The following is a 55773-nucleotide window of genomic DNA, read 5'->3' as shown; positions in this document are numbered from 1 at the left end:
CGGTCCAGGCACGGAGCGGTCGCTCGATCTCATCAATCGAGCCTGTGGTCGCCCGGCTGCCGATCGTTTGCGTTTCATCAGGATGCTGATTTTTCATTATCTCGTTGGCAACGCCGATGCCCACGGCAAGAACTATGCCCTCCTCTATAGCGGCAACACTCCAGATCTTGCGCCCATTTATGACGTAGTCTGCACAGCCGCTTATCCCAGACTCGCCAAAAAGCTTGCAATGAGAATCGGCGGCCGCGCGGTTCCCGACACGATCCAATTGAAACACTGGCTAACCCTCGTCCCCGATACGAAGGCGGCGCAGCGTCTTCTGGTCAGCGACGTTTCCAATTTGGCTGCCAACATCGAGAACGAAGCAGACGCGCTGCTACGCGAACTTTCGGACGCGGGCATCAAGCATCCTATCTTGAAAGCAGTGCGCGGGATCATCAGCAACCGGGCCGCGCATCTGCTAAGGATTATTGTGAGCTCGTAAACAGGCCGCTTATGCGGCCTCCCACACCCGGTTCAGGATCGTCGCTGCCAGCGCGGCCTTATCCTGAGGCAGAAAGCGACCATAGTGTTGTGCGACCATGTCTGGCGTGTCCTGGATGGCGTAGCTTGCCTGCTCATACGAGCCGGTTTGCTTCAAGATATGGGTTGCGAGCACGTCTCGAACGTTGTGTGGTCCGTGCGGCAAGAGTCCCTTGATGACGCCACGACCGGTGTATGGGTTGAAAATTCCGTAGCGCTGGATCACCAGTTTCCAGGCCTCATAAAAGGTGGTCTGATTGAAAGCGGCGTCCTTGCTGGTCGTCTTCACCGTCTTGATGAAAAGGGTGCCCGGGTCTTCAGACCCACCAAGCAAGACTCGACGATGCCGATCAACATAGGCGTTGATATAGTGATAGAGATCCTGAAGATCAGGCAAAATGAGCCTGAAGGGTTTTGAGCCAAAGAACGAGGAGTTTGCGTTCTTGAACGCGACGGCGGGGATCAGAACCTCCCAGCCGTGATCACGCTCGCTCCATCGGAGTTCGCCGCGCTTCATGTCCTCCAAACGACGCTCAGACGTTGGAAACTGCCCACGCGGGCAGACCAGCAATTGCCGCAGGTTCTTCTGACGAAGCCCCAGGTGAAGCCCGAGCCGGAGGAGAAGAAATGATCGGACGGCTTCGGCCGCGGCCCGAGGATAGCTGTTTTCATCCGGCATCCGCTTGACGATTTCTTCGGTGATTTTTCGATATTCGCCAAGTGGGCTTTCTGCCTCGAGCACGCACATGATTGGTTCGAAAGGGTCGCGATGGACACGCGCCACGCGCTGAATCTCTTTCTGCCGTTGCGTTGCATGTTTGAAGCAGGCTTCGCACGCCCCATGCCAATCATTCTGAGCCGTCCGGATTTCGGCCTCGGTGATCAGACCCACGATTGGCTTGAGATTGAGGGCAAGTTCGCGGTGCTGCCACATCCAGCCGGTTTCCGGTCGAACCATGCCGAGCAGGATCTGAAGCATGTCCTCTTCCCACTTCGTGTAGAACCCACGCCGCCGTTCGCGCCACTGCAGGTACCAATCCCAGACACCTGGGAAAACCAGCAGTCCAAATGCCAACTGCGCCAACGGCACGCCGTAGCCTTTGACAGCGCTCTTCGGTGATGCTGCCAGTGATCCGAACATCAATCCAAGGTGTTCGATCTTTTGGGACGTCGTCTCTTCACCCCAGACCCCGCTTCGCTGAAATCCAACGGCGGTCAGGGTGGCAGTCTTGAAATGTACCAGGTTTGCCATCTCCATCGACAACCGCGGCGGCGCGTCGATCACTCCAGCCAAGAGATCTGGATCCTCTATAGCAGTATGATCCCCCTCGCTTCCGTGGGCGACCTCGTCGGATACTAGACGAGGAGAATGTGTGCCACCGTACGAGACGGCCGGGAAGCGTATCGCATACCGCTGTTTTGATGCGGAGGCTTGAAAGCGGCGGTAATCCGTTGATCCGGAGATGATTACGCGGCGCACCCATTCGAGGATTTCCTCACGCTTTCCGAGGGGCAGTGTGTTGAAGTCATCGGGAAGATGCCAGACCAGCCGTCTTCGCTCGGCTGCGGATATGTCGCTTCCGAGCTCGTAACCCGAAGCCGCACGTGACTTGTGCGGCAGCTTTGCCTTAAAATACCCAGCGGGTAGGCGATAACGCCGTTCGAAAGATGCCAAGACTTCCAGGCTATCCACGGTGCGTGGGGACTTTGTACCTTTCCTCCAACTTACCAGCGTGGAGCGCTCGAAACCCTGATGTCGGTCGGCGATCGCCCGATGAAGATGCCAATAGGTGTCACCGTGTCTGCGCATATGGTAGCTAAGAGCCGCCGTAAATTCGTTCGGATCTTCCGAAGCAGCGAAGAGTGGCTCGGGGAACTCCTCTATTGGTTTTGGCGGTACCCCAGTCTTTGCCTTGGTTTGATACGACGCCTCGTTGGAGGTCGCGTCTCCTTGGCTATGAGTGCGCGCGGATTTCCTCGTTGCCGTTGCCGGCTCGCGACGGACATCTTGGCTGGACCGTTCGTTGTCGATCCAGCGGGTGATTGCCTCGAGGCCGGACTGGAGGTTCTTCCTCAGAGCGCCGCTCATTCCAGTTTCCAACCCGCAGGCTGCTTGGATCGAAAGCCAGTCTGTGCGGCCGGAGCGCGTTGGCGGATACTTGCGATAGATGATCAAACTGATGAGATACGGCCTGACATTGTTCAACTCTCGGGGTGAGACGAGCGGCGCAATGCGGACATCGCAGAAGGTTGAAATCTTACGCTGAAATTGAATAGATGAAGCAGACTGGTTTCTCATGGCATTCCTGGTTCGCAATCTCCACCGGAACAAACACCGGGGCGTGGCCTGCTAAGGCCACAGGGTAAACGAAGCCTGAATGTCTGCGATTTCCTAGGGAAGGCCCGAGGCGAGAACTCCGGGTCAATTTTGTGAGGGGCATAGAATGGGGTTCGGGGTTTTCATCCATCGCTCAGATTCGATTTACGACGATAGCCCTGCGGAGCAGTATCAATTCCCGAAGCAATATCTCGGCCGCGTGCAAGCGTGTGTCGGCGATTGGATCATCTACTATGAGCCCCGAAAGGCGTCCGCCGCGCGGGGGTATTTCGCCATCGCTAAAGTCGCGCAGGTCACACAAGATCCGAAGGCGCCGACCATGTATCTAGCGCTGATTGAACCAGGCAGCTACCTCGACTTCATCAACAAAGTTCCGTTCAGTGGTCCAGAGGGTGTCATCGAGAGCGGGGTCTTAAACGAGGCCGGTCGAATTTCTGGCAGAGCGCAGGCCGCGGTACGACCAATCTCCGTATCGGACTTCAATCATATCGTCGCGATTGGCTTCAAAGAGCACGAACCGGAACTGCCTCGGATTGATGAGCCATCTACACTTGGATATGGTTTCAATGATGGTCCTCAGGCGCCATTTGTATTTGACCAAGAGCGTGGCCGTACCACGCTACTTTCTTTGCGGATTGTCCGCGACCGGATGTTTCGCCGGCTCGTGCTCCAGACCTATGATAAGCGATGTGCCATCACCGGCCTGAAGCTCCATTGAAGCCTATCTGCGCTCCAGCAAGCTCGACGGTTCGACTCCTTTCAAGGCGGCTGTTTAGAGAACGAGAAGCCTCCGGCGACGATGGCTATCAAAGCATATTCCTGTCAATTGGCCTGAGGCGTTCGATACAACGTCTGACACGACCGACCCCCTCAGAAATGTTTGCAAGCGGGATAGAGGAGTATCCCATACGAAAATACCGGCACGGCCCGTCAAGCGTCGGGAAGAAAGGCGAACCAGATTCCACAAGAACGCCATCTTGCCTTAACTCGTTCACGAGCAAATCGGCATCCAGCCAATCGGGGCCTTCCATCCAGAACGAAGTGCCGCCGAAGGATGAAGCGCCAGCCACGTTAAGCTCTTCTCGCTGAAGCACATCGGCCATGAGTTCATGCCGTTTGTGATACTCGTTTCGCATTCGATGCAGCACAGCGTCATAGTGGCCGAGCGCAAGAAAGTATGCGGCGGTGCGTTGTAGGTGACCCGGCGGGTGTCGTAACATAAGTGAGCGCAATGACCGTGCCTTACGGATGAATGGCGCAGGTGCTACCAGATAGCCGAGCCGCAGGCCGGGAAAGAGCGATTTGGAGAAGCTACCGATATAAAGCACGCGGCCCGTCGTATCGAACGCCTTTAGAGCTGGGGAGGGCGGGGCCAGGAAGCTGATCTCGAACTCGTAATCGTCCTCCACAATCACGAAGTCTTTTTCAGTCGCTGCCTTTAGCAATCGTATCCGGCGGTCGATCGGCATGGTTGCCCCGGTCGGGGAGTGATGGCTGGGCGTGACGAATACGGCGTCGATATCATCAGGCAGACTTTCTGGTGGAAGCCCCTCCGCATCGACATCAATTGTGGTGACCTTGGCGCCACTGAGTAGCAGCGTGGCGCTGATGTCAGGGTGGCACGGGTTTTCGCAGGCCGCGCTGAAGCCTTTTTCGAGGATCAGCCGCGTGACAATCCATAGCGCATTCTGTGCCCCTACAGTAACGAGGATTTCTTCGGGCTTGGCATGAATACCGCGGCGGGGCAGCGTACGCGAGCAAATGTAGTTGACGAGGCGCACGTCGTCGGAGGCGGCGAAATCACTCGCCATAAGGATGAAGTCCTCGCGAGCGAGCGCCCGTCGCGCGCAATCGCGCCAAGCGTTTAGATCGAAGAGCGACGGATCCATCTGGCCGTAAAGGAATGGATAGGGATAGCGCCGCCAGTCGAGAGGTTTTTCCACCTGACGCACCACCCCAAAATCCATGGTGACCTTGCTGTCCCAATTTACCGGCTGAACTCCCTCCGGTAGTGCATGGTTCTCCAAGCTCCGGCTCGGCGGATTACCGGCAATGCGGTAGGCGCTGCGGCCCACTGCCTCAACGTAGCCCTGCGAAACGAGCTCCTGATAGGCGAGCGTGACAGTTATGCGCGATATTTGAAGGTAGCCTGCCAGACGCCGTGTCGATGGCAATTGTGCACTAGGTTGGATGCGTCCAGCGACTACGGCCGAAACAATTGTTTCACGCAGTTGCGCCTGAAGGCCGAGCCCGCTTTCCCTGTCGATAAAGAAGATCGTCTCGGATACGTGAATCCGCATAATGCGTTCCCCCCAACGGCATGTCTGGATCTATTAAACTTGCAAACTGGATATAACGCAAGCGATGCAACAGCTATAGCCCTATGCACGCAAAATCGGAAAACCGGGTGGGAACAATCAATGGAGGAGAGCATGCTTTTGAGGACCGTCCACGGTCTGGTGGCCACAATGGGCAAATGTACAGGCCTACTTGCGCAGATAGTGCCGATATCATCGCGCAATAACCGTGACTAAGGTGCAGGGAGGCATTTCTCATGGAAACACTTAGCGTCAGGAATATCAGTCTGACCTATCCGGGCCTGTACTCAGATCAGGCGGTGATCGCCCTGAAAGGCGTCAACCTTACCATCAAGAGCGGCGATTTCGTCGTCGCGCTCGGCGCTTCGGGCTGCGGGAAGACCACGCTGCTCAACCTGATGGCGGGCTTCATGGCCCCCTCGGAAGGCGATATCTCGCTTGGCAACCACCGGGTCAACGGACCGGGCGCCGAGCGTGGCGTGGTCTTCCAGAAGCATGCGCTTCTGCCCTGGCTCAACGTGATCGAGAACACCGAATTCGGCCTGAAGCTTCGCGGCGTTGACAAGGCGGCGCGGCGGGAGATCGCGACGAAGAACCTCGCTCTCGTCGGGTTGCAGGATTTTCACCGCCACATGATTTATCACCTGTCGGGCGGCATGCAGCAGCGCGTCGGCATTGCAAGGGCGCTCACCTGCGACCCCGCCATGCTTCTGATGGACGAGCCGATGGCGGCGCTCGACGCGCTGACGCGCGAGACCATCCAGGAACTCTTGCTGGAAGTCTGGCAGCTTACCAACAAGATGTTCTTCTTCATCACCCACAGCGTCGAGGAGGCGCTGTTCCTAGGATCGCGGCTAATCGTCATGTCGCCGCGCCCCGGCCGCATCACACATACCTACGAACTCGACTTCAACCGCCGCTTCCTCGCGGAAGGCAATGCCCGCGCGATCAAATCGAGCCCGGAATTCATCCGCATGCGCGAGGAAGTGCTCGGCATCATCTACGGCGACGAACGTGCGTCCGGCGACCCGGAGGTGGCCCATGCTTGACAGAGTGACACGCGCCAAGCCCACCAAGGCCGGCAAGATCTTCGGTGCTCCGGGTGACGGCAGCAGCGGCCTAATCAGCTTCGCGACGGCGGCCGTGCTCGTCGCACTGTGGTTCCTCGTGACGGAGTTAGGCTGGGTCAAGCCGCTCTTCCTGCCGTCGCCGCTCTCGGTCTGGGACAAGTTCTGGTTGGCGATGACGGAAGGTGTCTCGAACTCGACGCTGATGCAGCACACTGTGGCCAGTATCGGCCGCGTCTTCGGCGCCTTCCTGCTGGCGCTGGTCACGGCGGTGCCGATCGGCATCCTGATGGGTGTCAATCGCTTTGTGCGCGGCCTCTTCGATCCCATCATCGAGTTTTACCGCCCGCTGCCGCCGCTTGCCTACCTGCCGCTCGTCATCATCTGGCTCGGCATCGGTGAGTTCCCGAAGGTGTTCCTGATCTATCTGGCGATCTTCGCGCCGATGGCGATCGCCGCAAGGGCAGGAGTGCGTTCGGTCTCGACGGAGCAGATCCACGCGGCCTATGCGATGGGCGCGACCCGCGCCCAGGTCATCGGCCAGGTGATCATGAAGGCGGCCCTGCCGGAAATCTTCACCGGCATGCGCATCGGTATCGGTGTCGGGTGGGCAACCTTGGTTGCCGCGGAGATGGTCGCCGCTACCAGTGGTCTTGGTTTCATGGTCTTGAACGCTGCCGAGTATCTGCAGAGCGATACCGTGATCATGGGTATTCTTATCATCGGCGTCTTCGCCTTCGCTTTCGACCTTCTGATCCGCTACCTCGAAAAGGTGCTGATCCCCTGGAAGGGGCGGCTTTAGCCCCTTCGCAATACCTCAATCGATCCGGCCGTGGCGGCCCATGAGGATGGCAGTCGCCGTCCCCTGGCGGAGCCATGCCTTCCGACAAGCCAGAGGATATAACTGATGAATTTGACTGCAACCGATCTCAAATCCCTGTTCGATGCTTTCAACCGGCACGACATAGACGGGATCATGCATTTCTTCGCCGAGGACTGCGTCTTCAATGCGGTCGGCGGCCCTGAGGTCTACGGCGTTCGTTTTACGGGACGCCAGGCGATCGCCGATGCCTTCAGCGGCGTGTGGAAGGCGATGCCTGATGCCGAATGGGGCAATCACAGCCATTTCGCCGATGGTGATCACGGCGTCTCCGAATGGACCTTCTCCGGCACGGCCGCTGATGGCAGCCGCATCGAGGCGGAGGGCTGCGACATCTTCGCCTTCCGCGACGGCAAGATCGTCCGCAAGCAGGCGTTCCGCAAGAACCGCCCAGTCCTGCAACCCCGCTACTGATGGCCGGAGCAAAGCTATGCAACTACACGCAACACCCCCGAAGGCCGTAAGACAACCCTTCGATCCGGCCTACGACCCCAACCATGACCGAATCCCCGGCACGGGCAAGGATTATGCCCCGACCTACTGGATCGGCACGGCCGGCCCCGAACCGGAGGACGACGGCCCCGTCACGGGCGACATGGATGTCGATGTCGCCATCATCGGCTCGGGTTATACGGGCCTCTCCTGCGCCATCCACTTGGCGCGCGAGCATGGCATCAGAGCAACGGTTCTAGAGGCCAACGGCGTCGCCTGGGGCTGCAGTACCCGTAGTGGCGGGCAGGCGCAGATTTCCGCCGGCCGCCTAAAGCGCTCGCAATGGATCGCCCGCTGGGGCGTCGATGTCGCGCGCAAGATGCACGCAGAGATTACCGAAGGCTTCGACCTCTTTCGCTCGCTTGTCCGTGAGCCGGAGGTCGATTGCGAGCCGCAGGATGGTGGCCATCTCTACATCGCACATCGTGACAAGATGCTACCGGCTCTGGAAAGCGAAGTCCGGGTACTCAACGAGATCTTCGGTTACCGCGCCCGCCTGGTTTCGCGGAGCGAGGTCCACAGCGACTTCGTGCGTGATGCGGAGGCCCGCGGCGCCATGTACGAACCTGACGGCATGGGCATCCACGCCGCCAAGCTCGCCTTCGGCTATCTCCGCCTCGCACGCCGGCTCGGCGCGAAAGTGCACACTGCCAGCCCGGTGCTAGACTGCACGACGAAGGGTGGAATGCATTATCTGAGGACACCCGGCGGCACGGTGCGCGCCCGCGCTGTCTGCATCGCCACGGCCGGCTATACCTCGCCCGGTATGAACGCGCTGACCAAGCATCGGCTGATGCCGATCCTGTCGAACTCGGTCGTCACGCGGCCGCTGACGGAGGGCGAGCAGCAGGCGTTGAACTTCAGGGCGCGCATTCCGCTGACCGATACGCGAACGCTCCGCCACTATTATCGCATGTTGCCGGACGGCCGGGTGCAGATCGGCAGCCGCAGCGCCATCACGGGCCGCGACGCCAGCAATCCGAAGCATCTGGCGCTGCTGTTGGAGGGGCTCTACCGCAAGTTCCCGATCCTGCGCGGCATCGAGATCGATTACTCGTGGTGGGGCTGGGTGGATGTCAGTCAAGACATGATGCCCCGGATCTTCCAGCCGGATCCGTCCCAGAAGCTGTTCTACGCCATGGGCTATGGCGGCAACGGCGTCATGTATTCGGCGCAGGCCGGACGCCGCATGGCTGAGATGGCCGCCGGTAAGAGCGTCAGCCTCGACCTTCCGATCTTCACCTCGCCTCTGCCGAGCCACGGGCTCCTGACGCCGTTCCGCCGCCTCGGCCAGTGGGGAATGTACCGCTGGTACGCCCTGCGCGACGAAATCCTCTAACCCATTGAAATCGATGAAATCAATTCCCCAGGAAAGGAAATCGCCATGAAAATGACCACCGAGGAAGCCTTCGTCAAAGTTCTCCAGATGCATGGCCTCGAACATGCCTTCGGTATCATCGGCTCTGCCATGATGCCGGTGTCGGACCTGTTCCCGAAGGCCGGCATCAAGTTCTGGGACTGCGCCCATGAGACCAATGCCGGTATCATGGCCGACGGCTTCAGCCGCGCGACGGGCACCATGTCCATCGCCATCGGCCAGAACGGCCCCGGCGTCACCGGCTTCATTACCGCTATCAAGACCGCCTACTGGAACCATACGCCGCTCCTGATGGTCACGCCCCAGGCGGCGAACAAGACCATTGGCCAGGGCGGCTTCCAGGAAGTCGACCAGATGGCGATGTTCGAGGAGATGGTCTGCTATCAGGAAGAGGTGCGCGATCCCTCGCGCATTCCCGAAGTGCTGAGCCGGGTCATCGAAAAGGCCCGGCGCGGCTCTGCCCCCGCGCAGATCAATATCCCGCGCGACTACTGGACCCAGGTGATCGACGTCGACTTGCCCTCCATCGTACGCTTCGAGCGCCCGGCCGGCGGCCCGCATGCGATCGCAGAGGCCGCCAAGCTGCTTTCCGAGGCGAAGTTCCCGGTCATACTCAACGGTGCCGGCGTCGTCATCGGCGGCGCAATCGGCGCGTCCATGAAGCTTGCCGAACGGCTCGATGCGCCGGTCTGCTGCGGCTACCAGCACAATGACGCCTTCCCGGGAAGCCATCGCCTTGCGGTCGGCCCGCTCGGCTATAACGGCTCGAAGGCGGCGATGGAGCTGATCTCCAGGGCCGACGTCGTGCTGGCGCTCGGCACAAGGCTCAATCCCTTCTCGACCCTGCCGGGCTACGGCATCGACTATTGGCCGAAGAATGCCGCGATCATCCAGGTCGACATCAACGCCGACCGCATCGGCCTCACCAAGAAGGTGAGCGTCGGCATCTGCGGCGACGCGAAACAGGTGGCCGGTCAGATCCTCGAGCAGCTCTCCCCCTCCGCCGGCGATGCCGGCCGCGAGGAGCGCAAGGCGGCGGTCCACCAGACCCGCTCAGCCTGGCAGCAGCAACTCTCCTCAATGGATCACGAGGACGACGATGTCGGCACCGAATGGAACGAAAGCGCACGCAATCGTGAGCCGAGCCGCATGTCGCCGCGCCAGGCCTGGCGGGCGATCCAGGCCGCGCTGCCGAAGGAGGCGATCATCTCCACCGACATCGGCAACAATTGCGCCATCGGCAACGCCTATCCGACCTTCGAGGCCGGCCGGAAGTATCTCGCTCCCGGCATGTTCGGCCCGTGCGGCTACGGTTTCCCGTCGATTGTCGGCGCCAAGATCGGTTGCCCGGATGTGCCAGTCGTCGGCTTTGCCGGCGACGGCGCCTTCGGCATCTCGATGAACGAGATGGGCTCGATCGGCCGCGAGGGCTGGCCGGCGATCACCATGGTGATCTTCCGCAACTACCAGTGGGGTGCGGAAAAGCGCAATACGACGCTCTGGTACGCCAACAATTTCGTCGGCACGGAGCTCAATCCCAATCTCAGCTACGCCAAGGTGGCCGAGGGCTGCGGGCTGAAGGGTGTTGCGGTCGATACGCCGGCGGCCCTCACCGAGGCGCTGTCAAACGCCATCGCCGACCAGAAGAAGGGCGTGACGACCTTCGTCGAGGTTATCCTCAACCAGGAACTCGGCGAACCCTTCCGCCGCGACGCCATGAAGAAGCCGGTGCCAGTTGCCGGCATCGACCGCGCCGACATGCGCCCGCAACCGCGGGCCTGATCCCGCCCGAATGATCCAGGCCCGCCCGGAGCATCCGGGCGGGCAAGCCTTCATGCAAGCGACCGGAGCGACATCATGACCTTCGTAACCTCTGTCCAAGACCGCTTCCGGCGCATGCCCTCCGGATTTTCCGCCTATTGGCCGGGTTTCGCCGTGACCGCGGCCGTGGCCGTCACCGCACAGTTCCTGTCCGACCACTACGGTGCACCGGCCATGCTCATGGCCCTCCTGCTCGGCATCGCCTTTCATTTCCTCTCGGAAGAAGGGCGCTGTGTCGCCGGCATCGATTTCTGTGCCAAGAAGGTGCTGAGGATCGGCGTCGCGCTGCTCGGCATGCGCATCAGCGTCGACCTGCTGATCGGGCTTGGCGCGAGCACCATCCTGCTGCTCGTTTCGGCGCTGATCGCCACGATCGGCTTTGGTCTGATCGCTGCAAAACTGCTCGGCCGCGGCTGGCGGCTGGCGCTGCTCACCAGCGGTTCCGTCGCCATCTGTGGCGCTTCCGCGGCAATGGCGATTGCCGCGGTGTTGCCTAAGAACGAGTTTTCCGAGCGCAACCTGATTTTTACCGTGCTCTCGGTCACGGTGCTCTCCACGCTGGCGATGATCGCCTATCCGATCATCGCCCAGACCATGGGGCTCGATGCGCGGGCGACCGGCATCTTCTTCGGCGGCACGATCCACGACGTGGCGCAGGTCGTCGGCGCCGGCTTCTCCGTCTCGCCGGAAGCGGGCGAAACGGCGACGCTCGTGAAACTGATCCGCGTCACCATGCTGGCGCCCGTAGTGTTGGTCTATTCGCTCTCGCTGCGCAGTGTGCCGCAGCCGGAAGGCGAGACGGGGAAACGTCCGCCGTTGTTGCCCGGTTTCGTCGTGGCCTTCCTGATCTTCGCCGCCCTCAACTCCTTCGGCTTCGTTCCCGAACTGGTCGCGAAGGCCGGCATGGAAACTTCGCGCTGGGCGCTGCTCGCCGGCATCGTGGCGGTCGGCATGCGCACGTCGCTGCGCCGGGTGCTCGACGTCGGAGGCGATGCTGTCGCCCTAATCGTCGCCGAGACCGCCTTCATCGCCCTTTTCATCCTCGTCGGCATTGACTACCTGGGACACGCCTGATGAAACCGCTCGATCGCATTCTCGAAGCCGCGAAAGCCGCGCCACGCCATATCGTGCTGGCCGAGGGGGAGGACCAGCGCGTCGTCGAGGCGGCCGTGCGCGCCGTGCGCGCCGGCATTGCTACGATCTCGCTCGTCGGCAGCCGGAAAGCCGTCGAGGAACGGCTGGCGGCGGTCGGAGCCGGGGCGGAGGAGATCCGTATAGAGGATCCGGCATCGTCTCCGCTCACACCGCGCCTTGCCGCCGCCTTCCATGCGCTTCGCAGCAGCAAGGGCGTCGATGCGGTGGCGGCGGCCGAGGCAGTGCGCACGCCGCTCGTCTTTGCTGCCATGATGGTGCGCGAGAACGAGGCGGACGGCACGGTGGGTGGGGCGGTCGCGACAACCGCCGATACGGTGCGCGCCGCACTCCAGACTATAGGCCGCGCGCCCGGTGTCGGCCTAGTGTCGAGTTTCTTCCTCATGATGTTGTGCGCCTCGCACCATGTGAAGAAGGGCGCCTTCGTCTTCGCCGATTGCGGCCTGGTGGTTGATCCCGATGCCGCGGGCCTTGCCGATATCGCCATCACGTCGGCGCGCTCCTTCGAGGTGCTGGCCGCCAGGCCGGCAAAAGTGGCGATGCTCTCCTTCTCTACGGTCGGTAGTGCGACGCACGCGTGCGTCTCAAAGGTTGTGGAGGCGACGCGACTCGCACACGAAGCCGCGCCCGGCCTTATCATCGACGGGGAATTGCAGTTCGATACCGCCTTCGTCGAGGCCGTCAGCGCCGCCAAGGCGCCCCAGTCGGCGCTGCACGGCGAGGCCAATGTCTTCGTCTTCCCGAACCTCGACGCCGCCAATATTGGCTACAAGATCGCCCAGCGCATCGGCGGTGCCACCGCCATCGGCCCGATCCTGCAGGGCCTTGCCAAACCCGCCAACGATCTTTCGCGCGGATGCAATGCCGACGATGTCTTCCACATGATCGCCGTCACGGTGATGCAGGCTGGCGCGAACGCCCGTAGAGGCGCCTGATACAAAACAGTGCTTATCAAGACTTGCATATCGATTTTTAGGGTTGCGTGCAGGACCTGCCCTTCCAACGCAGGATGACGCCACTTGAGACGCGTCAGTTACGTCCGGCGAAACTTCCTAATGGCTATACTTTGCTGCGGATGTGATGGAGGACAGAAGGTACTCGAGAAGCAATTTTGCAGGTAGTGGCAATTTGTGATCGCGTCGATACATAAGGCCAAACGGCACGACATGGCTTGTAACGTCTGGCAGAATACGCACCATCTCATTAGTATCTTCCCACTTCTTTGCGAAATGGTCTGGAAGATATCCGATGTATTTCCCGCTCAGTATCAACATCGCTGCTGCCTCCATCGTGTGCACTACGGCTGCCGTCTCGAGATTTGGGATGAAGGCGGGCTGCAATGATTCCCGTAGATAACCGCGGGAGACAAACTCGAACTTGTAGTCCTGATTAAATATCTTCTCCTTCTGCATCTCCCTGTCGGCCAGAATATGCTGCTGGGAGCAAAACAAGCTCATCCGCTCGTGAAAAGCCTCCTTGATGAGGACGGATTCTGAGGCGATAGAAATGGGGCCTACAATGAAGTCCACATCGCCGTTGGCTAGGCTGCTCTTTAGCTTGTCGGGCGAAAGGACGTCGATCCGTATGAATATGTCATCGTTGATCGACCCCAGTTTCTGAATGGCGCTTTGCAGCTTGAATTGATGTTCGGAGATTAGTCCATCGACGATGCCGAGCGACAATTCCCGGCCGATCCGCTTTTTCGTCAGCGATGTCTTGCTGCGGAACTCGTCTATGGATTGGAATAGCTCGGCGATGGATGAATATAATTCCGTCCCGCCCGGTGTCAGTTTGAACCCGGATCGTCCGCGGTGGCAAACCTTGAACCCAACTCTTTTCTCAAGATTTGCCAGATGCGTGCTGATGTTAGAAAGGCTCATATTGAGAGCTGATTGAGAGGCGCTTAGTCCTCCGTATTCGACCACCGTTTTGAAGACTGTAAAGAGGCGGAGGTCAAAATCTGAGACGGCTCGCATGCAAAACGCTCCACGCGGTGGTTCCACAATTGGGCGGTGATTAGACAAGAATATTCCTGCGCGATGATCACTTCGGTTTGGTGAGAAGTCAACTTTTACAATTAGCTATTCGTTGGCTCTGACTGGTGTGAGAGCAATCAAATGACGATAAATTGATGTTGGAGGAATTGTAATGTCTGATCCGCGATTTACCCCCATAACCGGGACGGAGATGCCGAGATATGCGGGGGCGGCTACATTGATGCGCCTGCCGCAGGTCCTGCCTGGCGCTCCCGATTGGGAGGACGTGCAGATTGGTTTGTTTGGAGTTCCTTGGGATGGAGGAACAACCAACCGCCCGGGGGCGAGACAGGGGCCGCGGCAGGTGCGCGATGCATCCACCATGGTTCGCAATGTGAACCGCGCAAGTGGCATTAATCCATTTGCATTGTGTCGGTGCGCAGACATCGGCGACACGCCGGTAAACCCGGCAGATCTTGCAGATTCTATGGCGCGCATCGAGCGGTTCGCGGATACAGTGTGCGCCTCAGGCATTCTTCCACTTTTTGTCGGGGGCGATCATCTGTCAACGCTTCCTGTCATGCGCGCGGTTAGCCGACGCATTGGTCCGTTGGGCATGGTTCACATAGATGCACACACAGATACGTGGGACTCCTACTTCGGCGGTCAGAAGTACACCCATGGAACGCCTTTCCGCCGTGCCATCGAGGAAGGAATTCTTGACCCAAAGCGCACGGTGCAGATTGGAATACGAGGGGCGCTGTACGCAGATGGCGATGATGGATGGGGGCGAGAACAGGGCATCCGCGTCATCGACTTTGACGAATACAGGGCATTGGGCCTCGAGCAGGTTCTGCGCGAGGCGCACGCCGTTGTCGGTTCGGCCCCGACCTATATTAGCTTTGATATCGATGCGCTCGATCCGGCCTATGCGCCAGGAACAGGAACGCCCGAAATTGGAGGCATGACGACGCACGAAGCGCAACTCCTTGTTCGAGGACTTGATGGCATCAATTGCGTCGGGGCGGACGTTGTCGAGGTTTCCCCACCTTTCGACCCAGGTGGCAACACGGCGCTTGCAGCTGCAACGCTGTTGTTCGAGATCCTGTGTGTTGCTGCCAGTGGGGTCGCGAAGACCGAGGCATAGTCAGGGTTCCGCGAAAACAGCTTGCATAAACAAACCACTGGAGGAAGAGATGAAATCAATCAGAAGCACAACGATGGCCGGCATGGCGATCTTGCTTTCGTTGCCGTTGGCGCATTCGGCAGAAGCTGAGCAAAAAGTCGTGAACATTGCCTATCAGCTGACGCCGAGCCCATGGGTCGCTCGTATTGCCGACAAATCATTTGAAGCGCAGACCGGCTACACAATCAATTGGCGACAGTTCAATACCGGCGCCGAAATTATCAGTGCTATGGCGTCGGGGTCGATTGATATCAGCGTGTTGGGTTCGAGCCCGTTGGCGGTTGCTGCGTCGGCGGGCCTGGATATCAAGCTGTTCTGGATACTGGAGGACATCGCGAGCGCTGAAGCGCTCTATGTCCGCAATGACGCTGGCATCAACAAGCCTGCAGATTTAGCCGGAAAGAAACTCGCCGTTCCCTTCGCCAGCACAAGCCACTACCAGCTTATGTATGCGCTGGAGAGGTGGGGTGTCGAGGGTGAAGCTACCATCCTGAATCTCGACCCGAACAAAGCTGCTGCTGCCTGGGAACGCAAGGATATCGACGGTGCATTCATCTGGGGTGCCGCGATGGCGCGCCTAAAGCGGGATGGCAAGCCTTTGGCTACCGCGGGCGAGATCTGCCAAATGGGACGCTGTACATTTGAAGGGATGGTCGCCAGCACGAGCTTTGCCGAACAGAACGGCGACTTCATGCGTCAGTTTGTGGGCATCATCAACGCCACCAATCAAGATTACAAAGAGAACACGCGCAACTGGGGTGCTGAATCGGATAACGTAAAACTTATCTCCAATCTCTTCGGGGCTGATGCTGAGACTGTCGCTGAGGATATGTCCCAATACAAATATCCATCGCTCAGTGAGCAACTTTCGTGCTCCTGGCTGGGCTGCGCAGCAGAAGGAGGCGGAGCAAGAACACTGAAGCTGACAGCAGATTTCCTGAAATCGCAAGGCAAGATAGGGACAGTGCTCGATAATTATTCCGGTTTTATTACCGACGAATTCATAGGGCGAGCGGAGTAGTATCCGTCGAATGAAATGGAGTGTCCGGGGATGCCCCACGGGGTCCTCGGATATTCGTAATCGGTCGGCCGATAACGTAGAGCTTGAAATTTCAGCAGGAATATCACCGCCCAGAACCGAATGACGGGATATCTTTTCACTGCCCGATGCCAGCTGTTGATTTCCGCTAGGAACTGACCCGGCATTTCCACCGAGATTTGACCCGCCTTTTATGTATCTTTCGGGTCTGGTGTGGTGGTCAAGTTCCTGTTTTTCTCCTTCGTGTTTTTCGGCTCATGAGCTGAGCTGTTCTTAAAGCGGAAGCTGTCGTTTCCGGTTTCAAGGATGTGGCAGTGGTGGGGAAGCCGGTCGAGGAGCGGCGTGGTCATCTTGGCATCGCCGAAGACGCTGGCCCACTCACTGAAGCTGAGATTGGTGGTGGTGATGACGCTTGTGCGCTCGTAGAGTTTGCTCACGTCGGCATCAGAGCCTGCGCTTCCTCAGCCCAAATATCGGCGATGGTGCCTGAATAGCCGCGCATTTTGCCATGTGGGGTCTGCGTCCAGAACTCTTTGCAGCGAAGCTCCAGCCAGTCGTTCAAAGCTCCCAACGATGGAAAGCGTGGCGTGGGCTTCCACAGCCGATGGCGGGCGTCCTGAACGTTCTTCACGACTTGGCCTTTCTCCCAACACCGATGCCCTTGAACGGTCCACCACAAAGATCGAACAGATCTTCTTCACCCTGTCTGGCCCAGACAGGACATCTGCGGATCCGATTGACGGAGAAGGACAGTTTCGCAAGCGTGTCGCCGGCTTCTTCAAGCCGTGTCATCAATGGCGCGTTGAGCTCATTGAGGATACTGTGCCTGACCTGTCGGGTCACTATATCCCCGAACATGCGTCCATCTACGGTGACGATCCGCGGACCGAGGTGAACACCTTCAATGCCCGCTACAAGGAACGCTTCGGCGAATTGCCGCCCTCGTCCTATGCCTATCCGGGCTACCTGGTGATACAGATGTGGGCGAGGGCCGTGGAACGGGCCGGCACTTTCGATACCGATACTGTGGTGGCCGAGCTCGAGAAGCTCAAAGATGAGCCTTTGCTGATCGGATCTCGCACCTTCACCAGTGAACTGCACCATCAGAACTATGCACCCTATGTCATTACTGGCGTCGAGAATGGCAGGCCTCATGTCTCGGGCCAGTTCACCATCTCCGAACCAGTGCCGATGGATGTGCTCTTGGGCAAGCACTACTCCCACCTGAAATAGTCAAGGCACGGCACCGCATCCGCGGGGCCGTTCCACCCAGCGCAATAGGAACCTATGATGACCGTTTCGGACAATGCGGCGGCCGTGCTGCAAATCATGAAGTTGAAAAACAGTTACATGGAATTGTGCGACCTGGGCTACCCGCCCAAGCCGCTTGGGGCGATGTTCGTCGAGGATGGCGTCTGGACCAGCCCATCCTTTGGCACCTATGTCGGCCGGGCCGAAATTGAACGCTTTTTCTGCGAGACTTCCTCCAGCATCGTCTTCGCCGCCCATCTCGCGCTCAACCTAATCATCGATGTGGCTGCCGACGGCCAGTCCGCGACCGGTCGCTGGCGGATCCTGATGCCGTTTACCCGCAGTGAGGGGCAGGGGCGAGTGGCGCGGTGGATCTTGGGCGACTATGCCGAGCAATACGTGCTTCGCGATGGCGAGTGGATGTTTGCCCGCGTCGACTTCTTCGTCAATTTCGATGTGGCGCACGAAGGAACTTGGGCCGGGCTAGAACTGGTGCGACCACCTGACTGATGTCGACGTGGCTCCGGCGAGCCATCCCCTCATGAACCTGCTGGAACTGAGCGGCGTTCGCAACTGGCCTTCACTCGGAAAACCTTTACCGATATGTTTGCTACACAAGCGTCGCGCGATCGCTTTTCCGCTCCGGCGCAGAACAAGGGTCTGACGCGGCATTGGTGCACGGATCAGGAATTGAGTGAATGACGATCTGTCAAATCGCTGATCATGCGGTGGCTACCTTGCGGCGCACGGATTTCGGGCGTGCGCATGCAAGCATACGATTGAGGACTGCGCAGCCGCAAGCGCCAGTTTGAAGGTTCCGGCGGTTGCGGGTTTGCCATCTTTCAGTTGGAGGCGATTCACGGTTGGGAAGCTAGAGTGGGACGGGAAGATGTCGTTATTTCGACGCTAGACTTCTTGTGCGACGGGAAAGGGTGCCCTAAAGCGAGGAGAACGACCACGCCACAGCCTATGATGCTAACAATGAGCATGGCGGTTGCTATCGTCGGCAGTTGATCGGTGGCGCTCACAGGGTTCTTTGCGTCCCGGCAGGAAAGATATCCTATTGATCGTTCGATCATCGCCGATCTTTCTGTTAGCGCAGCTTTGCGTACGACCTGGTTATCGGCGCAGTGCCACTCAAAAACCCAGAAGACAAAATATTGGGTAGCCAAACGAATATAACGAACCCGGATATTTTTGCGCTGGTGACCGCAGTAATGCTTGGCGGGCGTGAAGTCCTCTGGAATACACACATCAAAATCCCGAGGGAGGATTGGCAGGCGCGGATTCGCGATCTGTCGTGACGAATATCGGAATGGGACAGGACAAAAGATGACAAAGCGCGCGATCATTTGCGGGGCCGGAATTGGCGGACTTGCTACAGGTATCTGCCTGTCTCGTGCCGGCTGGCAGGTGACCATCTACGAGAAGGACACGGAAATCCGTACGGCTGGGGCCGGACTGAACTTGTGGCCAAATGGCGTGCGGGTGCTGAAGGAGCTCGGCCTTGGATCTCAATACGAGGAGATTTCATGCAGCCTCGATTACTATAAGACATACTCGTCGAGCGGCGAGTTGGTTTCCATCGAGGACTTGCGTAACTGGCGGGAACGCTACGGTGCGGCGTTGTCAGGCGTCTATCGGCGAGACCTAAGTCGGCTGCTGCAGGGTGCCCTCGAAAACGGAAGCATTCGCCTCGGGCATGAGATAACCGCCGTTGAGCGGGGCGACGGCGTGCTCTGCAGGTTTGCGAACGGAGAGACCGCCGAGGGAGATCTGCTGATTGGAGCCGATGGTATCGGCTCAGTGGTCCGTACCTCGGTGTTTGGTCCGCAGGAATTCAGCGCTGGCGGATTGGTGCGCTGGAGGGGTTTGTTCAACCTGGACGATGTCGACGCTGACCCTTTGGCAGAAGTCGAAGTCTGGGGCGCCGACGGTCATCTTGGCTACCTACCGATCGGCAACGGCCGCGCATACTGGTTCGCTGCCGCCGCCGGCATGGCAAATGATACCGACGAGGTTTTAGCGCATTTCAGCAAATGGTTGGGTAGCCCAGTGCCCGGCCTTATCGCCGCAACAGACAGGTCGACGGTCATTCGCAGCGAACTGACTGACTTTACAAGTCCTCTGAAAAACTGGTCGAGAGGGCGGGTTACCCTTGTCGGCGATGCAGCACATCCTATGCTTCCAGGGATGGCGCAGGGTGCCAACCAGGCGCTTGAGGACGTAAAGGCGCTCGGCAACGCGCTTGCCTCTTGTGAAGACGTGGAGAAGGCTCTTGTGTCCTACGAGCAGGTTCGCATCGCGGAAGTCGCACCGGTGGTACGCTTCTCAAGATCGCTTTTCGACTTCGATGATCAGTACGGCCTGACCAAGAGCGACAGCAACCCGTTGTTCGAGCGCTATGACCGGATAGTCGAACGGAGAAACGGTTAGCAGCGGTCTCTGCAGATTTTGATCGTTTCAGACTGAAGCGCACCGCGTTTGCAGAAGGCCGATTAGTTTGAGCTACGCGGCCATGGCTGGTTCGCCCAGTATGGCGGCAGCATGTTTTCGATTGGCTCCAGAAGTCGTTGATGGTTGAACCAGTCGACCTATTCCAGCGTGGCGAACGCCCGACAGATGGTTCGTGCCTGCTTCCGCCCAGCCTTCGGAATACCTTATCGACACGTATTGAACGCAGATCCGAGTGATCCGCTAGCCTGTCGCCGTGAATGGGGTGCCGCTCATGAAGGGGCGTGATCAATAGTATCAAGGACAAACCCGACATCGCCGTACTGCTAACCCGCCAACCGACGATGCGGCGGGCGAAGGCATGCATGACATCGCTGCGGGCGCGGACGGCATCGTGATGTGCCAAAGTGATGTTCGCCAGAACGTCATTGAAAGGAGAAAGCATTGATGCAGCAGCACCTGCTCAAGATGCCGGGCGGTGATCGCGAGATGGTCGATATCCGGGCTTTGTGCTTCAGCACGACGAACAAGCGGTGCTCTCGGCGGTCGAACTGGCACTGGAAGCCAGCGTGCCGACCAAGACGCATGTCCTGAACCTGCTGCATCGCTTGGTCGATGGCAAATCCTCGACGCCGCCCACTATCAGCGCTCCGCAAGCGCTCGTGCTTATCAATGAGCCGAAGGCCAATGTCGAACGCTACGATACTCTGAGGAAGACGACGGGTTCTGTTGCAAACCCAATCATTGGGATCGGCGTGGCATTGATCTCCGGTAATGTGTCCGCATCCGACAAAGTCGAGCAGGATCACCGGCGGATCAAGCGACGTGTCAGGCCGATGCTCGGCTTCAAGTCTTTCAGATCCGCAGTCGCCACATTGTCTGGTGTCGAGATGATCCACATGCTGCGCAAGCACCAACTGCAAGACGCTCACAGTGCCAGCTTGTCGATCGCCAAACAGTTCGAAACCCTCGTTACCACGATCTAAGCAGCCGCAGAATTAGCCCGGCCTCGCGGATAGCTCAAACTTTGCAACAGAACCCAAATAACGTGTTCCGTCTCCGATTGCCCAGCCCCAAGTGGCATTTGCTACATATTTCCGCAAAAATATCGTGGCTAGGTGACGAACCACATCATAGCTGGCGACGACGGAGAAATTCAAATGTGTTTCTAATGACCCCAGTCACAATTGCGACGGTGCGCGCAAGGCTCTATTCCGGTTTCGACTAAGGGAACAGACGATAAAAAGCGTGCGAAACAGCACGTTGTCGAAGAAAATCGGACCAAAACGCGATCAGGTGATGCGCAGTTCATGTCATCCAACCTTGCCCGAGTTACACCGGTCCGATGCAAACTGGAGACTGATTGTAACGTGTCGCAGATTCTTACGCTTCAGATCATCAACGGCGTGGTTTGGGCAATGCTCTTAAGCCTGATCGCGTTGGGTCTAAACGCGATCTTCGGACTACTTGGGCTGCTCAATATGGCGCATGGCGCTATCTACGCCCTCGGCGCCGTGATCGCTTGGTATGTTGTCAATCACTTCGGCGGCTTCTGGCCTGCCGTCATCATCGCCCCTGTGGTGGCGGGCCTCGTGAGCATCCCGGTTTACAAATTCGTGCTCGGGCCGACCATAGGAAAAGATATGATGGTCGGGCTTGTTGCATCATCCGGCCTGATGTTCGTCATTAACGACTTATTGCTCGCTTTCTATGGTGGTTCCCCTGGATTGGTGCAGCCACCCATTGTCGGCGGGGTGCGTTTCCTCGGCATCATCTATCCATCTTATCGGATTTTCGCGGCAGGCCTGGCTATCTGCATCCTCCTCGCATTCTGGGTATTCCTGCGATCGACCGCCATTGGCCTTTGGATTCGTTGCGTCGCGCAATCACCGACACTTGCCCGGGCTTCAGGCGTGCCGGTGGATCGCGTCTATATGGTGATCGTGATCCTCAGCGCTGCCTTGGCGGCTCTGGCTGGCGTGCTGGTCGCCCCTATGACGATGGTCAGCCATCAGATGGGCATTGCCGTTCTCGGCCCGGCTTTCATCGTCGTTGTGGTTGGCGGCTTGGGTAATCTTGGCGGCGCGGTTGCGGCGGCTGTAATCATGGGTGTCGCCCGTGGCATCCTGTCCGTCTATCTGCCGCCGACCTATGCAGAAGTCGGCGCCATCGTGCTGTTTCTACCACTACTCCTTATCCGCCCGAATGGCATTTTCGGAGCGCGGGCATGAGGGACAATTTCGGATTGGGAATATCGATCGCCATTCTCGTGGCGCTTTGCGTGCTGGCTTCATGGGTCGGCGAATTTTGGACCGGTGTGCTGGCGCGCTGCGTAACATGGATGTTCCTGGCGATCAGTTTCACCATAGCCTATTCCTTTGCCAACGTCCCAAGCGTGGCGCAGGCAACGGTGTTTGGCGCAGGCGCATTTACAGCGATCTGGATCGCACCGCTCGTGCACGGCGACATCGTGCTGCTGCTCGTTGCCAGCATTTTTGCAGGCGCGATAATATCATTGATCCTGGCTTTCCTGGTTCTGCGCATGTCGCACTCGGGGGCGGCGATCGGCACCATCATCGTTGCGATCGCTTTTTCGATGCTAGGGAACGCCGCGGTGGGCTTGACGGGTGGTACGGATGGCTTGCCATTGCCAACCCTATCCTTCCACTTCTTCGGACTTCCTTTGGCGGCCGGGCCCAACTTCGGCATGTTGTTGCTGGGAACTGGCTTCTTGTCTGCATTGCTGCTGGGCTTTTGGTACGTGTCTGGCACTGGAAGGTGGCGCACCGTTCGCGCGATCCAGCAGAACGCTTTGCGCGCTCAGATGCTCGGCTACAACGCGGCTGCTTATCGCATAATGGTCTATACCATCAGTGGAGCGGTGGCGGGCTTAGGCGGCGGCCTCTACGCGCTGGTCTCGCGACATGTGGCAATCGACTCGATAAGTCTTGCGATGTCGCTGAAAAGCATTCTTTGGGCAGCAGTTGGCGGAATCACGTCGATCTACGGTGGGCCGATCGGCGTGCTGCTCATCCAACTCACATCAGAGATTTTGCTTCGATGGACGGTTCGTGTGGACCTGATCATCGGAGTGTTTCTGATCGTCGTCGCATTGTGGCTACCTCAGGGTGCCATGGGACTAAAACAACGCTACTTCAAAATGAAGAGATAAAGGGGGAATTGAAATGACCAACAGAATCTCCAGACGGACGCTTCTCGGAACTGCCAGTGCGGCAGCGGCCGCCACCCTCATTCCGGCCACCGCCCGCAATGCGCTCGCGGCAGGCACGTCGGGTAATCCAATCATCATTGGACATCAGTGCGAACTTACCGGATGGGATTCGGCGACCGGATTCTGGCGCGACAAGGCTGCCAAAGGACTGAGCGATTGGATCAATCAGAACGGAGGCATCGCCGGCCGCCCCGTGAAGCTGATTACCGTCGATACGAAGTCGGACGTGGATGCGGGCGTCGACCAGCTGCGCCATCTGCTACTGGAGGAAAATGTCGACTTTGTAATAGGCTCGGAAATATCATCCATTGCCCTTGCGAGCAATAAAGTCGCCAATGAAAACAAGACGCTCTACATGACGATGAGCACGTCGGAGGGAACGACCGCGAAGGGCAACGCAGTACCTTATCAGTTTCGCATGACGACAAACAGTGCGGCCACGGCTGCGGGTGCAGCACAGAAATTCGTTGCGTCAGTCGCCAAGCGCTGGACCACACTTTACTCCGACATCAAGTGGGGGCAGTCTGAGCGAGACTGGTGGCAAAAGGGCGTCAGCGCTGCGGGCGGCGAGGCGATCTCTTCCGTGGCACTGCCGGTCGATGCGCCGGATTTGCTGCCATTCGTTGCGCAGAGCGATCAGTCTGCAGAGGGCATCTATATTCCGGTGCTGAATGCCCTTCAGGCCATCCAGCTCATTCGGAATTCCGGGCTCGATCAAAAGATTGTTCTGGCCGGGCTTAGCTTCTCGCTATTCGACTACCGCGAACTGGGATCGGTCGGAGAGGGTATATTCGGCGTCGAAACCGCGCCTCTATTGCTGAAGGACGCGCCTTCCATTGAAATGGCTGCAATCTATAAGGCGCTCGGAATCGACAACAATGGCATCGAGATCGCGGGAGGCAAGGCGGTAGGCAGCTCGATGGTCCTCGGCATCGCGCAATCTCTGGGCTTCCTGAAGGCCAATGTCGAGCAAAGCGGTTGGAAAACGAAGGGCGATACCGCCGCGCTTATCAAACATGCCGAGACGGTCACCAATTACTCGAAGGGCGCGCTTTTCCCACTGGGCGATGTGACGATGCGCCCGCAAGACCACCAGGCCTTTATGGACATCTACTTGCTACAGATTCGAAATGGGGTCCTTTCAAAATTCGCGGTCGCTGCCAAGGAAAGCACGATCTATGCGACTGATGTCGATTTGACGAAAGAATGAACTTGTCCGATCAACAAAGTGATGCATTTGTCGTAGAAGGCGTCAGCAAAGTGTTTGGCGGATTTCGGGCGTTGACTTCGGTATCGCTCGAAGTAAGTCACGGCGAGGTTCGGGCCATCATTGGCCCGAACGGCGCTGGCAAGACGACCTTCGTCAATATTGTGAGCGGCGTTTTCCGGCCGACCTCGGGCCGTATTGCGCTAGGCGGTGTCGACATCACATCGTTCTCACCTCAACGTCGAGCCCGCCTGGGTCTGGCGCGTACTTTCCAGATAACCAGCCTGTTCCGGGGTATGACCGTTGCCGAGCATATGGAACTTGCCGTCCGCGGTGCCGACACCAGTGGAAGGGCCCGCGCCGAACTGCTGGAACTCATGGGTTTAGCCGACTTGGCTCATCGAGAGGTAAACACTCTATCCCACGGAGACCAAAGGGTCTTGGAAATGGCAATGGCTTTGGTGTTGGGACCAACGTTTCTGCTTCTGGACGAGCCGACGGCGGGGATGAGCGTGGCTGAAACCGATCGGATGATCCGGCTTATCGGGGATCGGCTTCGTGGCAAGATCGGGGTCATAATCATTGAGCACGATATGAATGTGGTCACACAGACGAGCGACATCGTGACGGTACTGGCGGCGGGAGCGGTGGCTGCTTCAGGACCACCAGCGACCGTCTTGAGTGATCCTATGGTAAAGGAGCTTTATCTTGGAAACGCTGCAAGTCACTGATTTAAAATCGTTTTACGGCAAGGCGCAAGTGCTGCATGGCATCGACCTCGTTGCCCGCGCAGGTAGTGTCACGGCCATTCTGGGCCGCAACGGTGCTGGCAAGACGACGCTGCTGCAGTCATTGATGCGGCTAGGGCCCCGCGTTGAGGGGGAGATCTCCGTCCTGGGCAATCCAACGACCGACCTCAGTTCGGACGCGATCGCCCGGTTGGGGGTCGGCTACATGCCCCAAGACGTCCGCGTGTTTCCCCGCCTTTCCGTCCGCGAGAACATACAAGTAGCGGCCCGCTCGGTTAAATCACCGAGACCTTTGGCTGAAATTCTTCGGTTGCTCCCCGAGATCGAGACGAAGCTCGACGTCCCGGCCAGCAACCTTAGCGGCGGCCAGCAGCAAATGGTCGGTATGGCGCGCTGCCTTTCGATGCGATGCAAACTTCTGCTAATGGATGAGCCGACAGAAGGGCTCATGCCAAGGCTGGTCACCCAAGTAGGTACGATTCTCAAAAGCTTGGCCGAAGAGGGTGTCGCCGTTGTGATAGTCGAGCAAAACGTGGGACTTGTTCTTGAAATCGGCGATGTCATCCAGATCGTGGAAAAGGGTCAGATCAAATGGCACGGTTCGCCGCAGGAGGTCATTTCTGCAAACGTGCTCGACCGCTATCTCGGTGTCAACGTCAACGAAAATTCTAAACAGATAGGTGCATCATGAAAGTGGCATTCCTCGGGGCTGGTCTTATGGGCGAACCTATGGCCGGGCATCTTCTTCGAGCTGGCTTCGAGGTTTTTGTAACCGCTAACCGAAATCGACAGCCGATCGATCGCTTGGTGGCAGCAGGCGCCACAGAAGTCGCTTCCCCGGCGGCAGCGGCGGCGGCGACCGATGTTGCGCTGATGATCCTGCCTACCTCGCGCGAGGTCGAAGCCGTGTTGTTTGGCGACAACGGATTGGCTTCAGGTATGCGGCCCAACTACCTGGCCGTCGACATGGGCACCTGCTATCCGGCTGACACCAAGCGGCTAGGGAAGCTTTTCGCGGACGTCGGCGGAAGGTTCATCGACGCACCTGTGACCGGCGGCACGGAAGGTGCACGCAACGGTACCCTTGCCACCATGGGCGGTGGCGACGAACGAGCTTTTGAAGAGGTGCGCCCGCTGCTTTCCGCGTTCAGCGCTCATCTTTACCATTTCGGAGCGTTGGGATCCGGCCATGCTGCCAAGCTCGCCCAGAACATGATAGGATTCGTAGAGGTGGCTGCTGTTGCCGAAGGGCTTGCATTATCGAAGGCGCTTGGTCTGGACTCGCGTACGTTTTTTGAAATGCTTACCAATTCGCACTCTAACAGTCCGATCATCCAGTGGATGGTACCGAAGGTTTTTTCCGGAGCGTTCGAGGCCGAGGCGCGCCTCGATATCGCATACAAGGACATGACCCAAGCCGTAAAAATGGCTCGTGAGATGACCAATCTGCCCCTCGGCATCGCCAATGCTGCTACAGAAGTTTTTCAAATGGCACGGGCTCTTGGCTTCGGCGACCAAGACAGTGTCGCAGTGGTGCGCGGCTTTGAAACCATTCTGGGCGAGGAGATCAGAGTGTCTCAGGACACGCTGATTTAACTTGTGAGGCTAGTGATACTATTATGAACGGTGATATTTTATCCGACGATCCACTGGGGCCGATATCGATGCTCGATGAGGCTTCGCCATTGGTCGCACTGAAGCGCTGCCCGATTTTGATTACGGAAGAATTGCCTCCCGAGGCAATCAAAGTGTTTCGGCGCGTGTTTCCAGAGGCAGCCATATTGCCCGAAAACCAGCAGACGGTCTCGGGCATTCTGGAGGCTGCAGACGGCGCGCGAGCTATTATTCTTACCGTGAAGTATCGCCTGGACGAGGCCTTTTTCCAGGCGCTCCCGAAGTCCGTAGAGATAATAGCTCTCTATTCCTCCGGATTTGACCATGTTGACTTGGCAGCCGCACGTGAGCGTCGCGTGACGCTTATAAACACACCTAACATTCTCGCTGATTCCGTAGCTGACTTGGCGATGGCACTTATCCTTGGCGCCGCACGCCGGGTCCTTGAGGGTGTTGACCTGATCAGATCCGGGCGCTGGGCCGGCTTCTCGCCGACACTGTTGCTAGGCAAGGAGATGCGTGGCCGCGTTCTCGGTATTTTTGGCATGGGAAATATCGGGCGCGAGGTATCGACGCGTGCGCAAGCGTTTGGCATGAACGTCGCATACCGAAATCGTACACAGCTTCCTCGTGAGAACGAAGGCGGCGCGCGGTATGTTGCGGACGAGCGGGCGTTCCTGGAAGGCTGCGATATCCTTCTGCTTGCCGCACCCCTAACGCCCGAGACTCATAAATTTCTGAACGCTGAGCGCATTCGTTGGCTGCCGCAAGGGGCGATCGTCGTCAACATTTCGCGCGGTGAGCTGATCGATGATGATGCGTTTTTGGACGCGTTGCTTAATCGCCATGTCGCGGCTGCGGGGCTTGATGTATACACCAATGAGCCTGCTGTTGATCAACGTTACTTAACCACACCGGGTGTTCTCCCATTGCCGCATATCGGCAGCGCAACGATCGAAGCACGCATCGCTATGGCTGAGACTCTTGTGGACGATATCGAGCGGATTCTGTTGGGCGAGCGCCCTTCAAACGCGCTGTGACTCACGAAGCTCTCGGAACGTCCGGGGCATCGTAATGTTAACCGGGCATCGATTAAAATGTGGGATCTGGCGGCATGACCAGATTTGCCAGTGATCCTCTCTATAGTCGTCATCGGTTTCCAGCGGACGTGATTGCCCATACGGTGTGGCTCTATTTTCGTTTTCCTCTGTGTCTGCGCATGGTCGAGGATATGCTGGCAGCGCGTGGCATCATCGTCTCTCACCAGACCGTGAGGCTCTGCCACGACATCCCATCCACCCATCATCGTGAGCTGCGAGCAATAGCCGTGGAAACATGGCGCCAGATCGCATGCGGATGAGGTTGGCCGACACGCTATAAGTCGCTGCGCATAGCGTCGTCCGATGACACCGTTTCGGATTTCTTGGCAAAGCCGCAGCTTAAACGGTGTCGAGTGCCGTCGATAGGGTCCCCGTGATTTCATGAGCCTTCTCCGATTGAGGCCCACACAGCGTATCAGTTTTTTCGTGTCCCATGGTCCAGCCCCAGGGGTTCACTCCTCCAACCGTCACTGACAACATGCTACTCCGCTTATGGACTCGGCGTATTGGATCGATTCTTCGGTTCTCGGTCGGCGACCCGGCAACTGACACCATCAAGATAAATTGCGTCAGTATTCCCGAAGTGGATCGACCAGATCGACGAGAGCTTTGCCCAATAGATATCGCTCCAAGTTCTCCACAAAGATCTTCAGCATATTTTGGCGAAAATGCTCTCGGTCGTTATTAAGACTGTGCGGCGTGAGTATCAGATTGTTCGCATTCGCTAGTCGAATCGTCGACGGGGACGCAGCAGCCTCAGTTGAGTCAAAAACTACACCCGAAAAACACTCTTTCCCAAGATAGTCCATGAGAGCAATCTCATCGACGACGCCGAGCCTGGATAGATTCACAATCCCTGCTCCGGGTTTCATGCAGTCCATTTCGGCCCGCCCCAAAAGTCGGATTGTTCGCGAAGTCTTAGGTGTCGCAACAACCACGAAGTCGGCACGGGGAAGATGATCCCTTAGTTGGTTCACACTATAAACTTCGTCCACGACATCCGAGGGAATGTCCCTTGCTCGGATGCCTATTGTCTTCATTCGAAGCTTGCGGGCGCTGGCCGCAACAATGGATCCTACCGCGCCGACGCCGAGTACAAGGGTCGTCTTGCCCTTGATGTTGTCAACATAGTGATCTTCGAACCGACCGCTTTTCTTATTCGTGACAATTTTCGGGATCTGATTGTTCAACATCAACAACGAAAGCGTTACAAACTCGTCAGTTCGTTGCCGATGAGTACCACTCGCTCGTGTCAGCAGCACGTCAATAGGTAGCCAGTTCAAAGGCAATAGATGATCAAGCCCTGAGCTGATGAGTTGAATCCAACGTAATCGAGGCGCCATGTGTGCCAAGCTGGCAGTCGGAAAATTCCAGCCGACAAGGATCTCTGCGTTGCGAATTCCCTCCTTAAAACCATCCGCTCCGGAGCCGAACACAATTTCTAACTTGCCGAGCAGCTGCGTTTTCTCAACCAAATGCCGCATAAGTGCTGACTCTGTAATCTCGAATATGGGTGAAATTCCCGGCGGATTGTCGATATAAACCTTGGCTTTCCCGCTACGCATTAAAAGTTCCTTCTGAGCACCCACGAGCATTCGCGGAACACCACACCATCGCGATTTAGGCTTCAACGATGACTCGCGTCACCAATGCCGCCGCGTTGAGCAACGGGACCGATTCGGCCACACGAGGCAAAGTAATTTTCTTTTGCGGGAACGTTTGCCACCTCATCAAATGACTTCACCCAATCAGTTTGCCAATGACCGTAGTCACAATTGCGATGAAGCGCATGGAGTTCTATCGCGTTGAGAACGAGGGAGCCGAAATGGTCTATCTCGCAGACTTCTTGTCGAAAGATAAGCCAAACGCGATCAGAAACATCTGACAGCCCGTGCTGGTCTCCACTTTCCCGATGCAAGTCCATCTTCGCTGTCGGACATGAACGATGCCATCATCGAAGAACACAACAGCCGCCGCGTTTTCAAAGACACCGATATCTATGTCATCGGCGACTTCGCGATGAATGGCTCCCTCATGGAGCTCCGAAAATGTTTCGAAAAGATGAGCGGCAGTAAGCACCTCACTGCGGGCCATCGAAACTCACGTGACGTATTTGCGCTGAAGTGGTCAACGGTTCGGGCAAGCAAGGACCCTACTTCGACGGCTTCCTCACTCATGTCATTTATGCCGATGGCGACGTCAAGACGGCGCCGTACCAGCTGAATGTTTTCGATTCAGACCAGCTCGGCCAAGGCTCGGGCTTTTAGGGTTATGGTCGCCGGGAAGACGGCGGCCGAGGCTGTCGACATGCCGCAGGTTCGTACGGAACGTGAAGCCCTGTTGGACAACATGCCGACCACAGGCAAGGGATTCCCGGTTATCGAGGGAATAGTCTGATGCGCGCCTGGAAAAACGTCGGAGCCTCTCGGGGTGGTATATTCACGCGCTATGGGAACGAAGGGGCAAGACCCCAAATTCTACCTACCCAGCGTTAAGTTTACACTGCCCATCAATCTAATAGCTAAAAGTCCGGCACTTCCGTCGTGATCTGATCAATTGACAGAAGGGTCGAGATGAATTGATGGAAAAGCTCCCGCTCGGTCGTGATGTCCAGCTTGTAGTAAAGTCGCCAGCGGTGGTTCTTAATTGTGCCGACCGACACACCGAGTTGCTTGGCGATTGCGGCGTTCGGCAACCCTACGAATGAGAGGCGCACGATTTCAGCCTCTCGCGGCGTTAATTCTTTTTGGCGGCAGAATGCTTGAAGGGCAGCATCGCCTGAGATCGCCAAAGGATCAGGTGAGCGCTGCTCGATGATGACGAGACCGCCTCCAGGTGCCAAAGAGAAATCGTCGGACAACCTTTCCCAGTGCGCAACCTGCTGATCGCCGAATGTCAGAGAGCTCGACTCGCTCCTGTGCATTTCTTCAACAATTCTTGGCAACTCTGCAGCGGCGCTCGTATGCCGCAACCAAGCTTCACTCTTGTACACTGTCTGGCCGCGGCGATCGAGGATGAGGATCGCATCGTTGGTTGCATCACGTCCCAAGCGGCCTGCAGACAAAAAAAGGCGATCGATATGCAGCTTGTGCAGTGCGTCAAGTAGAGGCAACACCATCGTCGCATTCTGATAATCATGCGACTCGAACCGCAGACGGTGTCGTTCGCAGCACAAAGCGATGGTAACGCCGCCATAGGCGGGCAAGATGACGGCCAATTCATCGAAGATCGACATCTTAGCTAGTTCGGAGAGATAGGTCTCGTCGATATCGTGAATTAAGGTGCGCAGATTGACGACAGTGGGTGCAGGGTTCGACCGCGCTAATTTATGCAGTGGGTCGATGCGATACAAGCCAGCTAGATAGTAAGCAACACCCTTTTCATTGAGCGCCTCATTGAGGATGAAGGCAGGCTTGTCAAACGCGGAATAACGCATGACTAAGCGGCGTTTGCACCTCAAGAGCTTCGTGAGGGAGAGGGAGATTGCGTCGTAAAAGTCCGCTTTGCCAATCAGCGCGGCAACCTTGGCCAGATCACTCAGAAGTTCGGCATTTAGTGGAGATCTAGCATCTTGCATACGTGTCGACATGGATTAGGCGTCCCAATTGGCGGCTCGACGCGAATTATCCTGCGAAGCAATCCCACAGCAAGCACGTCCGACCGACGGACGTTAAAGCATATGTGGACAGCGACAAGAAATGGAGGCCAAGTCACCGATTTCCGCAGGTCAGTAGATCGGCACGGAGGTCGATGGACTGGCGACTTATATAATGAGAATGGGTGGAAGTGTCTGGGAGATCGCATGTTAACAACACAGTGCCATCCCCGGCGCGTGCAAGATCGCGTCCATAGGCATCCACAATGCAGCTCATGCCTGTATAGTGCAGGCTCCCTTCGCGGCCGCATAGATTGGCGTAAATCATGGGCACACCATTCTCAAGCGCTCGTGCGCGGACGACCGTTGTTGGAACTTCTACATATGGCATCATATTCGCCGTAGGTGCGCAGATGATGTCTGCTGCCTTGGCGGCGAGCGCTCTGCCCATTTCTGGGAATTCGACATCGTAGCAAATCGCGAGACCTATGCGTAAAGTACCCACCACCGCAACACAGATGTCATTTCCTGGTGCAAATGTCTTGCTTTCCTCATCGCCAAAAAGATGGATCTTTCTATAGACCCCAACAATTTGTCCGCCATCGCTAATCGCGACGGCGGAGTTGTGAACCACAGAGCCGAGTCGCTCGGGCATTCCGAAAATAATCGCGATAGAATGCCGTCGAGATATTTCGGCAATCGCCGCGACAGACTCGCCTTCGATCGTTTCAGCGAGATTATGTATCGCTGACCGGCCAATATTGTAGCCGGTCAGGAACATCTCCGGGAAGGTGATGATTTTCGCACCAATTGCGGATGCGGCGCACGCGGCTCGCTCCATCGCCGCAATATTTGCGGGCTTGGAGCCGGCGTTCGAAGGTGCTTGCCAGAGCGCTAGCATCAAAGTTGCCTATGACTGTTTGCGCCGACGTCCGACAGGACCCCGGATCGGATTGTGGATTTCATCTAGTCGTCGCCGCCAGAGCTTCAAGGATCAACTTAACTGCGAGACGGCTGGTAATGCCATCGTGATCATATGCCGGAGCTACTTCGACGAGATCCATGCCGCCCAAGCCACCTTTACCAATCTCTGATACCAGTGCGAGGGCTTCTCGGGACGTCAAGCCCCCCGGCGCAGGCACACCTGTTCCAGGAGCAAACGCGCCGTCGATCGCATCGATATCGAATGTGAGATAGACACTGTCGGTACCTGATCCGGCTATGGAGCGAGCCTCCTTGCCGACAGCAATTGGACCTTTCTCGATAACCGTCTCCAAAGGCATAACGGTGATACCCTTCTGCCGGGCATAGTCCGACTCGACCTTGGGGTTGAGCCATCCGTTTGTACCTATGATGACAATTTTGCGGGGATCAAATCCCGCCTCTACAGCACGTGCGATCGGGCAGGCATGATTGAACACTTCTCCGCCGACGTCGATGGCGGTGTCGAAATGGCTGTCGACAAGGATGAGCCCGGGATTATCGTATCGCTTGCGAAAGGCGCGGACGCAAGCGATCGTTATAGAATGATCTCCACCTATCGTAATTGGCATTGCGCCCGCGTTGATAATCTCAGTCAACATCTGCTCTGCGCGATCCATGGTCCGGACCGGTGAACCCGGAATGACCTGAACGTCACCGCAATCTGCGAACGTGAAATGATCTCGCAAATCGACATCAAGATTGGCATTATAGAAGCTAAACTGATCGCCAGCCTCACGGATGGCGCGGGGCCCGTAGTTGGTGCCTGTCCGGCTGATGCACATGGAGTCCCAGGGGAAGCCAAGAAAGGCAGCCGAGATACCGTGCTCCTCGAGTGCTTTTGTATTGGCTTCGATGTACGGCAGCCGCATCAACGTGCCGCCGCTGCCTGCATGCAACAGGCCTCCGAATGAAAAATTAGCTGCGTCAGACAACAGAGTACCTCCGAAACGATTATGGTTGTCGCAGTGCAGTTTCGAGCATCGGGTCGAAAGCGCCAATGGTGGCTCGCGTCACCATCGCGGAGGGTCGGCCGCGACAGTCGTGGCGCAGGAACGTGTTCCCTATTCCGTAGTTGAAATTCAAAAAGCCTTAAATCAGGCCGGCTTTGGCAGCGGCAATCCAGATAGCGTCTGGGGCAAGAAATCGGCCGCGGCCCTCAAGGCCTTCCAGCGTGCGCGTGGTCTGGACGCCAGCGGCCGAATGGACGCCGCCACAATGGCCAAGCTTTTTCCAATCCAGGAGGCGATTAGGAGGAAAGTCGAAGCGGCGCGCGACACTGATGGCGTGACACCTTGACGACGCCGGCACCGTCACGAAGACGCGACAAGGCGATGGAAAAACAGTTCCGCCGTGTGCTCGACAAGGATGCGCCCGAATTCGTCTGGAACCTGCGTTGGCGCGGTCACGACATCATCCGAAAGCGCGTCGAGAAATATGCCATTCGCTGCGACCTGAAGTTCGGCCGGTGATGTCACGTTGTTTCATCGAAGCTAGACGAGACGCTTGCAAGGGAACTCAGGCTGCTGTGACGGTCACGGCTTTCCACTGCGCCAATGCGCGGATCCGGTGAATGTGTGTGGCGAGGGCGGAACGTTTGTGGTGCGACGAGACGAAAAGATTTCTGACAGCAGAGAAGACCGAGATAAAACGCTGTAGGCTTCCGACAGATCGGAAGCCCTGCATCACCCGTTCTCGCTTTCGCAGCGGCAGATGCGAATTTTCCGCACGATTGTTCAGGCCCTTGTGTGATCGATGTTCAACGGCGGGCATCACATCCCGTCTTGCCGCTCCGTATGAGCGCAGTTTGTCGGTGACGATACGCTTCGGCGTCATGCCTTGCTTCTTCAGCAATTCCACCAGTAACCGCTTGGCGGCCTTGGTGTCGCGACGAGCCTGGACGATCTCGTCGATAACATAGCCGTCCTGGTCGACTGCTCGCCAAAGCCAGTGCTTCCGACCACCGATGGAAATCACGACCTCGTCCAGATGCCAGATATCCTTTCGTGAAGGCTTCTTTCTGCGCAACTGCTTCGCGTACGCCGCGCCGAATTCACAGCCCCATCGCCTGATCGTTTCGTAAGACACGACGATGCCGCGCTCTAGAAGCATTTCCTCGACCAGCCGCAGGCTCAACGGGAACCGGAAATATAGCCACACCGTATGGGCGATGATCTGCGGTGGAAAACGGTGGTTCTTGTAACTGATCGTCGGCGAGCTCATCCGCGCCCAATTATCCATCAACCCTTAAGCTACCAACAACGTGACATCACCCCGGCGCGTTTAGCTTCCACACCCCAAATGCCGATGGTCCGATGTTCGCGAAAGCCGCGATAAGCGATCGCGGCTTGGAAAATAATCGACATCGCCTCAGGTTTTCCAATACGCGGCTTCAGCAAAAGTTGTTTTGGACGCGTCGTGGCCAGCCCTATACTCGACTCGTCAATGTATGTGGAGGAGGATTGCAATGGCGCGCGGGCACTTCATCGGGAACGTTTTTCGTCAAGGGCAGTCGAACACCTATCTAGACTGTATCGACCCTGCAACCGGTGAGGTCTTCGACAGCGTCGCGGCAGGTAACGCCGAGGATATCGACGTTGCGGTCAAGGCGGCACGCCAGGCATTCGAGGGTGGGTGGAGGTCCACAACGGGTTCGCAGCGTGGCACGATATTGCGTGAGATCGCCAGCTCCATCGTCGCCAATCGTGACCGTCTGGCTGAAATCGAGACCCGCGACAACGGCAAGCCGCTCCCCGAATCCTATATCGATGTCGATACGATTGCCCAGATCTTCGAGATGTATGCCGGGATGGCGGAGGATCTCGACAAAAAGGGCGAGGAGGTTGTCGAACTTCCTGGTGACGCCATGAAAACCACCGTCGCCTTTCGTCCGATCGGTGTGGTCGGGATGATCACACCGTGGAATTTTCCGCTTGAGCAATTCACGTGGAAAGTGGCTCCGGCGCTGGCCGCCGGCTGCTGTGCCGTGGTCAAGCCGTCTGAATTCACGTCGCTGTCTTCGCTTGAACTGGCCGATATCATCGCACAGACCAGCCTGCCCGCCGGCGTGTTGAACGTGGTCACGGGTCTTGGAAGCGAAGCGGGTGATGCGCTGGTGCGCCATCCGGGCGTCAACAAGATTTCCTTTACCGGCTCGACGGCCACTGGCAAGCGGATCATGAGCGCCGCGGCCGAGGATCTCAAGCGCGTCAGTCTCGAACTGGGTGGCAAAAACCCTCTGATCGTCTTTGACGATGTGGACCTCGACGCTGCCGTTCAATGGGTGGCGTTCGGTGCCTTTGTCAATCAAGGCCAGGTCTGCACGGCGTCCTCACGTCTTCTGGTGCACCAGAATATTGCCGATCGCTTCCTGAAAAGATTGACCGAACTTGCGGAAGGCATCCGGGTCGGTGCCGGCTTCGTCGATGGCGTGAAGATGGGTCCGCTGGTGAGCGAAACCCAGTTCAAGAAGGTCATGTCCTACATTGAAGCCGGCAGAAATGCTGGTGCAGCGCTGCTGACCGGCGGCGACCGGCCCGAAGGGCTCGATGCCGGCTACTTCATTGCGCCGACAGTCTTCGCAAACGTGACGCCAGACATGGCGATATGGACCGAGGAGATTTTTGGCCCTGTCCTCAGCGTCATGACCTTCAAGGATGAGGACGAAGCGGTCCGGTTGTCGAACGACACGCCCTATGGCCTTGCCGCAGCCGTCCTCAGCAAGGATCGTGAACGCGCAGAGCGAGTGGCCGATGCCCTCGATGCCGGTATCACCTGGCAGAACTGCAGCAACATGGTGGTGATACAAGCGCCTTGGGGTGGCGTGAAAAAGAGTGGCATGGGGCGCGAACTGGGGCGCTGGGGCCTGGAGAGTTTCCTTGAACCCAAACAGAAGACACGATGGATGGTGGACGGCAGCCTCGGCTGGTATGCGCTTCCCGCAGCCGCCGAATAATTCCACGAAACGTCCACCAATCCAGGGGAGTCCACACAGCATGTCGCAAGAGAACCGTTCAAAGCGAGATCCTCGCTACGATATCCTTTTCGACCCTGTAAAGATCGGTCCGGTCGTTGCCAAGAATCGCTTCTATCAGGTGCCGCATTGCAATGGTGGCGGTTATCGGGACCCTTCGGCGGTCACCGAAATGCGCAGGACCAAGGCTCAGGGCGGCTGGGGTGTGATCTTTACCGAGCAGGTCGAGATGCATCCGACCTCGGAAATTGCGCCCTTTATCGAACTGCGGCTGTGGGACGACAAGGATATTCCCGCGCTGGCGCGGATGGCAGACGCCATGAAATCTCATGGCGCGCTGGCGGGGATCGAGCTGGCCTATAGCGGTGTGAATGGCAGCAATCTCTACACCAAGGAGGTTCCGCGAGGCCCCATGAGTTCGCCGATCCTGACCTTCTTCAAGGACCCGGTGACGACCCGTGCCATGGACAAGCAGGATATCAGCGACCTGCGCCGCTGGCACAAGCAAGCCTACCGCCGCGCAAAGACCGCCGGTTTCGACATTATCGAACTCTACGGCGCCCACGGTTTCGGGATCATCCAGCACTTCCTGTCGCCGTTGACCAACCAGCGTACGGATGAATATGGCGGGAGCCTCGAAAATCGCGCGCGCCTGATGCGGGAGCTGATCTTGGATGCGAAGGACGAGATCGGTGACACAATGGCCATCGCGCTCAGGCTGTCGTTGCACGAAACCGGCGGCTTCGAGAATAATGAAGTCCGGGACATGATAGAGATGCATGGCGATCTTCCCGATCTCTGGGACCTCGGTCACGGATCCTGGGAGGATTGCTCCGGCCCGTCCCGCTTTGTCGAGGAAGGCGCGCAGGAACCGCTTGTGCGGGGCATCAAGGCGCTCACCAGCAAGCCTGTGGTCGGCGTGGGGCGGTTTACGTCGCCGGACGCCATGGTCAGCCAGATCAAGCGCGGCGTTTTGGATTTCATAGGTGCTGCACGGCCATCGATTGCCGATCCCTTCATTCCCAGGAAGATCGACGAGGGCCGGATAGATGATATCCGGGAGTGTATCGGCTGCAATATCTGCGTAACGGGTGACATGACCATGTCGATTTCCCGCTGTACCCAGAACCCGACATTCATGGAGGAGTGGCGCAAGGGCTGGCATCCCGAGGAATTTGCGCCCAAGGGCCAAAGCAACACCGTCCTCGTCATCGGGGCAGGGCCCGCCGGGCTGGAGGCAGCACGGGTTGCCGCGATGCGGGGTTACGACGTCGCATTGGCGGAGGCGGGCACCGAGCTTGGCGGGCGCGTCCGGCTGGAATGTCGGCTGCCCGGCCTCTCGGCATGGGGCCGTGTGCGCGATTATCGCACGCATCAACTGAGCCAGTTGCCGAATGTGAACATCTATTTCGAGTCCCGGCTTGCGACGCAGGATGTACTCGACTTCGGATTCGAGCATGTGGCGATTGCAACCGGCTCGAAATGGCGGCGCGATGGCGTCGCGCGCCGCAATCTGCTGCCGATAGAGATCGATGGCGACATGCCGCTGTTCACGCCCGACGACCTCCTCTCCGGGGATCTGCCCGAGGGCAAGGAGATCGTTCTGTACGACGACGACCATTACTATATGGGCGGCGTGCTGGCTGAGCTTCTGGTCGGGAAGGGAGCGAAAGTGACCCTGGTGACACCGTCAACTCTGGTGTCGGAATGGACCATCAACACGCTCGAGCAGCATCGCATCCAGTCCAAGTTGCTCAATTTGGGCGTAACTGTGGTCACGACCCATGGCCTGCAGCGGATCAATGCGGGCTCGGCCACGGTCGACTGTACCTATACGGGCCGGACACGCGAAATCGATTGCGATTCGGTAGTGCTGGTGACCGCGCGGTTGCCCGACGACAGCCTGTGGCAGGAACTCGTCGCGCGTGAGGACGAGTGGGCTGCCGTGGGTATCAAATCGATCCGCCGCATCGGCGATGTCGAGGCGCCGGCGCCGATCGCCTGGGCGACGTATGCAGGTCATCGGTTTGGCCGGGAACTGGATCTCGAGCGGGCTCCCGACACGCTTTCGTTCCGGCGCGAGGTGGTCGCGCTCGCACCGCTCGACCCGGTGCCGCAGTCCGTTTCGGAGACCGCGCCGTCGCCAGTTGCGGGTTGAAACCGTGCAAGCGGACCGAGCCACGAGGAAAACCATAGGCAGGCAGTCCGGATTGACCAGTGCACCGCCATATCAACGGCGGGCGCACCTGGTTTCATCCGTGACATGTTAGAGGAGGCCGCCTGAATGCCAGAACATGCCGTCGTCAACGGGCCGGAAACAAACGCGAAAATGCCCGATCGGTCGCGGAAGAAGTGCGTCGAGATCCGTGGCGTATCCAAGAGCTTCGGCCAGTATCAGGCACTGAAGACCGTCTCTTTCGATATCTACGACAACGAGTTCATGACGCTTCTTGGTCCCTCGGGCTGCGGCAAGACCACTTTGCTGCGCATGCTGGCGGGTTTTGCGACGCCGAGCGAAGGCGAGATCCTGATCCATGGCAAGGATATCAAGACGCTGCCGCCGCATCGACGCCGGGTGAATACGGTCTTCCAGTCTTACGCGCTTTTCCCTCACATGACGCTGGCCCAGAACATCGCGTTTGGACTGGAGAACCTGGGTTGGGAGAAAGATCGCCGGCAGGCCCGGGTCGCGCGCATGCTCGAAATGGTGCATATGGAGCACTTCGCCCATCGAAAGCCTTCCGAACTCTCGGGCGGTCAGCGCCAGAGAATTGCGCTGGCGCGGGCACTGGCTCCCGAGCCGGAAGTGTTGCTGCTTGACGAACCCTTGTCAGCACTCGACCTGAAGCTCCGTCAGGCCATGCGCGACGAGTTGCAGCAATTGCAGCGCCAGGCGGGAATCACGTTCATTTTCGTGACCCACGACCAGCAGGAAGCGCTGGACATGTCAGACCGGATCTGTGTTCTGGGGCAGGGCGAGGTGCAGCAGATCGGCAGTCCCGCCGCGATCTACGAGGAGCCGGCAAATCGGTTCGTGGCGGATTTCATCGGCGATACGAATTTCCTCGACGTGGCCGTGCTGGATGTAACGGGTGACAAGGCGAGAGCACGTACTGCTTTCGGCACCGAGATCGATGCTGCGCAGCAGGGTTGCCGGTCCGGCCAGCCTGCGGTGCTGTCAATCCGCCCCGAGCATATCGGTCTGGGCGTCGAGGCGCGCGGCGGCATTGTCGAGGGGCGCGTGGTGGCACGAAAATACCTCGGCACCTACAGCCAGTACGTGATCGATATCGACGGCACAACAATCGCTGCATCTCGCTGGCTCGAAAACGGGCAACGTCCCGACATGGCGGTCGGCGATCTGGTGCGCGTCGGAATCGACCTGGCCAAGGCCCGGATTCTTGGATCGTGAGGCTCGGATGAAGCGATACGGATTTGCCTTCTGGGGCCTGTTGCCGGCGCAGATTCTGATGATACTCACGGTGATCATTCCGTTGGGTATCGTCATCGCCGTCGCCTTTTCGACGAAGGGCGACTATGGCGGCTTCGAATTCAAATTCTCGGTCGACTCGTTCCAGCGCCTGCTGTTCTCGCAGGGATGGACGGACGAACTCGAATATAATCCTCAATACATGATCATTGTCGGGCGCAGCATCGCGCTGGCCCTCGCTACATCGACCATCTGCCTGATCATAAGTTTTCCTGTCGCCTATACGCTCGCGCTCCAGTCGGAGCGGAACAAGACCATACTGATTTATCTGGTCACATTGCCGTTCTGGACGTCGATGATCGTGCGGATCTATTCCTGGGTTCTCATCCTGTCGAAAAACGGCGTGCTGGAAACGACGTTGAATTCGGTCGGCATCAGGTTCGGCTCGGAGGGTTTTCTCTATACGAACGGCGCGATGCTTGTCGGCATGGTCTACAGCTATGCGCCGCTGATGATCCTGCCGGTCTATGCCGCGGTGGAGAAACTCGATCACTCCATGATCGAAGCATCGCACGACCTGTATGCGGGCAGAGCGCGTACGCTCTGGCGGGTCATTATTCCATTGACATGGCCCGGCATGGCGGCCGGCTTCATTCTCGTCTTCGTGCCCGGCCTTGGCGCGATGCTGGAGCCGATGCTGCTTGGTGGCGGCAAGAAGATGATGATGGGTAACCTCATCATGAACCAGTTCGGCATCGACCGGAACTGGCCCTTCGGCGCCGCCGTCGCCATCGTGCTTCTGGCGCTCATCATGATCGTGCTCATGATCAAGAGCCAGATGGGCACAAATGCGAGGCAGGAGCAGGCATGAGATACGGGGATGTAAAGCGCTATCCTGGCTTCGGATTGTTCCTGGGGCTTTTCTTCCTCTATCTCTATGTGCCCATCATCATACTCGTCGTGCATTCGTTCAACGACAGCAGATTTTCATCGATGTGGGGCGGGTTCTCGCTGCGCTGGTATGCGAGCGCGCTGCAGAACAAGTCGCTGCTCGATGCGGTGCTGACGTCGTTCAAGGTCGGGATCGCCTCGGCCGTTCTGGCAACCGTCATCGCCTTGATGGCGGCGCTGATCCTGGTGCGCGGACGGCGCGTGCGATATCGCAATCTTTCCACGACACTGATCAATCTGCCCCTTTTCCTGCCGGAGGTCGTCCTTGCGGTCGCCATGCTCATTCTTTTCTCCCGCCTCGGGATCGAAAACGGAATGCTGAAGCTGATCATCGCACATACGACATTTTGCACACCGTTTGCATTTCTTCCCATTCGGGCGCGGATGCAGGGCATGTCGGAGGAACTGGAAGAGGCCGGACAAGACCTCTACGCGACGCCGTGGAAGACCTTCTGGCGCGTGACCTTGCCGACAATCTCACCGGGTGTCTTCGCGGGCGCGATGCTGGCTTTTCTGATGTCGATGGATGATTTCATCACGTCGATGATGTTGAATGGCGGTGGATCGACCACTTTGCCAGTCTATATCTTTTCTCTCATCCGCAATGGCACGAGCCCGGAACTGAACGCGATCTCGGCGCTCGTCATTCTTGCTTCACTGTCTTTCGCCGCCATCGTCATTCTTCTCAGGCGTAGATGAACGCTGCCATTGACATGGTCAATCAATGACAGAACTCCCATCTGTTCGGCGGCGGTGACGTTTTACATCTCTGATACGCTGGTGGAATGCTGATTCTCATCAGCATCGCGACATTTTTTTCCTTGCCTGAAAGCCGGAATTTCTTCGCCGTTGCTTTACGATGATCTGAGGCAATCGATCTCATTCTCTGCATTTGAAAAACCTTTCGCATGCATTGGAAAATATAATTTCGGGCTTGCGAGGCGGGACGGTACTCTTCGGATAGTCACAACAAATGGGAGGGAGAGCAGAATGAAAACGAAAACGGTGTTCGCGGCTACCATCAGCCTCATCGCAATGGCGTCGGCTGCAAACGCAGAAGGTGTCCTCAATATCTTCGCCTGGGCCGAATCGATATCCCCCGAGCTTATCGAAAAATACGAGAAGCAGACCGGAACCAAGGTCAATTTCGACAGCTTCACGTCGAACGAGGATGCACTGACCAAGCTTCAGACCGGTAGCAGCGCCTATGATCTGGTAACGCCGTCGCAGCACTTCGTGAAGATCATGATTGAAGCCGGCCTGCTCGAAAATTTCAAAGCCTCGGAACTTCCCGCTTTCAAGCAAGTGCAGGAAAAGTGGACCAGGCAGTGGTGGGATCCGAACAACGACTACTCGATACCCGCAGCCTATGGCACGACCAGTTTCGTCGTGAACCGCAATGTCTACACTGGACCGGTGGACAGTTGGAAGGTGTTTTTCGAACCGACCGATCTCAAGGGCAATATCGCCGACAGCAATTCTCCCGACGAAGTCATTTCTCAGGCATCGATCTATATTGGCGTTCCCCTGTGCACCGAGGACATGGTGGAGATGAAGAAGGTCCGGGATCTCCTGATCGCACAAAAACCGGATGTGAAGATTTATACCACGGATGATATCGGCAACCGCATTTCGGGTGGCGAAGTCGGGGCGCATTCGTGGTGGGATGGCGACACACTCAAGGCGCGCCTCAACGAAAAAGCGCCGATAGAATATGCCTTTCCGAAAGAGGGCGTGATCGGCTGGATGGATTCGTTCGTCATCCCCAAGGGTTCGGCAAATATCGAGAATGCCAAGGCATTCATCAACTTCATGTCGGAACCGGAAAACGCCACCATCCAGTATAACTACTACTCGCACTCGTCTCCGTTCGAGCTGGACGCGAGCAAGGTAAAATACAACAAGGAAAACGCGCCGGAACTCTTTCCGACCGTGCCGGTCGTGTTTCAGCCGGCATGTTCACCAGCCGCGCAGGAGCTCGTATTGCGCGTCTGGCAGGATGTCATGAAGTAGCGCTGCGCTTCGGTGGGAGATGCCGTGCAGGCATCTCCCACAAATCATTTCCAGCACCTTTGGTATGAAGCCGGTCAGCGTGTCTGTCGCGCCACGCCGGATAGCGGGTTTACGAGGCCGCTTTCGGTTGCGCCGCGCGGACCAGCATGCGCACGTCGAGGGCTTGCGAGATCAGCTCTGCCGGCAGGTCGGTCTGTTCGGCAAGCGCCTCGCGGATCGTTCTTCCACCGGCGAGCACTTGCTTTGCGAGTGCCGAAGCACGTTCGTAGCCGATCGCCGGAGACAGCGCGGTTGCTACGGCCGTGCTCGCCTCCAGATGCTTCAGGCAACTCTCGGGATTTGCGGTGATGCCCTCGACGCATTTGCTGCGCAGCGTGTTCACCGCATTGGTCAGCAGCGCGATCGAATGCAAGGCGTTGTATGCCATGACAGGTTCCATCACGTTGAGCTGCAATTGCCCGGCCTCCGAGGCAAGCGTGATGGTGAGATCGTAGCCGATGATCTGGAAAGCGACCTGGTTGACGACCTCGGGTACGACAGGGTTGATCTTGCCGGGCATGATGGACGAGCCTGGCTGGAGGGCCGGAAGATTGATTTCACTCAATCCGCCGCGGAGCCAGCCGGCGGCCGTCTCCGCCGGTTCCGGTAACAATCGCTTGGGCACTGTAAACTTAGCGCTCCGAAGGCAAGATTGGTGGCAAGGCTTTGGTTCAGGCTGTGTGAAGGCGTGTGATTTGCCCCGCCAAGTTTCCATGGCAGCGGCTCGCAGTTCGCGATGGTGTTCAGATGGAATGTCGTGGCGGGGAATGTGAAAGAGGTTGGCCATTAGGTCGTGGATGGAGACAAAGCGCTGAAGGTGTCGCGGTGACTTGAAACGCTTCATGATCCTCTCCCGTCGCCGAACGGGTTGATGGGAATTCTCCTCCCGATTGTTCAAGCCCTTATGCGAACGATGCTCGACGCCGGGCATGATCTCCCGCTTTGCGGCACATAGGATCGGACAGGTCGTCGTTGAAGTTATAGCCAGGATGGTGAAACGGCATGTCGGTTTCACCCGTCCGCCCGCCAAGCATGAAATAGCTGCCCGGCCGCTCCTTCAGCATATAGGCGAAGTCCTCGCTACCCATATAGGGCCGTTCGAGATCCACCACGTTTTCTGCCCTGCAAAACGCGTCGCTACATCGCGCACGAAATCCGTCTCCGCCTTGTGGTTGATCGTTGCATCATAGCTGGGCAGGTAGTCGACCCTCGCGGTCATGCTGTAGCTTTCAGCCTGCCGCTCGGCAATGAGGCGGATCCGCCGCTCCAGCTCTTCGCGTGCCGCCCGGCTGAAAGAGCGGATGCCGAGGACAATTTCGGCCCGCGCCGGGATCAGTTTGCTTGCCGTACCTGCATGGAACGAGCCGACCGTCACAACGGTCGGGTCGAGCGGATCCATGTTGCGCGAGACTATTGTCTGAAGCGCCATGATGATCGATGCCCCTGCAACGATCGGGTCCGCCGTTTCGTGCGGTGCCGCGCCGTGGCCACCGCGACCGGTTATGGTGGTGTGCGCCTCATCCACTGCCGCCATCAGCGGACCTTCACGCACGGCGAACTGGCCGAAGGGGAGGCCGGGATTGTTGTGGAGGGCGAACACCGCGTCGCAGGGGAATTTTTCGAATAGCCCTTCCTCCACCATGATTTTCGCACCGCCAAAATTTTCTTCTGCCGGCTGGAAGATCAGGTGCACCGTGCCGTCGAAATTCCGGCGCTCCTGCAGGTCGAAATAGGCGCCAGCAAACACCGAATACGTGCCATACGCGCCGGCAAGCAGGAGCAATTCCGGCGGTTTTTTGCGTTCCACTATTGGCAGCGGCGAACACGCTTAACATACGGGTTGCCGTTGGCATCATATCGGCGCACCTTCTTTATGTAACAGTCGCCGCCATAGTACCCACCACCGATTACCACTGTAGGCCCCCAACCCCAGCCCCAGCCAGGACCCCAGTAGCCGCCATGGCCGTGACCGTGATGCCACCCATGGCCATGGCCACGATGCCATTTAAATCCTGTGTTGCGAGCCTGTGCGTCGGCGGTGAACGAAAGGGCGGCGACTGTTGCCGCCACAGCGGAGATTAGAAGCTTCTTCATTTTGCTTTCCTCGGACGAAAGTGTAGAGCTGGCAAAAGTTAGCGTAAGCTAATTGAACGTCCGATGAACGCTTCTGTTCATTCCTACCCTTTCATGGTCCCGAATGTTTTGTCGGCAATCCATCCAGATCGTCGCCCAGGCGGCCCTAATTCTTTCCTGCTACTCGCAGATTTCCTGTCGCCGGATGTACACACGCCCGTGGCGATCGCGGTGCTGGACGCGGGCTATTTCGCAATAGGTGTAATTTGTACCTCCGTAATACCCGTCGTCGGTCACTGCGACATTTCCGAATCCGGGACCGATTACGACGCCCGGCCCGCGATACCACCCGTACTTAGCCTCATGATATCCGTGCCACCCGCGGGTCCATGCCTCCGCTTTTGCGGTTGCCGAAAAGACAGATGCAAAGGCGATTGCTGCGAATACAAAGCGCTTCATGGTACACTCCTCACAGTTGGGTCTGCTTCCATATTAGCATCTATGAAATTTGACAGACATCGTGATGGAACCTTTCAATCTCCTAGTTGTTTGGCAGGTTCCATCGCGACTCCCTGCAGCATTTAGCGGTAGCGTCGCCTTAACATTTGCGGCGGTATTTATGGGCATGAGCCCGAACCCGCCGACCGATGTCACGACGCCCCGTTACAAGCGTCATCGTTTTCCCGCCGAGATCATAGCGCATGCGGTGTGGCTCTATTTTCGCTCTCCGCTGAGCCTGCGTCATGTTGAAGATCTGCTGGCTGAGCGCGGCATTGAAGTTTCGTTCCAGACAGTCGCGGAATGGGCTGCCAAGTTCGGCCGGGAATCTGCCCGTGCCATCCGACGTCGATCCAGGGGAAGTTTTGCCGACAAATGGCATCTGGACGAAATGGTCGTTGCTAGGGTCGGCCACGATCTTCGTCTCGATGCGAAGAGCGTTTGCTCGAAACCGGGAGCTTCCGGGAAAAACGGGAAGCGGCCGGACTGAGCATGCAACAACAGTACGACCGCATGGGCGGCCCGCAAACCGGTTTCCGGGTTGAAATTCATCCGACATGCGCGCTTGTCCGTCACTTTCACGACTGTTTTGAGCAAAATACGTCGTTTCCCGGTTGACGTTGCGTCGTTTACTGATGAATGAATGGAAATCGCAGTGTTAGTGTTTGCTACCCGCAGTGTCGGGACGATTAGCGTCAACGAGGACAAGGCGCATGGCGACACCTACACCGCAAGATGCCGGCGGCCGCGTTCTGATCGCCGAACGCAATCCTCTGGTCGTGGCGGCGCTACGTGGTCTTTTCCTCGAAAATGCTAAGTTCTCGGTCGTTGAAACGGCTCGTTCATCGACCGAGTTGTGCGAAAAGCTGCCGCAACTGGAAGTCGATTGCGTTTTGCTAAGCTGGCAGCTCGTCGACGCCGAGGCACCAGATGTGCTCGGCGACCTCGCTCGGATAGGTCTGGATCCGAAGATCGTCCTGTTTGCGGATACCCCCGATCCGGCGATCGTTGCCGAAACCATCCGGCTCGGCGTCAACGGTCTGTGCTACCAGTTCGAGGATCCGGAAATCCTGTTCGCGACGCTGACGGCTGTCATGAAGGGCCGCATCTGCATTCCCTACACAGTGCTCTCCAAAATCTCGTGCACACCCTTCTCGCAGCTCACGTCCCGCGAAACCGAGCTTCTGGGCATGCTTGCCGACGGCTGGAGCAACACCCAGGTCGCCGTGCGCACCGGTATTTCCGAAAACACTGTGAAATACCACCTCAAGAATCTTTACGACAAGCTCGAGGTACGGAACCGTGCCATGGCTGTCGCGCTCTACACCAGGGAGCGGCGGCGCAAGCAGGACTGACGAGCCGCCCGTTCGGGTAGGTCGATCCTAGCCGCCGCCAGTTTTTCCCACCCGCTGCGACCTTTTGATCCTACCCATCCGGCATCGCTTTTCTGCCTGATCGAGTGTTGTGCGAAGATGGCCCGAAAGGCAGCTTGGCTTCCGAGGAAAAGGTCCGGAAACGGACAAAGCATTCGGAGGAACCATGTCAGGCTACGTCCATCTTTTCATTCCCGGCCCCACCAACATTCCTGAAGAGGTTCGCCAGGCGATGAACCTATCGATGGAGGATATGCGCTCGGCGCGTTTTCCTGAACTCACCCTGCCGCTCTTTGCCGATCTGAAGAAGGTATTCAAGAACGAGACCGGTCGTGTTTTCATCTACCCGTCGTCCGGCACAGGCGCCTGGGAAGCTGCGATGACCAACGTGCTGTCGCCCGGCGATAACGTGCTGATGAGCCGCTTCGGGCAGTTCTCGCATCTCTGGGTCGATATGGCCGAGCGCCTCGGATTTAAGGTCGATTGCCTCGACATGGAATGGGGCACCGGTGTGCCGGTGGAGCTTTATGCCGAAAAGCTGGCCGCCGACAAGGCGCATCGGATCAAGGCTGTCTTCGTAACGCAGAACGAGACGGCGACGGGGGTGACCTCCGACGTGGCGGCCGTTCGCCGGGCGCTCGATGCTGCCGGCCATCCGGCGCTGCTCTTCGTCGATGGCGTTTCCTCGATCGGCTCGATCGATTTCCGCCAGGACGAATGGGGCGTCGATTGCGCCGTCTCCGGTTCGCAGAAGGGCTTCATGCTTCCCGCGGGCCTGGGCTTCCTCTCGGTGAGCCAGAAGGCGCTGGAGGCTTCCAAGACCGGGCGTCACATTCGTTGCTACTTCTCTTTCGAGGACATGATCAAGACCAACGACATAGGCTATTTCCCCTATACGCCGCCGACGCAGTTGCTGCGCGGCCTGCGTGCCTCGCTGGAGCTGATCTTCGAGGAAGGACTCGAGAACATCTTCGCCCGTCACCATCATCTCGCGAACGGCGTCCGCGCGGCGGTCACCGCCTGGGGCCTGAAACTCTGCGCGACCGAACCGAAGTGGCACTCCGACACCGTGTCCGCGATCCGCCTGCCTGAGGGTATCGATGGCGTCGAAGTCATCCAGCACGCCTACCGCGCCTACAATACCTCGCTCGGCAGCGGGCTGAGCAAGGTGGCCGGCAAGGTGTTCCGCATCGGCCATCTCGGTTCGCTGAACGAGGGGATGGTTCTCGGCGCGCTCGGGGCCGCCGAGCTCACGCTGCTTGACTGCGGCGTGAAGATCGAAGCGGGCTCGGGCGTGGGGGCTGCGATCAACCAGTTCCGCGCTGCCGCCACCGCAACGACCGCCAGGGCCGCCTGAAAAGACTGAATGGGGAGGAATATATGAGCCATACAATCAACCATCTCCGCCGGCTCCGGCTGCAGCGCAGCGAACTCGCCGTTCCGGGCTCCAACCCGGACATGATCGAGAAAGCCGCCAATTCGGATGCTGACTATATCTTTCTCGATATCGAGGATGCCGTAGCACCGCCGGACAAGGAGCGTGCCCGTGCCAACATCGTCGCTGCGCTGAACCAGATCGACTGGCGCGCCCGCGGCAAGACGATTTCGGTGCGCATCAACGGTCTCGATACCCACTACATGTATCGCGACGTCGTTGACCTCATGGAACAGGCCGGTGACCGGATCGACACGCTCTTGGTGCCGAAGGTCGGCGTGCCGGCCGACCTCTACATGGTTGAGGCCATGGTCAACCAGATCGAGATCGCCAAGGGCTACAAAACCCACGTCGGCCTCGAGGCACTGATCGAGACCGCGCTCGGCATGGCCAATGTTGAAGCCATCGCGTCGTTCGGTGGCCGGCTGGAAGCCATGCATTTCGGCGTCGCCGACTATGCCGCGAGCCTCAAGGCGCGCACCGTCAATATCGGCGGGCTCAACCCGGACTATCCCGGCGACCAATGGCATTTCGGCCTGTCGCGCATGACGGTCGCCTGCCGCGCCTATGGCCTGCGCGCCATCGACGGGCCGTTTGGCGACTTCTCCGATCCGGATGGTTACAGGGCTGCCGCCCGCCGTGCCGCCGCACTCGGCATCGAGGGCAAGTGGGCCATCCATCCGAGCCAGATCGCGCTCGCCAACGAGATCTTCTCGCCGCCCGAGAAGGAAGTCGATCGCGCCCGCCGTATCATCGACGCGCTGAAGGTCGCGGAAAGCCAGGGCAGGGGTGCCGCCTCGCTCGACGGTAAGATGATCGACGCAGCTTCCGAACGCATGGCACGCAACGTGCTTGCAACACATGACGCCATCGCCACAGGCGGCCGCTGAACGACAGGAGCCCGACCATGGACATACACGAATACCAGACCAAAGAACTGCTCGCACGCTACCAGATCCACATTCCGCGCGGCGGACTTGCCTATAGCCCGGAACAGGCGGCCTATCGCGCAAGCGAGATCGGTGGCGACCGCTGGGTGGTCAAGGCACAGATCCATTCCGGCGCGCGGGGCAAGGCGGGCGGCATTGCGATTTGCACCTCCGACCAGCAGATCGTCGAAGCCTCCGAGCGTATGCTCGGCCGCAAGCTCATTACCCACCAGACCGGGCCGCAGGGAAAACTGGTCAGCCGCCTCTATATTGAGGAAGCCATGGATATCGAGCGCGAGATTTATCTCGGCTTCGTTCTCGACCGCAAATCCGAACGCATCATGATCGTCGCCTCGTCGTCGGGCGGCATGGAGATCGAGGAGATCGCGGCGGCAGAGCCGGACTCGATCATTCGCGCCACGGTCGATCCCGGCGTCGGAATGCAGGATTTCCAGGCCCGCGAGATCGCCTTTGGTCTCGGTATCGATAACGCGCTGATCGGTCGAGCGACCCAGACGCTGCTTGGGTGCTATCGCGCCTTCGTCGAATACGACGCCTCGATGCTCGAGATCAATCCGCTGGCCGTTACCCGTCAAGGCGGACTCGTGGCGCTCGACGCCAAGATGAGCTTCGACGAAAACGCTCTCTTCCGCCGACCGCATATTTCTGAAATGCGCGACAAGAGCCAGGAAGACCCGCGTGAAACCTTCGCATCCGATCGCGGCCTTTCCTACGTCGGGCTCGATGGCCGCATCGGCTGCATCATCAACGGTGCGGGGTTGGCAATGGCGACCATGGATATGATCAAGATCGCCGGCGGTGAACCGGCGAATTTTCTCGATATCGGCGGTGGGGCCTCGCCCGAACGCGTCGCGAAATCTTTCCGCGCCGTGTTGAGCGACAAGAACGTCGAGACGATCCTGGTCAATATCTTCGCCGGCATCAATCGCTGCGACTGGGTGGCAGAGGGCATCATCAAGGCGTTACGCGAGGTCGGCGTGCCTGTGCCGCTCGTCGTCCGGCTGTCCGGCACCAATATGGAGGAAGGCCGCCGCATCCTTGCCGATTCCGGCGAGGATATCATCATTGCCGAAACACTCGCCGAGGCTGCCGACAAGGCCGTCGCTGCCTGGCGTTCGGTCACCACACAACAAGCTGCCTGAGGAGCCTTCGATATGTCCATTCTTCTCAACAAGAACACGCGCATCATCGTCCAGGGTTTCACCGGCAAGATCGGCAGCTTCCATGCCGAAGAGATGAGGCACTACGGCACCAATGTCGTAGGCGGTGTGACGCCAGGCAAAGGCGGCCGGACCCATCTCGGACTACCGGTGTTCAACACCGTCAAGGGTGCCGTACAGGAGACCGGCGCCGAAGCGTCGATTGTCTTCGTGCCGCCACCCTTCGCGGCCGATTCGATCATGGAGGCGGCGGATGCCGGCATCCGCCTCTGCGTGTGCATCACTGACGGCATCCCCTCCCAGGACATGATCAGGGTCAAGCGTTACATGCGGCGCTATCGCTTCGAGGAGCGCATGACCCTGATCGGCCCGAACTGCGCGGGCATGATCACGCCCGGCGAAGCTCTGATGGGCATCATGCCGGACTCGATCTACCTGCCGGGCCGGATCGGCATTGTCGGTCGGTCGGGAACCCTCGGCTATGAGGCCGCCAGCCAGATGAAATCATACGGCATCGGCGTCTCGACCTCGGTCGGCATTGGCGGCGATCCGATCAACGGTTCGTCTTTCAAGGACATGCTCGAACTTTTCGAACAGGACCCGGGCACCGATGCGGTGCTGATGATCGGCGAAATCGGTGGCCCGCAGGAGGCGGAAGCCGCGCTCTGGGCACGCGACCATATGAAGAAGCCGCTGATCGCCTACATCGCCGGTCTTTCGGCGCCCAAAGGCCGGCGCATGGGCCATGCCGGAGCGATCATCTCCGCCTTTGGCGAGTCGGCACAGGAAAAGGTTGAGATTCTGAAGAATGCCGGCGTAACGATCGTGCCAACGCCATCGTCGTTCGGCGAGACCGTGTCCGAGGTGCTCTCGCTGATGAACAAGGCGGCCTGAGCCAGCGAATGGGCGAATGACTTGAAACCGCGCATCCTGGCGACTCGGCGTTGGCAGGATGGGGGCGAACACTTTCTCGAAAGCCGCTTCGACGTCACGCTGAACCGCAACGACACGCCGCTGACACAAGCGGAGCGCTGCGAGGCGCCGAGGGTTTATGACGCCTTGTTGTGTTTCGGCGAGAAACGCAAACTTCCAGCGGATTTCGTTCCGAGCTGTGCCGATCCGGTCCCGGTGTAGGCCAGAAAGATCTCACGAATGCTTTCTGGCCAAAACGGCGATGTCAGGTTAACTGCTGCTGAAAGATTTGCGGCTATCTCTACGCCATGATCGGGTCTCCTGTCAGCTACAAGCGCCATCGTTTTCCACCCGCTGTGATCGCCCATGCGGTCTGGCTGTATTTCCGATTTCCACTGAGCCTGCGTTTGGTGGAGGAGATGCTGCTGGATCGCGGCATTGTTGTTTCCTATGAGGCGATCCGTTGCTGGGCGAAGAAATTCGGTCCGGACTATGCCGGTCGCTTGCGTCGGAAGCCGCCAAGCCCGAGCGACATCTGGCATCTGGACGAGGTGGTCGTGACGATCGGTGGCCGGAAACATTGGCTCTGGCGCGCCGTTGATCAAGACGGCTACGTTCTCGACGAGATCGTCCAGGCCCGCCGCAACACCAAGGCTGCGAAGCGCCTTCTGATCCGGCTGATGAAGAAACAGGGATGCATGCCGAAGCGCATCGTCACCGACAAACTTCGCTCTTACCGCGCCGCACGGCGTCAGATCATTGATCACGGTTGAGCATCGATCACATAAGGGGCTGAACAACCGCGCCGAGAATTCTCATCTTCCTCTGCGGAAACGAGAGCGAGTGATGCAGCGGTTCCCCTCGCCGCGCGCGCTGCAACGTTTCGTCAGCGTCTTCTCCGCGGTCAGAATCTATTCGTCCCCGCACGCCCCAAACACTCAGCCCTCGCCATTCATCTGCATCGCATTACAGCGATGGCACATTGGAAAGCCGTCACCGCAACTGCCGCCTGATCAAAACACCATGCCGATGGTGTACTTGGTCCAGTTAACCTGAGATCACCCTACACACCACTCACTGACAGCAGGTTTACGTGACAACGCCACAAGCCTTCGCCATCGCAAATCCCGGACGATTCAGTCAGAATCGCCCGGTTAAACGTCCGCGTTTCGGTTGGTGGCTGGCCCGATCAGCTGAGCTTTTGAAGGCTTGCGCTGTTGCTGGTTATCCATTCCTCCAGAATCTGGACGCCGAAGCCGGCGCCACCCGACCGCGCCAGCAGCCGATCCTCGCCGATCAGTTCCTTGCCGGCGATGTCGAGATGGACCCACGGACGGCCCTCGGCGAAATTTTTCAGGAAGGCTGCGGCGAATAGCGCATCGCCATCCTCAAGATCGTGCGAGTGCTGGCGCAGATCAGCAACTTGCGAGCGGAGACCGTCGTCATAGGCCGGATCAAGCGGCAGGCGCCAGAAACGCTCGCCGGTCTTTTCACCGGCTGCCAGAAGCGCTGTCGCCAGCTCGTCATGGGTAGCAAAGAGACCGGCGAAGGCATGGCCGAGACCGCGCATCACGGAATATGTCAGCGTGGCCAGATCGACGATCGCGCAAGGATCGAAGCGGGTCGCTGTGTAGTGGAGCGCATCCGACAGCACCATTCTGCCTTCGCAGTCGGTGTCGTACACCTCCACCGTCCGGCCCGACATGGTCGTGACGATGTCGCCCGGCTTGTAGGAGCTGCCGGACAGCATGTTTTCGGCCACGGCCAACACGCCCACCACATGGATAGGCGTCTTCTGGCGTGCAAGAGCAAGCATTGTGCCGATCACGGCCGCCGCGCCGCCCATGTCTCCCTTCATGGTGAACATCTGCGGGCCAGTCTTGATGCACAAGCCGCCGGCATCGAAACACATGCCCTTGCCGACCAGAGCCAGCGGCTTGCCGCTCGCGCCTTCGCCCTTGTACTCAAGCGTAAACAGGCGCGGTTTTCGGTCGGAGCCGTTGCCGACAGCCAGGATCGCGCCCATACCGAGTCGTTCGAGATCAGGGGAGCAATATTCTTCAACCGAGATTCCAGCCTCGCGAAGGGGGGCCAAATGGTCGCCGAAATTGTCGGGGTGCAGGTGACTGGCGGGATAGTTCACGAGGGTGCGGGCCAGGCTGACACCTTCGGCAACGGCGGAAAGCCTGTCGATGGCCGCCCTGTCCCCGTCGTTGGCGACGAGGGTCAGGGCGATATCATGTGAAGTATCCTGCTTGGGCATGAGAGCGAAGCGGTAATTGCGCAGCCGCATCCCCAACAGCAGGCGGGCGATGACCTCGCTGGACGGAAGTGCGGCATCGGACACCGGATCAGCCAATAGGGTCGCCGCTGTCTCGGCCTCGACCTCCAGTCTTTTGGCGAGTTCGGCACCAGCCTTCATGGCTGAAAGAGCCGTGATCTTCGACTTTGGTCCCAGATCGAGAATGATGATGCGGCGGGCCGATACACCGACAGGCGCCAGCAGATCGATGATCTCGCCCGATTCGCCCTTGCAGCGAGGGCTGGCGCATGCGCGGTCGAGCATCCCGCCGGTATTTTCATTGAGCGCCGTCGCATGCTTTCCGAAACCGCCATCCAGGCGCAAGACCACGATAACAGGGGATTGAGCTGGTGCGACAGCGTCGGAACCGGTGAGAAAATTGATTGAGATTGACATTCCCGTACCTTGTGGTTGTTCGTGCTGGGCATCGTCATAGACTTGGCGATAGCCATTGGAAAGGGGATGTCCTGGCCGCTATTGAAATTTGTGAAGAGGGCGGCGTTCCCCGCCTCAAGCCATCAGACTCGGAGTGTCGAATCCACAGTGCAGGCCCGAGCGTCGGATGCGGCAGGCAGCGCGACAAGACGTTTTCGCCTTTCCCGGCAGCCGATGTCACGACAGGCGATGTCGTGGCAAGCGCAAAAATTTATACCGAAAACTCTGCTCACGCCGGCTTGGCCGCTTGTAATTCCTGTGTGTTGACTATTTTATGCATCAAATGAATTTCTTTAGTTTTTTTAAGCTTGAAGCTGCGATCGATCCACTGTTCATCTGGCTCCCCGGACTGGGGCATGAGGTTGGCATAGGCAGGGCAACCAGCGATTATCCACGATCGGAACCGGGTGCGCGCATGGGTATCGACAGTCGTGGCGAGGTGAACCTAGCATTGTTCGGCAGTCGCTTCCGTGAAGGAGGTTTGAAACGCTTCTCTCCTCTGGAGGACATCATCCAGATGGTGCGGCAATCTCCATTTTCTTGGCCATTTGGCCGTCTCTGAATATTGTGAAGTGGGGAATGCTGATGGGAGCCGTTGAGGGTCTTGCGCGATTTGGCGATTACCGCACGTGGTACCGGGTCACGGGCGATCTCGCAGGTGCCACGCCTCTGATCGTCGCCCATGGTGGGCCGGGCTGCACCCATGACTACGTCGACAGTTTCAAGGCGCTGTCCGAAGCCGGGCGCGCTGTTATCCATTATGACCAGATTGGAAATGGCCGCTCGACACGGCTGCCGGAAGAGGGGGCCGAGTTCTGGACAGTCGACCTGTTCCTCGACGAACTGCGCAACCTGATCGACCACCTTGGTATCGGTGAGCGCTATTATCTTCTGGGGCAGTCCTGGGGTGGAATGATGGGGGCGGAATTCGCCATCAGTCGGCCTGAAGGGCTGAAGGCGCTGATCCTGGCCGACAGTCCCGCCTCGATGCCATTATGGATCGAGGAGACCGGGCGTTTGCGCGCTGCCTTGCCCGCCGATGTCCAGGCAGTTTTGTCGCATCACGAAGCTGCGAATTCCACTACACACCCCGATTACGTCGAAGCAACCAAGGTATTCAACCTCCGACATGTTTGCCGTCTTGATCCGGCACCCGCGGCGGTGCAGCGCACGCACAATGCGATGGATGAAGACTCGCATGTCTATAATCTGATGATCGGTCCCAACGAGTTTCATATTACCGGAACTCTCAAGGATTGGACCGCGATTGATCGGCTGCGTCTGGTCGACGTACCCACGCTGCTCATCTCCGGTGCGTACGACGAGGCGACACCAGCGACGGTGCGACCTTTCGCGGAGCACATCCCCGACGTGCGCTGGCACATCTTTCCGAATTCCAGCCACATGCCCCATGTCGAGGAATTCGATGATTGCATGAAGTTGGTCGGCGACTTCCTGCTGGAGTGCGATAAGAAATAGGGCGTAATTTTCCCGGCCTCCGGTCGGGGATGGAACAAAGACGTATTGATAAGTTTGCAACCCAAGAGGGAGAACAATATGGACAGAACCCAAATGCTGACCGGTCTTGCTGCGCGCAGCCGTGTGTTTCTCAGCGCGACAGCGCTTGCGCTATGCGTGGCTTTCCAGCCGGCGCAGGCGCAGGATGCCGACGCCGCCCACTACGGCGGCACAATGAAGCTGCTCGGCGTGTCCTCAGAGGGAACGCTTGATCCGCACATCAATTATACGGCGCGCTACTGGCAGCTTTATCTCTACACCCATGACGGCTTGATGACCTTCAAGAAGGTTGCCGGTCCGCAAAGCGCCGAGGTTGTACCGGATCTGGCCGAGGACATGCCGACGCTTTCCAGCGACGG

At 58.3% G+C, this 55773-nt stretch carries 52 protein-coding genes and 11 pseudogenes (1 of these 63 cut by a window edge); 46 read left to right on the top strand and 17 right to left on the bottom strand.

Annotation, left to right across the window (positions count from 1 at the left end):
* Positions 1–484: HipA domain-containing protein (locus JJB09_RS20310; RefSeq protein WP_201662591.1), on the top strand; the 484-nt coding region annotated here is incomplete at its 5' end.
* Positions 485–493: 9 nt separating this feature from the next.
* Here JJB09_RS20310 and JJB09_RS20305 read toward each other — a convergent pair.
* Positions 494–2821, bottom strand: coding sequence for a hypothetical protein (locus JJB09_RS20305; protein WP_201662590.1), 2328 nt, complete (start codon positions 2819–2821; stop codon positions 494–496).
* Between the two features lie 145 nt (positions 2822–2966).
* On the opposite strand from JJB09_RS20305, the pseudogene JJB09_RS20300 reads away from it, so the two are divergent.
* Positions 2967–3572 (top strand): annotated as a pseudogene (locus JJB09_RS20300) (HNH endonuclease); the annotation flags it as partial.
* 94 nt (positions 3573–3666) lie between these two features.
* Here the strand turns inward: JJB09_RS20300 and pdxR are convergent.
* A complete protein-coding gene (gene pdxR / locus JJB09_RS20295; RefSeq protein ID WP_201662587.1) occupies positions 3667–5160 on the bottom strand; it encodes a MocR-like pyridoxine biosynthesis transcription factor PdxR in 1494 nt (497 codons plus the stop codon).
* Between the two features lie 254 nt (positions 5161–5414).
* On the opposite strand from pdxR, the gene JJB09_RS20290 reads away from it, so the two are divergent.
* The 7 genes from JJB09_RS20290 to pta all read left to right on the top strand — a co-directional run bounded on the left by JJB09_RS20290 (position 5415) and on the right by pta (position 12903).
* The gene (locus JJB09_RS20290; RefSeq protein WP_201662584.1) at positions 5415–6227 is read left to right on the top strand and encodes a taurine ABC transporter ATP-binding protein; all 813 of its coding nucleotides are present in this window, start codon (positions 5415–5417) and stop codon (positions 6225–6227) included.
* Entirely contained in the window at positions 6220–7047 is an 828-nt protein-coding gene (locus JJB09_RS20285) for an ABC transporter permease subunit (RefSeq protein WP_201662565.1), read from the top strand. Before JJB09_RS20290 ends, JJB09_RS20285 begins: the two co-directional genes overlap by 8 nt.
* A gap of 111 nt (positions 7048–7158) precedes the next feature.
* Complete coding sequence (locus JJB09_RS20280) at positions 7159–7539, top strand: nuclear transport factor 2 family protein (protein ID WP_201662615.1); 381 nt, start codon at positions 7159–7161, stop codon at positions 7537–7539.
* 16 nt (positions 7540–7555) lie between these two features.
* Positions 7556–8956 carry an NAD(P)/FAD-dependent oxidoreductase gene (locus JJB09_RS20275; RefSeq protein WP_201662562.1) on the top strand — a complete coding sequence of 467 codons (1401 nt, stop codon included), beginning with the start codon at positions 7556–7558 and terminating at the stop codon, positions 8954–8956.
* Between the two features lie 45 nt (positions 8957–9001).
* A complete protein-coding gene (xsc, locus tag JJB09_RS20270) occupies positions 9002–10777 on the top strand; it encodes a sulfoacetaldehyde acetyltransferase (protein WP_201662559.1) in 1776 nt (591 codons plus the stop codon).
* Positions 10778–10852: 75 nt separating this feature from the next.
* On the top strand, positions 10853–11890 hold the full coding sequence (locus tag JJB09_RS20265) for a YeiH family protein (RefSeq protein ID WP_201662556.1): 1038 nt from the start codon (positions 10853–10855) through the stop codon (positions 11888–11890).
* Positions 11890–12903, top strand: a complete 1014-nt coding sequence (gene pta / locus JJB09_RS20260; protein WP_201662553.1) for a phosphate acetyltransferase — start codon at positions 11890–11892, stop codon at positions 12901–12903. Before JJB09_RS20265 ends, pta begins: the two co-directional genes overlap by 1 nt.
* 117 nt (positions 12904–13020) lie before the next feature.
* Here pta and JJB09_RS20255 read toward each other — a convergent pair whose 3' ends face one another.
* Positions 13021–13944, bottom strand: coding sequence for a LysR family transcriptional regulator (locus tag JJB09_RS20255; RefSeq protein WP_201662550.1), 924 nt, complete (start codon positions 13942–13944; stop codon positions 13021–13023).
* 172 nt (positions 13945–14116) lie between these two features.
* Between JJB09_RS20255 and speB (JJB09_RS20250) the strand changes: the two genes are divergently transcribed.
* Together speB (JJB09_RS20250) and tauA are read left to right on the top strand one after the other, a co-directional pair.
* On the top strand, positions 14117–15091 hold the full coding sequence (speB, locus tag JJB09_RS20250; protein ID WP_201662547.1) for an agmatinase: 975 nt from the start codon (positions 14117–14119) through the stop codon (positions 15089–15091).
* Between the two features lie 49 nt (positions 15092–15140).
* Positions 15141–16151 (top strand): taurine ABC transporter substrate-binding protein, encoded by a 1011-nt coding sequence (gene tauA, locus JJB09_RS20245; RefSeq protein ID WP_201662544.1) that lies wholly within the window; start codon positions 15141–15143, stop codon positions 16149–16151.
* Between the two features lie 209 nt (positions 16152–16360).
* Here the strand turns inward: tauA and JJB09_RS20240 are convergent.
* The 3 genes and pseudogenes from JJB09_RS20240 to JJB09_RS20230 form a co-directional block, all read right to left on the bottom strand.
* Positions 16361–16606 (bottom strand): annotated as a pseudogene (locus JJB09_RS20240) (ATP-binding protein); the annotation flags it as partial.
* Between the two features lie 2 nt (positions 16607–16608).
* Positions 16609–16818 (bottom strand): annotated as a pseudogene (locus JJB09_RS20235) (IS21 family transposase); the annotation flags it as partial.
* Complete coding sequence (locus JJB09_RS20230; protein ID WP_201662621.1) at positions 16797–16961, bottom strand: hypothetical protein; 165 nt, start codon at positions 16959–16961, stop codon at positions 16797–16799. The pseudogene JJB09_RS20235 and the gene JJB09_RS20230, both read right to left, overlap by 22 nt.
* A 30-nt stretch (positions 16962–16991) precedes the next feature.
* On the opposite strand from JJB09_RS20230, the gene JJB09_RS20225 reads away from it, so the two are divergent.
* From JJB09_RS20225 to JJB09_RS20215, 3 genes are all read left to right on the top strand, one after another.
* Positions 16992–17402, top strand: coding sequence for an ABC transporter substrate-binding protein (locus tag JJB09_RS20225; protein ID WP_201662541.1), 411 nt, complete (start codon positions 16992–16994; stop codon positions 17400–17402).
* 57 nt (positions 17403–17459) lie between these two features.
* Positions 17460–17930: a nuclear transport factor 2 family protein gene (locus JJB09_RS20220; protein ID WP_201662538.1), complete on the top strand. Its 471-nt coding sequence runs from the start codon at positions 17460–17462 to the stop codon at positions 17928–17930.
* An 822-nt stretch (positions 17931–18752) separates the two neighbouring features.
* Positions 18753–19856 (top strand): FAD-dependent monooxygenase, encoded by a 1104-nt coding sequence (locus JJB09_RS20215; protein WP_201662535.1) that lies wholly within the window; start codon positions 18753–18755, stop codon positions 19854–19856.
* 161 nt (positions 19857–20017) lie between these two features.
* Here JJB09_RS20215 and JJB09_RS26740 read toward each other — a convergent pair.
* Positions 20018–20244, bottom strand: a pseudogene (locus tag JJB09_RS26740) (IS3 family transposase); the annotation flags it as partial.
* Between the two features lie 77 nt (positions 20245–20321).
* Here JJB09_RS26740 and JJB09_RS20210 point away from each other — a divergent pair.
* The 10 genes and pseudogenes from JJB09_RS20210 to JJB09_RS20165 form a co-directional block, all read left to right on the top strand.
* Positions 20322–20587 (top strand): annotated as a pseudogene (locus tag JJB09_RS20210) (IS21 family transposase); the annotation flags it as partial.
* A gap of 81 nt (positions 20588–20668) precedes the next feature.
* Positions 20669–20860: pseudogene (locus JJB09_RS20205) on the top strand (DDE-type integrase/transposase/recombinase); the annotation flags it as partial.
* Positions 20861–21244: 384 nt separating this feature from the next.
* Positions 21245–22105 (top strand): ABC transporter permease subunit, encoded by an 861-nt coding sequence (locus JJB09_RS20200; RefSeq protein ID WP_201662532.1) that lies wholly within the window; start codon positions 21245–21247, stop codon positions 22103–22105.
* Positions 22102–23046 (top strand): branched-chain amino acid ABC transporter permease, encoded by a 945-nt coding sequence (locus JJB09_RS20195; protein ID WP_201662529.1) that lies wholly within the window; start codon positions 22102–22104, stop codon positions 23044–23046. Before JJB09_RS20200 ends, JJB09_RS20195 begins: the two co-directional genes overlap by 4 nt.
* A 13-nt stretch (positions 23047–23059) precedes the next feature.
* Positions 23060–24316 carry an ABC transporter substrate-binding protein gene (locus JJB09_RS20190; RefSeq protein WP_201662526.1) on the top strand — a complete coding sequence of 419 codons (1257 nt, stop codon included), beginning with the start codon at positions 23060–23062 and terminating at the stop codon, positions 24314–24316.
* The gene (locus JJB09_RS20185) at positions 24313–25044 is read left to right on the top strand and encodes an ABC transporter ATP-binding protein (RefSeq protein ID WP_201662523.1); all 732 of its coding nucleotides are present in this window, start codon (positions 24313–24315) and stop codon (positions 25042–25044) included. The genes JJB09_RS20190 and JJB09_RS20185 overlap by 4 nt, the downstream gene beginning before the upstream one ends.
* The gene (locus tag JJB09_RS20180) at positions 25022–25753 is read left to right on the top strand and encodes an ABC transporter ATP-binding protein (RefSeq protein WP_201662520.1); all 732 of its coding nucleotides are present in this window, start codon (positions 25022–25024) and stop codon (positions 25751–25753) included. Before JJB09_RS20185 ends, JJB09_RS20180 begins: the two co-directional genes overlap by 23 nt.
* Complete coding sequence (locus JJB09_RS20175) at positions 25750–26658, top strand: NAD(P)-dependent oxidoreductase (RefSeq protein WP_201662517.1); 909 nt, start codon at positions 25750–25752, stop codon at positions 26656–26658. Before JJB09_RS20180 ends, JJB09_RS20175 begins: the two co-directional genes overlap by 4 nt.
* A 23-nt stretch (positions 26659–26681) precedes the next feature.
* A complete protein-coding gene (locus JJB09_RS20170; RefSeq protein ID WP_201662514.1) occupies positions 26682–27716 on the top strand; it encodes a 2-hydroxyacid dehydrogenase in 1035 nt (344 codons plus the stop codon).
* A gap of 74 nt (positions 27717–27790) precedes the next feature.
* Positions 27791–27952, top strand: a pseudogene (locus JJB09_RS20165) (IS6 family transposase); the annotation flags it as partial.
* Between the two features lie 393 nt (positions 27953–28345).
* Here the strand turns inward: JJB09_RS20165 and JJB09_RS20160 are convergent.
* Positions 28346–29341 (bottom strand): NAD(P)-dependent oxidoreductase, encoded by a 996-nt coding sequence (locus JJB09_RS20160; RefSeq protein WP_201662511.1) that lies wholly within the window; start codon positions 29339–29341, stop codon positions 28346–28348.
* A 194-nt stretch (positions 29342–29535) separates the two neighbouring features.
* Between JJB09_RS20160 and JJB09_RS26970 the strand changes: the two genes are divergently transcribed.
* From JJB09_RS26970 to JJB09_RS26965, 3 genes are read left to right on the top strand one after another with little or no spacing between them, the layout of a single operon-like run.
* Complete coding sequence (locus JJB09_RS26970) at positions 29536–29661, top strand: hypothetical protein (RefSeq protein ID WP_281431850.1); 126 nt, start codon at positions 29536–29538, stop codon at positions 29659–29661.
* A gap of 53 nt (positions 29662–29714) precedes the next feature.
* Entirely contained in the window at positions 29715–29999 is a 285-nt protein-coding gene (locus JJB09_RS20155; protein ID WP_201662508.1) for a hypothetical protein, read from the top strand.
* Between the two features lie 48 nt (positions 30000–30047).
* Positions 30048–30173: a hypothetical protein gene (locus JJB09_RS26965; protein WP_281431849.1), complete on the top strand. Its 126-nt coding sequence runs from the start codon at positions 30048–30050 to the stop codon at positions 30171–30173.
* A 124-nt stretch (positions 30174–30297) separates the two neighbouring features.
* On the opposite strand, the gene JJB09_RS20150 is transcribed toward JJB09_RS26965, so the two are convergent.
* The 3 genes from JJB09_RS20150 to speB (JJB09_RS20140) all read right to left on the bottom strand — a co-directional run bounded on the left by JJB09_RS20150 (position 30298) and on the right by speB (JJB09_RS20140) (position 33287).
* Positions 30298–31365, bottom strand: a complete 1068-nt coding sequence (locus JJB09_RS20150) for a helix-turn-helix transcriptional regulator (RefSeq protein ID WP_246748811.1) — start codon at positions 31363–31365, stop codon at positions 30298–30300.
* A 121-nt stretch (positions 31366–31486) separates the two neighbouring features.
* On the bottom strand, positions 31487–32272 hold the full coding sequence (locus JJB09_RS20145; protein WP_201662505.1) for a nitrilase-related carbon-nitrogen hydrolase: 786 nt from the start codon (positions 32270–32272) through the stop codon (positions 31487–31489).
* Positions 32273–32333: 61 nt separating this feature from the next.
* Entirely contained in the window at positions 32334–33287 is a 954-nt protein-coding gene (gene speB / locus JJB09_RS20140; RefSeq protein WP_201662502.1) for an agmatinase, read from the bottom strand.
* 109 nt (positions 33288–33396) lie between these two features.
* Between speB (JJB09_RS20140) and JJB09_RS27060 the strand changes: the two genes are divergently transcribed.
* Complete coding sequence (locus JJB09_RS27060; protein ID WP_201662498.1) at positions 33397–33651, top strand: peptidoglycan-binding protein; 255 nt, start codon at positions 33397–33399, stop codon at positions 33649–33651.
* Entirely contained in the window at positions 33648–33824 is a 177-nt protein-coding gene (locus JJB09_RS20130; protein WP_201662495.1) for a hypothetical protein, read from the top strand. Before JJB09_RS27060 ends, JJB09_RS20130 begins: the two co-directional genes overlap by 4 nt.
* 46 nt (positions 33825–33870) lie before the next feature.
* Here JJB09_RS20130 and JJB09_RS20125 read toward each other — a convergent pair whose 3' ends face one another.
* Entirely contained in the window at positions 33871–34575 is a 705-nt protein-coding gene (locus tag JJB09_RS20125) for an IS6 family transposase (RefSeq protein ID WP_201662492.1), read from the bottom strand.
* A 244-nt stretch (positions 34576–34819) separates the two neighbouring features.
* Here JJB09_RS20125 and JJB09_RS20120 point away from each other — a divergent pair, with 244 nt between their 5' ends.
* From JJB09_RS20120 to JJB09_RS20095, 6 genes are all read left to right on the top strand, one after another.
* A complete protein-coding gene (locus tag JJB09_RS20120; RefSeq protein ID WP_201662490.1) occupies positions 34820–36307 on the top strand; it encodes an aldehyde dehydrogenase family protein in 1488 nt (495 codons plus the stop codon).
* Positions 36308–36347: 40 nt separating this feature from the next.
* A complete protein-coding gene (locus JJB09_RS20115) occupies positions 36348–38483 on the top strand; it encodes an oxidoreductase (protein WP_201662488.1) in 2136 nt (711 codons plus the stop codon).
* A gap of 171 nt (positions 38484–38654) precedes the next feature.
* The gene (locus JJB09_RS20110; protein ID WP_201662610.1) at positions 38655–39737 is read left to right on the top strand and encodes an ABC transporter ATP-binding protein; all 1083 of its coding nucleotides are present in this window, start codon (positions 38655–38657) and stop codon (positions 39735–39737) included.
* 7 nt (positions 39738–39744) lie between these two features.
* The gene (locus tag JJB09_RS20105) at positions 39745–40626 is read left to right on the top strand and encodes an ABC transporter permease (protein ID WP_201662486.1); all 882 of its coding nucleotides are present in this window, start codon (positions 39745–39747) and stop codon (positions 40624–40626) included.
* Entirely contained in the window at positions 40623–41405 is a 783-nt protein-coding gene (locus tag JJB09_RS20100) for an ABC transporter permease (protein ID WP_201662484.1), read from the top strand. Before JJB09_RS20105 ends, JJB09_RS20100 begins: the two co-directional genes overlap by 4 nt.
* 291 nt (positions 41406–41696) lie before the next feature.
* Entirely contained in the window at positions 41697–42719 is a 1023-nt protein-coding gene (locus JJB09_RS20095; RefSeq protein WP_201662482.1) for an extracellular solute-binding protein, read from the top strand.
* Between the two features lie 109 nt (positions 42720–42828).
* On the opposite strand, the gene JJB09_RS20090 is transcribed toward JJB09_RS20095, so the two are convergent.
* From JJB09_RS20090 to JJB09_RS20080, 4 genes and pseudogenes are all read right to left on the bottom strand, one after another.
* The gene (locus tag JJB09_RS20090; RefSeq protein ID WP_343229060.1) at positions 42829–43383 is read right to left on the bottom strand and encodes a lyase family protein; all 555 of its coding nucleotides are present in this window, start codon (positions 43381–43383) and stop codon (positions 42829–42831) included.
* Between the two features lie 46 nt (positions 43384–43429).
* Positions 43430–43707, bottom strand: a pseudogene (locus JJB09_RS26730) (DDE-type integrase/transposase/recombinase); the annotation flags it as partial.
* A pseudogene (locus JJB09_RS20085) lies at positions 43661–44496 on the bottom strand (amidohydrolase); the annotation flags it as partial. The pseudogenes JJB09_RS20085 and JJB09_RS26730, both read right to left, overlap by 47 nt.
* Before the next feature lie 68 nt (positions 44497–44564).
* Positions 44565–44852 carry a sulfur globule protein precursor gene (locus JJB09_RS20080; protein ID WP_201662480.1) on the bottom strand — a complete coding sequence of 96 codons (288 nt, stop codon included), beginning with the start codon at positions 44850–44852 and terminating at the stop codon, positions 44565–44567.
* A 604-nt stretch (positions 44853–45456) separates the two neighbouring features.
* Between JJB09_RS20080 and JJB09_RS20075 the strand changes: the two are divergent.
* From JJB09_RS20075 to JJB09_RS20040, 8 genes and pseudogenes are all read left to right on the top strand, one after another.
* Positions 45457–45741: pseudogene (locus JJB09_RS20075) on the top strand (IS6 family transposase); the annotation flags it as partial.
* 301 nt (positions 45742–46042) lie between these two features.
* Complete coding sequence (locus JJB09_RS20070) at positions 46043–46684, top strand: response regulator transcription factor (RefSeq protein ID WP_201662477.1); 642 nt, start codon at positions 46043–46045, stop codon at positions 46682–46684.
* Between the two features lie 184 nt (positions 46685–46868).
* Positions 46869–48059 (top strand): aminotransferase class V-fold PLP-dependent enzyme, encoded by a 1191-nt coding sequence (locus JJB09_RS20065; protein ID WP_201662474.1) that lies wholly within the window; start codon positions 46869–46871, stop codon positions 48057–48059.
* A gap of 23 nt (positions 48060–48082) precedes the next feature.
* Positions 48083–49027 carry an HpcH/HpaI aldolase/citrate lyase family protein gene (locus tag JJB09_RS20060; RefSeq protein ID WP_201662471.1) on the top strand — a complete coding sequence of 315 codons (945 nt, stop codon included), beginning with the start codon at positions 48083–48085 and terminating at the stop codon, positions 49025–49027.
* A 17-nt stretch (positions 49028–49044) separates the two neighbouring features.
* A complete protein-coding gene (locus tag JJB09_RS20055; protein WP_201662468.1) occupies positions 49045–50229 on the top strand; it encodes a malate--CoA ligase subunit beta in 1185 nt (394 codons plus the stop codon).
* A gap of 12 nt (positions 50230–50241) precedes the next feature.
* Entirely contained in the window at positions 50242–51141 is a 900-nt protein-coding gene (gene sucD, locus JJB09_RS20050) for a succinate--CoA ligase subunit alpha (RefSeq protein WP_201662465.1), read from the top strand.
* A 21-nt stretch (positions 51142–51162) separates the two neighbouring features.
* Entirely contained in the window at positions 51163–51381 is a 219-nt protein-coding gene (locus tag JJB09_RS20045; RefSeq protein ID WP_201662462.1) for a hypothetical protein, read from the top strand.
* 86 nt (positions 51382–51467) lie between these two features.
* Positions 51468–52172: pseudogene (locus JJB09_RS20040) on the top strand (IS6 family transposase).
* Positions 52173–52348: 176 nt separating this feature from the next.
* On the opposite strand, the gene JJB09_RS20035 reads toward JJB09_RS20040, so the two are convergent.
* Entirely contained in the window at positions 52349–53857 is a 1509-nt protein-coding gene (locus JJB09_RS20035; RefSeq protein ID WP_201662459.1) for a leucyl aminopeptidase family protein, read from the bottom strand.
* A gap of 313 nt (positions 53858–54170) precedes the next feature.
* Here JJB09_RS20035 and JJB09_RS20030 point away from each other — a divergent pair, with 313 nt between their 5' ends.
* From JJB09_RS20030 to JJB09_RS20020, 3 genes are all read left to right on the top strand, one after another.
* The gene (locus tag JJB09_RS20030) at positions 54171–54458 is read left to right on the top strand and encodes a hypothetical protein (protein WP_201662456.1); all 288 of its coding nucleotides are present in this window, start codon (positions 54171–54173) and stop codon (positions 54456–54458) included.
* Between the two features lie 23 nt (positions 54459–54481).
* On the top strand, positions 54482–55375 hold the full coding sequence (locus JJB09_RS20025; protein WP_201662453.1) for a proline iminopeptidase-family hydrolase: 894 nt from the start codon (positions 54482–54484) through the stop codon (positions 55373–55375).
* A 78-nt stretch (positions 55376–55453) separates the two neighbouring features.
* Positions 55454–55773, top strand: the 5' portion of a protein-coding gene (locus JJB09_RS20020) for an ABC transporter substrate-binding protein (RefSeq protein ID WP_246748809.1). Its footprint extends 1375 nt past the window's final position; only the first 320 of its 1695 coding nucleotides appear in the window; its start codon is at positions 55454–55456; the stop codon falls past the right edge of the window.

This window comes from Phytoamicus setariae (assembly GCF_016722925.1).
Classification (GTDB): Bacteria; Pseudomonadota; Alphaproteobacteria; order Rhizobiales; family Rhizobiaceae; genus Rhizobium_E; species Rhizobium_E setariae.
The sequence above is the reverse complement of the archived record's forward strand: the minus strand, read 5'-3'. Positions and strand labels throughout refer to the sequence as shown.

Bases quoted from the DNA above. Each gene is read 5' to 3' on its own strand.
- JJB09_RS20305 (WP_201662590.1), bottom strand. From the start codon at position 2,821: ATGAGAAACCAGTCTGCTTCATCTATTCAATTTCAGCGTAAGATTTCA.
- pdxR (WP_201662587.1), bottom strand. From the start codon at position 5,160: ATGCGGATTCACGTATCCGAGACGATCTTCTTTATCGACAGGGAAAGC.
- JJB09_RS20290 (WP_201662584.1), top strand. From the start codon at position 5,415: ATGGAAACACTTAGCGTCAGGAATATCAGTCTGACCTATCCGGGCCTG.
- JJB09_RS20285 (WP_201662565.1), top strand. From the start codon at position 6,220: ATGCTTGACAGAGTGACACGCGCCAAGCCCACCAAGGCCGGCAAGATC.
- JJB09_RS20275 (WP_201662562.1), top strand. From the start codon at position 7,556: ATGCAACTACACGCAACACCCCCGAAGGCCGTAAGACAACCCTTCGAT.
- xsc (WP_201662559.1), top strand. From the start codon at position 9,002: ATGAAAATGACCACCGAGGAAGCCTTCGTCAAAGTTCTCCAGATGCAT.
- JJB09_RS20265 (WP_201662556.1), top strand. From the start codon at position 10,853: ATGACCTTCGTAACCTCTGTCCAAGACCGCTTCCGGCGCATGCCCTCC.
- pta (WP_201662553.1), top strand. From the start codon at position 11,890: ATGAAACCGCTCGATCGCATTCTCGAAGCCGCGAAAGCCGCGCCACGC.
- JJB09_RS20255 (WP_201662550.1), bottom strand. From the start codon at position 13,944: ATGCGAGCCGTCTCAGATTTTGACCTCCGCCTCTTTACAGTCTTCAAA.
- speB (WP_201662547.1), top strand. From the start codon at position 14,117: ATGTCTGATCCGCGATTTACCCCCATAACCGGGACGGAGATGCCGAGA.
- tauA (WP_201662544.1), top strand. From the start codon at position 15,141: ATGAAATCAATCAGAAGCACAACGATGGCCGGCATGGCGATCTTGCTT.
- JJB09_RS20230 (WP_201662621.1), bottom strand. From the start codon at position 16,961: ATGACACGGCTTGAAGAAGCCGGCGACACGCTTGCGAAACTGTCCTTC.
- JJB09_RS20220 (WP_201662538.1), top strand. From the start codon at position 17,460: ATGACCGTTTCGGACAATGCGGCGGCCGTGCTGCAAATCATGAAGTTG.
- JJB09_RS20215 (WP_201662535.1), top strand. From the start codon at position 18,753: ATGACAAAGCGCGCGATCATTTGCGGGGCCGGAATTGGCGGACTTGCT.
- JJB09_RS20195 (WP_201662529.1), top strand. From the start codon at position 22,102: ATGAGGGACAATTTCGGATTGGGAATATCGATCGCCATTCTCGTGGCG.
- JJB09_RS20190 (WP_201662526.1), top strand. From the start codon at position 23,060: ATGACCAACAGAATCTCCAGACGGACGCTTCTCGGAACTGCCAGTGCG.
- JJB09_RS20185 (WP_201662523.1), top strand. From the start codon at position 24,313: ATGAACTTGTCCGATCAACAAAGTGATGCATTTGTCGTAGAAGGCGTC.
- JJB09_RS20175 (WP_201662517.1), top strand. From the start codon at position 25,750: ATGAAAGTGGCATTCCTCGGGGCTGGTCTTATGGGCGAACCTATGGCC.
- JJB09_RS20170 (WP_201662514.1), top strand. From the start codon at position 26,682: ATGAACGGTGATATTTTATCCGACGATCCACTGGGGCCGATATCGATG.
- JJB09_RS20160 (WP_201662511.1), bottom strand. From the start codon at position 29,341: ATGCGTAGCGGGAAAGCCAAGGTTTATATCGACAATCCGCCGGGAATT.
- JJB09_RS26970 (WP_281431850.1), top strand. From the start codon at position 29,536: ATGACCGTAGTCACAATTGCGATGAAGCGCATGGAGTTCTATCGCGTT.
- JJB09_RS20155 (WP_201662508.1), top strand. From the start codon at position 29,715: ATGAACGATGCCATCATCGAAGAACACAACAGCCGCCGCGTTTTCAAA.
- JJB09_RS26965 (WP_281431849.1), top strand. From the start codon at position 30,048: ATGGTCGCCGGGAAGACGGCGGCCGAGGCTGTCGACATGCCGCAGGTT.
- JJB09_RS20150 (WP_246748811.1), bottom strand. From the start codon at position 31,365: ATGTCGACACGTATGCAAGATGCTAGATCTCCACTAAATGCCGAACTT.
- JJB09_RS20145 (WP_201662505.1), bottom strand. From the start codon at position 32,272: ATGCTAGCGCTCTGGCAAGCACCTTCGAACGCCGGCTCCAAGCCCGCA.
- JJB09_RS20125 (WP_201662492.1), bottom strand. From the start codon at position 34,575: ATGAGCTCGCCGACGATCAGTTACAAGAACCACCGTTTTCCACCGCAG.
- JJB09_RS20120 (WP_201662490.1), top strand. From the start codon at position 34,820: ATGGCGCGCGGGCACTTCATCGGGAACGTTTTTCGTCAAGGGCAGTCG.
- JJB09_RS20115 (WP_201662488.1), top strand. From the start codon at position 36,348: ATGTCGCAAGAGAACCGTTCAAAGCGAGATCCTCGCTACGATATCCTT.
- JJB09_RS20110 (WP_201662610.1), top strand. From the start codon at position 38,655: ATGCCCGATCGGTCGCGGAAGAAGTGCGTCGAGATCCGTGGCGTATCC.
- JJB09_RS20105 (WP_201662486.1), top strand. From the start codon at position 39,745: ATGAAGCGATACGGATTTGCCTTCTGGGGCCTGTTGCCGGCGCAGATT.
- JJB09_RS20100 (WP_201662484.1), top strand. From the start codon at position 40,623: ATGAGATACGGGGATGTAAAGCGCTATCCTGGCTTCGGATTGTTCCTG.
- JJB09_RS20095 (WP_201662482.1), top strand. From the start codon at position 41,697: ATGAAAACGAAAACGGTGTTCGCGGCTACCATCAGCCTCATCGCAATG.
- JJB09_RS20080 (WP_201662480.1), bottom strand. From the start codon at position 44,852: ATGAAGAAGCTTCTAATCTCCGCTGTGGCGGCAACAGTCGCCGCCCTT.
- JJB09_RS20070 (WP_201662477.1), top strand. From the start codon at position 46,043: ATGGCGACACCTACACCGCAAGATGCCGGCGGCCGCGTTCTGATCGCC.
- JJB09_RS20065 (WP_201662474.1), top strand. From the start codon at position 46,869: ATGTCAGGCTACGTCCATCTTTTCATTCCCGGCCCCACCAACATTCCT.
- JJB09_RS20060 (WP_201662471.1), top strand. From the start codon at position 48,083: ATGAGCCATACAATCAACCATCTCCGCCGGCTCCGGCTGCAGCGCAGC.
- JJB09_RS20055 (WP_201662468.1), top strand. From the start codon at position 49,045: ATGGACATACACGAATACCAGACCAAAGAACTGCTCGCACGCTACCAG.
- sucD (WP_201662465.1), top strand. From the start codon at position 50,242: ATGTCCATTCTTCTCAACAAGAACACGCGCATCATCGTCCAGGGTTTC.
- JJB09_RS20035 (WP_201662459.1), bottom strand. From the start codon at position 53,857: ATGTCAATCTCAATCAATTTTCTCACCGGTTCCGACGCTGTCGCACCA.
- JJB09_RS20030 (WP_201662456.1), top strand. From the start codon at position 54,171: ATGCATCAAATGAATTTCTTTAGTTTTTTTAAGCTTGAAGCTGCGATC.
- JJB09_RS20025 (WP_201662453.1), top strand. From the start codon at position 54,482: ATGGGAGCCGTTGAGGGTCTTGCGCGATTTGGCGATTACCGCACGTGG.